The 43,871-nt window shown below is 71.9% G+C and carries 46 protein-coding genes (1 of these 46 running past the window's edge); 27 read left to right on the top strand and 19 right to left on the bottom strand.

All coding sequences use genetic code 11. The annotated features are described in order from the left end of the window. Window positions 1–328: 328 nt before the first annotated feature. On the bottom strand, window positions 329–907 hold the full coding sequence (locus QLQ12_RS40790; RefSeq protein ID WP_282766390.1) for an HAAS signaling domain-containing protein: 579 nt from the start codon (window positions 905–907) through the stop codon (window positions 329–331). Between the two features lie 182 nt (window positions 908–1,089). Between QLQ12_RS40790 and QLQ12_RS40785 the strand changes: the two genes are divergently transcribed. Continuing rightward, window positions 1,090–1,974 carry an ABC transporter substrate-binding protein gene (locus QLQ12_RS40785; protein WP_282766389.1) on the top strand — a complete coding sequence of 295 codons (885 nt, stop codon included), beginning with the start codon at window positions 1,090–1,092 and terminating at the stop codon, window positions 1,972–1,974. 118 nt (window positions 1,975–2,092) lie between these two features. Beyond that, window positions 2,093–3,928, top strand: coding sequence for a molecular chaperone HtpG (gene htpG / locus QLQ12_RS40780; protein ID WP_282766387.1), 1,836 nt, complete (start codon window positions 2,093–2,095; stop codon window positions 3,926–3,928). A 38-nt stretch (window positions 3,929–3,966) separates the two neighbouring features. Here the strand turns inward: htpG and QLQ12_RS40775 are convergent, their stop codons facing one another. Both QLQ12_RS40775 and QLQ12_RS40770 read right to left on the bottom strand, forming a co-directional pair. Further along, window positions 3,967–4,866 carry a PfkB family carbohydrate kinase gene (locus QLQ12_RS40775; RefSeq protein WP_282766386.1) on the bottom strand — a complete coding sequence of 300 codons (900 nt, stop codon included), beginning with the start codon at window positions 4,864–4,866 and terminating at the stop codon, window positions 3,967–3,969. 1 nt (window position 4,867) lies between these two features. After that, window positions 4,868–5,026 (bottom strand): hypothetical protein, encoded by a 159-nt coding sequence (locus tag QLQ12_RS40770; RefSeq protein WP_282766385.1) that lies wholly within the window; start codon window positions 5,024–5,026, stop codon window positions 4,868–4,870. Window positions 5,027–5,067: 41 nt separating this feature from the next. Here QLQ12_RS40770 and QLQ12_RS47255 point away from each other — a divergent pair, with 41 nt between their 5' ends. From QLQ12_RS47255 to QLQ12_RS40760, 3 genes are all read left to right on the top strand, one after another. Then, a complete protein-coding gene (locus QLQ12_RS47255) occupies window positions 5,068–5,232 on the top strand; it encodes a helix-turn-helix domain-containing protein (protein ID WP_407651693.1) in 165 nt (54 codons plus the stop codon). A gap of 127 nt (window positions 5,233–5,359) precedes the next feature. Beyond that, a complete protein-coding gene (locus QLQ12_RS40765) occupies window positions 5,360–6,877 on the top strand; it encodes an alpha/beta hydrolase (RefSeq protein WP_282766384.1) in 1,518 nt (505 codons plus the stop codon). 186 nt (window positions 6,878–7,063) lie between these two features. Next, window positions 7,064–8,530 (top strand): GntT/GntP/DsdX family permease, encoded by a 1,467-nt coding sequence (locus tag QLQ12_RS40760; RefSeq protein ID WP_282766383.1) that lies wholly within the window; start codon window positions 7,064–7,066, stop codon window positions 8,528–8,530. Between the two features lie 58 nt (window positions 8,531–8,588). Here QLQ12_RS40760 and QLQ12_RS40755 read toward each other — a convergent pair whose 3' ends face one another. After that, window positions 8,589–9,557 carry a GlxA family transcriptional regulator gene (locus QLQ12_RS40755; protein WP_282766382.1) on the bottom strand — a complete coding sequence of 323 codons (969 nt, stop codon included), beginning with the start codon at window positions 9,555–9,557 and terminating at the stop codon, window positions 8,589–8,591. 70 nt (window positions 9,558–9,627) lie between these two features. Here QLQ12_RS40755 and QLQ12_RS40750 point away from each other — a divergent pair, with 70 nt between their 5' ends. Beyond that, window positions 9,628–10,590 carry an NADP-dependent oxidoreductase gene (locus tag QLQ12_RS40750; RefSeq protein ID WP_282766381.1) on the top strand — a complete coding sequence of 321 codons (963 nt, stop codon included), beginning with the start codon at window positions 9,628–9,630 and terminating at the stop codon, window positions 10,588–10,590. Here the strand turns inward: QLQ12_RS40750 and QLQ12_RS40745 are convergent. Further along, on the bottom strand, window positions 10,585–11,619 hold the full coding sequence (locus tag QLQ12_RS40745; protein WP_282766380.1) for an NAD(P)H-dependent flavin oxidoreductase: 1,035 nt from the start codon (window positions 11,617–11,619) through the stop codon (window positions 10,585–10,587). The genes QLQ12_RS40750 and QLQ12_RS40745 overlap by 6 nt on opposite strands. 149 nt (window positions 11,620–11,768) lie before the next feature. Next, window positions 11,769–12,236 carry a hypothetical protein gene (locus QLQ12_RS40740; protein WP_282766379.1) on the bottom strand — a complete coding sequence of 156 codons (468 nt, stop codon included), beginning with the start codon at window positions 12,234–12,236 and terminating at the stop codon, window positions 11,769–11,771. Between the two features lie 233 nt (window positions 12,237–12,469). Between QLQ12_RS40740 and QLQ12_RS40735 the strand changes: the two genes are divergently transcribed. Then, window positions 12,470–13,489, top strand: coding sequence for a patatin-like phospholipase family protein (locus tag QLQ12_RS40735; protein ID WP_282766377.1), 1,020 nt, complete (start codon window positions 12,470–12,472; stop codon window positions 13,487–13,489). A gap of 25 nt (window positions 13,490–13,514) precedes the next feature. On the opposite strand, the gene QLQ12_RS40730 is transcribed toward QLQ12_RS40735, so the two are convergent. Further along, window positions 13,515–14,765, bottom strand: a complete 1,251-nt coding sequence (locus QLQ12_RS40730; protein ID WP_282766376.1) for a S8 family peptidase — start codon at window positions 14,763–14,765, stop codon at window positions 13,515–13,517. Window positions 14,766–14,837: 72 nt separating this feature from the next. On the opposite strand from QLQ12_RS40730, the gene QLQ12_RS40725 reads away from it, so the two are divergent. Then, window positions 14,838–17,471, top strand: coding sequence for a CHAT domain-containing protein (locus QLQ12_RS40725; protein ID WP_282766375.1), 2,634 nt, complete (start codon window positions 14,838–14,840; stop codon window positions 17,469–17,471). On the opposite strand, the gene QLQ12_RS40720 is transcribed toward QLQ12_RS40725, so the two are convergent. Both QLQ12_RS40720 and QLQ12_RS40715 read right to left on the bottom strand, forming a co-directional pair. Beyond that, window positions 17,461–17,916, bottom strand: coding sequence for a hypothetical protein (locus tag QLQ12_RS40720; protein ID WP_282766374.1), 456 nt, complete (start codon window positions 17,914–17,916; stop codon window positions 17,461–17,463). The two genes, QLQ12_RS40725 and QLQ12_RS40720, sit on opposite strands and share 11 nt — an antisense overlap. Beyond that, entirely contained in the window at window positions 17,894–18,550 is a 657-nt protein-coding gene (locus QLQ12_RS40715) for an RNA polymerase sigma factor (RefSeq protein WP_282766373.1), read from the bottom strand. Before QLQ12_RS40715 ends, QLQ12_RS40720 begins: the two co-directional genes overlap by 23 nt. 384 nt (window positions 18,551–18,934) lie before the next feature. On the opposite strand from QLQ12_RS40715, the gene QLQ12_RS40710 reads away from it, so the two are divergent. The 6 genes from QLQ12_RS40710 to QLQ12_RS40685 are packed head-to-tail and all read left to right on the top strand — an operon-like array spanning window position 18,935 to window position 22,223. Continuing rightward, window positions 18,935–19,066 carry a hypothetical protein gene (locus tag QLQ12_RS40710; protein WP_282766372.1) on the top strand — a complete coding sequence of 44 codons (132 nt, stop codon included), beginning with the start codon at window positions 18,935–18,937 and terminating at the stop codon, window positions 19,064–19,066. Window positions 19,067–19,084: 18 nt separating this feature from the next. Next, window positions 19,085–19,483: a hypothetical protein gene (locus QLQ12_RS40705; RefSeq protein ID WP_282766371.1), complete on the top strand. Its 399-nt coding sequence runs from the start codon at window positions 19,085–19,087 to the stop codon at window positions 19,481–19,483. Window positions 19,484–19,524: 41 nt separating this feature from the next. Further along, a complete protein-coding gene (locus tag QLQ12_RS40700; RefSeq protein ID WP_282766356.1) occupies window positions 19,525–20,562 on the top strand; it encodes a type 1 periplasmic-binding domain-containing protein in 1,038 nt (345 codons plus the stop codon). Between the two features lie 23 nt (window positions 20,563–20,585). Next, window positions 20,586–21,122, top strand: coding sequence for a hypothetical protein (locus QLQ12_RS40695; RefSeq protein WP_282766355.1), 537 nt, complete (start codon window positions 20,586–20,588; stop codon window positions 21,120–21,122). Continuing rightward, window positions 21,119–21,934 (top strand): hypothetical protein, encoded by an 816-nt coding sequence (locus QLQ12_RS40690; protein WP_282766354.1) that lies wholly within the window; start codon window positions 21,119–21,121, stop codon window positions 21,932–21,934. Before QLQ12_RS40695 ends, QLQ12_RS40690 begins: the two co-directional genes overlap by 4 nt. Before the next feature lie 34 nt (window positions 21,935–21,968). Beyond that, on the top strand, window positions 21,969–22,223 hold the full coding sequence (locus QLQ12_RS40685; RefSeq protein ID WP_282766353.1) for a hypothetical protein: 255 nt from the start codon (window positions 21,969–21,971) through the stop codon (window positions 22,221–22,223). Between the two features lie 20 nt (window positions 22,224–22,243). Here the strand turns inward: QLQ12_RS40685 and QLQ12_RS40680 are convergent, their stop codons facing one another. From QLQ12_RS40680 to QLQ12_RS40650, 7 genes are all read right to left on the bottom strand, one after another. Beyond that, window positions 22,244–22,939, bottom strand: a complete 696-nt coding sequence (locus tag QLQ12_RS40680; protein ID WP_282766352.1) for an LLM class F420-dependent oxidoreductase — start codon at window positions 22,937–22,939, stop codon at window positions 22,244–22,246. 22 nt (window positions 22,940–22,961) lie between these two features. Next, window positions 22,962–23,747, bottom strand: a complete 786-nt coding sequence (locus tag QLQ12_RS40675; protein WP_282766350.1) for a hypothetical protein — start codon at window positions 23,745–23,747, stop codon at window positions 22,962–22,964. 26 nt (window positions 23,748–23,773) lie between these two features. Then, window positions 23,774–24,958 carry a WXG100 family type VII secretion target gene (locus QLQ12_RS40670; protein ID WP_282766349.1) on the bottom strand — a complete coding sequence of 395 codons (1,185 nt, stop codon included), beginning with the start codon at window positions 24,956–24,958 and terminating at the stop codon, window positions 23,774–23,776. Further along, entirely contained in the window at window positions 24,958–25,236 is a 279-nt protein-coding gene (locus tag QLQ12_RS40665; protein WP_282766348.1) for a hypothetical protein, read from the bottom strand. The genes QLQ12_RS40670 and QLQ12_RS40665 overlap by 1 nt, the downstream gene beginning before the upstream one ends. Beyond that, the gene (locus QLQ12_RS40660; protein WP_282766347.1) at window positions 25,236–25,619 is read right to left on the bottom strand and encodes an SAV_915 family protein; all 384 of its coding nucleotides are present in this window, start codon (window positions 25,617–25,619) and stop codon (window positions 25,236–25,238) included. The genes QLQ12_RS40665 and QLQ12_RS40660 overlap by 1 nt, the downstream gene beginning before the upstream one ends. 318 nt (window positions 25,620–25,937) lie before the next feature. Continuing rightward, window positions 25,938–26,708 (bottom strand): LLM class F420-dependent oxidoreductase, encoded by a 771-nt coding sequence (locus QLQ12_RS40655; protein WP_282766346.1) that lies wholly within the window; start codon window positions 26,706–26,708, stop codon window positions 25,938–25,940. Window positions 26,709–26,718: 10 nt separating this feature from the next. Continuing rightward, complete coding sequence (locus tag QLQ12_RS40650; protein ID WP_282766345.1) at window positions 26,719–27,183, bottom strand: hypothetical protein; 465 nt, start codon at window positions 27,181–27,183, stop codon at window positions 26,719–26,721. 75 nt (window positions 27,184–27,258) lie between these two features. On the opposite strand from QLQ12_RS40650, the gene QLQ12_RS40645 reads away from it, so the two are divergent. After that, complete coding sequence (locus QLQ12_RS40645) at window positions 27,259–29,079, top strand: LamG domain-containing protein (RefSeq protein ID WP_282766344.1); 1,821 nt, start codon at window positions 27,259–27,261, stop codon at window positions 29,077–29,079. A 164-nt stretch (window positions 29,080–29,243) separates the two neighbouring features. Here QLQ12_RS40645 and QLQ12_RS40640 read toward each other — a convergent pair whose 3' ends face one another. Next, a complete protein-coding gene (locus tag QLQ12_RS40640) occupies window positions 29,244–30,641 on the bottom strand; it encodes a DHA2 family efflux MFS transporter permease subunit (protein ID WP_282766343.1) in 1,398 nt (465 codons plus the stop codon). A 68-nt stretch (window positions 30,642–30,709) separates the two neighbouring features. Here QLQ12_RS40640 and QLQ12_RS40635 point away from each other — a divergent pair, with 68 nt between their 5' ends. Then, window positions 30,710–31,261 carry a TetR/AcrR family transcriptional regulator gene (locus QLQ12_RS40635; RefSeq protein WP_282766342.1) on the top strand — a complete coding sequence of 184 codons (552 nt, stop codon included), beginning with the start codon at window positions 30,710–30,712 and terminating at the stop codon, window positions 31,259–31,261. Window positions 31,262–31,265: 4 nt separating this feature from the next. Here QLQ12_RS40635 and folP read toward each other — a convergent pair whose 3' ends face one another. Continuing rightward, window positions 31,266–32,123 carry a dihydropteroate synthase gene (gene folP / locus QLQ12_RS40630; RefSeq protein WP_282766340.1) on the bottom strand — a complete coding sequence of 286 codons (858 nt, stop codon included), beginning with the start codon at window positions 32,121–32,123 and terminating at the stop codon, window positions 31,266–31,268. Window positions 32,124–32,315: 192 nt separating this feature from the next. Here folP and QLQ12_RS40625 point away from each other — a divergent pair, with 192 nt between their 5' ends. The 6 genes from QLQ12_RS40625 to QLQ12_RS40600 all read left to right on the top strand — a co-directional run bounded on the left by QLQ12_RS40625 (window position 32,316) and on the right by QLQ12_RS40600 (window position 36,657). Next, the gene (locus tag QLQ12_RS40625; RefSeq protein ID WP_282766339.1) at window positions 32,316–33,137 is read left to right on the top strand and encodes a hypothetical protein; all 822 of its coding nucleotides are present in this window, start codon (window positions 32,316–32,318) and stop codon (window positions 33,135–33,137) included. Then, window positions 33,134–33,550 carry a phage holin family protein gene (locus tag QLQ12_RS40620; RefSeq protein WP_282766338.1) on the top strand — a complete coding sequence of 139 codons (417 nt, stop codon included), beginning with the start codon at window positions 33,134–33,136 and terminating at the stop codon, window positions 33,548–33,550. The genes QLQ12_RS40625 and QLQ12_RS40620 overlap by 4 nt, the downstream gene beginning before the upstream one ends. Beyond that, the gene (locus tag QLQ12_RS40615) at window positions 33,526–34,155 is read left to right on the top strand and encodes a DUF3618 domain-containing protein (RefSeq protein WP_282766337.1); all 630 of its coding nucleotides are present in this window, start codon (window positions 33,526–33,528) and stop codon (window positions 34,153–34,155) included. The genes QLQ12_RS40620 and QLQ12_RS40615 overlap by 25 nt, the downstream gene beginning before the upstream one ends. A gap of 44 nt (window positions 34,156–34,199) precedes the next feature. Beyond that, a complete protein-coding gene (locus QLQ12_RS40610) occupies window positions 34,200–35,189 on the top strand; it encodes a TIGR03557 family F420-dependent LLM class oxidoreductase (protein ID WP_407651691.1) in 990 nt (329 codons plus the stop codon). Beyond that, a complete protein-coding gene (locus QLQ12_RS40605; RefSeq protein WP_282766334.1) occupies window positions 35,186–36,103 on the top strand; it encodes a glycosyltransferase family 2 protein in 918 nt (305 codons plus the stop codon). Before QLQ12_RS40610 ends, QLQ12_RS40605 begins: the two co-directional genes overlap by 4 nt. Before the next feature lie 317 nt (window positions 36,104–36,420). Beyond that, entirely contained in the window at window positions 36,421–36,657 is a 237-nt protein-coding gene (locus QLQ12_RS40600; protein ID WP_282766333.1) for a hypothetical protein, read from the top strand. 107 nt (window positions 36,658–36,764) lie between these two features. On the opposite strand, the gene QLQ12_RS40595 is transcribed toward QLQ12_RS40600, so the two are convergent. Continuing rightward, window positions 36,765–38,171 carry an aldehyde dehydrogenase family protein gene (locus QLQ12_RS40595; RefSeq protein ID WP_282766395.1) on the bottom strand — a complete coding sequence of 469 codons (1,407 nt, stop codon included), beginning with the start codon at window positions 38,169–38,171 and terminating at the stop codon, window positions 36,765–36,767. A gap of 173 nt (window positions 38,172–38,344) precedes the next feature. Between QLQ12_RS40595 and QLQ12_RS40590 the strand changes: the two genes are divergently transcribed. The 5 genes in view from QLQ12_RS40590 to QLQ12_RS40570 are tightly spaced (at most 59 nt apart) and all read left to right on the top strand, a layout consistent with a single transcriptional unit that may run on beyond the window. Continuing rightward, window positions 38,345–39,979 (top strand): carbamoyltransferase family protein, encoded by a 1,635-nt coding sequence (locus QLQ12_RS40590; protein WP_282766332.1) that lies wholly within the window; start codon window positions 38,345–38,347, stop codon window positions 39,977–39,979. Further along, window positions 39,976–41,058: a glycosyltransferase family 2 protein gene (locus QLQ12_RS40585; RefSeq protein ID WP_282766330.1), complete on the top strand. Its 1,083-nt coding sequence runs from the start codon at window positions 39,976–39,978 to the stop codon at window positions 41,056–41,058. Before QLQ12_RS40590 ends, QLQ12_RS40585 begins: the two co-directional genes overlap by 4 nt. Window positions 41,059–41,117: 59 nt before the next feature. Beyond that, a complete protein-coding gene (locus QLQ12_RS40580) occupies window positions 41,118–42,704 on the top strand; it encodes an HAD-IIIA family hydrolase (protein WP_282766394.1) in 1,587 nt (528 codons plus the stop codon). Next, the gene (locus QLQ12_RS40575; protein ID WP_282766329.1) at window positions 42,701–43,621 is read left to right on the top strand and encodes a glycosyltransferase; all 921 of its coding nucleotides are present in this window, start codon (window positions 42,701–42,703) and stop codon (window positions 43,619–43,621) included. Before QLQ12_RS40580 ends, QLQ12_RS40575 begins: the two co-directional genes overlap by 4 nt. Continuing rightward, a protein-coding gene (locus tag QLQ12_RS40570; protein WP_282766328.1) for a glycosyltransferase crosses the window boundary here: on the top strand, window positions 43,606–43,871 show its start. Its footprint extends 937 nt past the window's final position; only the first 266 of its 1,203 coding nucleotides appear in the window; the start codon lies at window positions 43,606–43,608; its stop codon lies off the right edge, out of view. The genes QLQ12_RS40575 and QLQ12_RS40570 overlap by 16 nt, the downstream gene beginning before the upstream one ends.

Genomic DNA, 43,871 nt, shown 5'->3' with positions numbered 1-43,871 from the left:
CTGGTTCAGCGGCACCACGGAAGAAGCCCTCGACTTCGTCTGCGACGTCCTCATCAGCCCTATCATCAACGGGCCCCAGCGAAGCCCCGAGCCGTCAACCCCCGAAGGACTTATGAACTGAAGCACTAAGCACCGCGGGGTCCGGCTTCGCGTTCAGCTTCCCGGCCGGCCTGCCGATCGCGCGCATCGACCACGTGATGGCCCGTGCGCTGACCGTCACCGCCGTCCGGGCCCTGCCCCGCACCGGCAGCGACCACCTGCCGGTCGCGGCTCACCTGCGCCTCTGACGCAGAGTCCGCTGGTGGCGCGGAGTGGGCTGGTGCGCGAGTCAGCTGGTGGCGCGGAGGGTGAGACCGGCGGTGACCGCGCCCGTGCACGAGGCCAGATAGAACAGGACGACGCCGAGGCCGGAGAAGACCGAGGCGCCGAGCAGGACGCCCAGCACCAGCAGCGTCCCGGCGAGCGGGCCGACGACCAGCAGCCAGGCGGCGGCCTTGTGCACCGGCGTCCAGCGTGGCGACATGCTCGCGATGAGCAGCGCGGCGGCCTGGCTGACCAGCGGCAGCACGAACGACCCGCCGACGAGCAACGCGACCGCCACCCGCTCGGACCCGCCCGCCCGGGAGGCCTGATCGGGGTCCGCCCTCGGCGGTGGCGCGACCGGCAGGCGCAGGTGGGTGGGCGTGCCGCTGCGGCGCACCGCCGCGACGAGCTGCTCCGGCGGCCCTAACCGGCCGAGCACCCGGGCCGGCTCGTCGGCCAGGTCACGGCGCATCGCGATGTAGCCGGCGACGGTGTTCATCAGATCGTCGCGGGTCTCCGGCGGCAGGTCGTCGGCCGCCGCCCAGAGCGCGGCCAGATAGTCGAGAACGAGCACGTCGTCGTGGGCCGCCGGTGCCGTCGTCATTGTTCGTACCCCCAGAGTTGGCCGAACCGAAGCTGCGGTCTCCGTAAGGCCGCGGTCCGCGAAGGGCCGGTGTTTTCGAGGCCCTCAGCATTTCGGGCCGGAGCGGCCGGGCACATCGGTCCATGGTGGTAAGTACGCGATGCGGTATCCACCTTTGGTCGTAGGCCGGGAGAATGTGGGGTATGCGCCTGGTCTCCCTGCTGCCGTCCGCGACCGAGATCATCTATGCCCTCGGGCTCGGTGACGACCTGGTCGGGGTGACGTTCGAGTGTGATGAGCCGGCCGCCGCCCGGTCGACGAAGACGGTCGTCGTGGGTGGGCGGGACACCAGCGAGATGACCCCCGGCGAGATCGACGACTACGTGCGGACGCAGATGTCGGCCGGAGGGGACCTCTACACGCTGCACGCGGACGCGCTCGCGGGACTCGACCCGGACCTGATCCTCACCCAGGACCTGTGCCGGGTGTGCGCGCTGCCGTCCGGCCACGTGGATCAGGCTCTGGCGCATCTGGGCTGCCGGGCCGAGGTGCTGTCGCTGGACCCCTACACGCTCGACGACGTGCTCGGCACGTTCGCCGAGGTGGCGCGCGCGACGGGCGTACCGGAACGGGGCGAGGACCTGGTCGCGGGTCTGCGGGAGCGGCTCGCGGCGGTGGGCGCGGCGGTCGCCGGGAGGCCGCGCCCGCGGGTGGCGGTGGTGGAGTGGGTGGACCCGCCGTTCACGGCGGGGCACTGGGTGCCCGACCTGGTGTCCGCGGCCGGCGGGGAGCCGGTGGCCGCACAGGCCGGGAAACGGTCGGTGCGGGTCTCGTGGGCCGAACTGGCAGCGCCGCGCCCGGAGATCGTCCTGGTCACACCGTGCGGCTACCACCTGGACGGCGCGGTCCGGCAGGCGGAGGCGGTGGTCGAGCACTTCCCGGGCGCCGCGGTGTGGGCGATCGACGGCGACGGCCTGGTGGTGCGCCCGGGGCCGCGCCTGATCGACGGTGTCGAGGCGATCGCCGCGATCCTGCACCCGGACGCCGTCCCACCCGCGCCGGCGGGAGCGGTCCGCCGGGTGGCCTGACGCCGGGAGGCCTGGTGGGGAGGGTGTTCGACGCCGGGTGACCGAAGGCCCGGGCGGGCGTCCTACGATCGAGGGCGTAAGGCAGGACATGACGACCGAGCATGTTTCAAAGGCAAGGGTGACGATGGAGACGTTGGAGTTCCAGGCAGAGGCGCGCCAGCTGCTGCAGCTGATGGTCCACTCGATCTACTCGAACAAGGACATCTTCCTGCGCGAGCTGATCTCGAACGCGTCGGACGCGCTGGACAAGCTGCGCCTGGCGAAGCTGCAGGACGGCCTCGAGGCGGACACCTCCGACCTGCACATCGAGATCGAGTCCGACGCCGAGGCGCGCACGCTGACGGTCCGTGACAACGGCATCGGCATGACCCGCGAGGAGGTCGTGGAGCTGATCGGCACGATCGCCAAGTCCGGCACGGCCGAGCTGCTGACCAAGTTGAAGGAGGCGAAGGAGAGCCCCGAGCTGATCGGCCAGTTCGGTGTCGGCTTCTACTCGACGTTCATGGTCGCCGACAAGGTCACGCTGGTGACCCGCAAGGCCGGCACCGAGGGCCACGGCACCCGCTGGGAGTCGGAGGGCGCGGGCACCTACACGATCGACGACGCCCAGGACGCTCCGGTCGGCACGACCGTGACGCTGCACCTGCGCCCGAAGGACGAGGACGACGCGCTCTTCGACTACGCCGACGAGTGGAAGATCAAGGAGATCGTCAAGCGGTACTCCGACTTCATCTCGTTCCCGATCCGCAAGGGCGACGAGGTCCTCAACTCGCAGAAGGCGCTGTGGGCGCGGCCGCGCAGTGAGGTCACCGACGAGGAGTACCACCAGTTCTACCGGCACATCAGCCACGACTGGACCGACCCGCTCGAGATCATCAACATGAAGGCGGAGGGCACCTTCGAGTACGAGGCGCTGCTCTTCATCCCGTCCCGGGCGCCGCACGACCTGTTCCAGCGGGACGCCCGCCGGGGCCTGCAGCTCTACGTCAAGCGCGTCTTCATCATGGACGACAGCAAGGAGCTGATCCCCGACTACCTGCGCTTCGTCAAGGGCGTGGTGGACGCGGCCGACCTGTCGCTGAACATCTCGCGGGAGATCCTGCAGCAGGACCGGCACATCCAGATGATCCGGCGCCGGCTGGTCAAGAAGGTCCTGTCCACCATCAAGGACATGATGACCGCCAACCCGGAGAAGTACGCGACGTTCTGGCGCGAGTTCGGCCGGGCGGTCAAGGAGGGCCTGCTCGCCGAGCCCGACAACCACAAGCCGATCCTGGAGATCGCGTCGTTCGCCACCACCAACGGCTCTGAGCCCACCACCCTCGCCGCCTACGTGGAGCGGATGAAGGAAGGCCAGGAGGAGATCTACTACCTGACCGGCGAGAGCCGCTCGCAGGTGGAGAACTCGCCGCACATGGAGGCCTTCGCCGCCGAGGGCTACGAGGTGCTGATCCTCACCGACCCGGTCGACGAGATCTGGGTCGACGCGGTGCCCGAGTTCGACGGGAAGAAGCTGCGCTCCATCGCCCGCGGCGCCGTCGACCTGAAGAAGGACGAGGAGGAGAAGAAGCCGGAGGGCGACTTCGCGCCGCTCCTCGGATTCCTCAAGGAGAAGCTGGACGAGCAGGTCAAGGAGGTGCGGCTGTCGCACCGGCTGACCACCTCGGCGGCCTGCCTGGTCAGCGACGCCGACGACGTCACCCCGGCGCTGGAGAAGATGTACCGGGCGATGGGCCAGGAGGGCCCGCGGGTCAAGCGCATCCTGGAGCTGAACCCGAACCACCCGCTGGTCGCGGGGCTGCGGGCGGCGCACGAGCGCGGCGCCGAGGACCCGGCCCTGCCGGACACCGCCGAGCTGCTGTACGGCACGGCGCTGCTCGCCGAGGGCGGCGACCTGGACGACCCGGCCCGGTTCGCGAAACTCCTCGCCGACCGGCTCGCCCAGACGGTCTGAGGCGTCCGATCAGCCCGCCGGCACGTCCGGCGGGCTGATCACGGCAGATGCGCGAGCCAGGCGCGCGGGCCGGCGTGTGCCACCCGGACGGCGGCCGTGCGGGACGCGTACCCGATGGCTTCTCGCAGCTCTCGACCCTGCACGAGGGCGACGGCGAGCGCGCCGTGGAACGCGTCGCCGGCGCCGGCGGTGTCGACGGCCCTGACGCGCGGCACCGCGACCTCCCCGGAGCGCGCCGCGCTCATCTCGCCGGGGCGCGCCGCGCTGATCTCCCCGGGGCGCGCCGCGCTGTGCCAGCTCACCGGCGCCGCGCCGTGGGTGATCACGACGTGCGGCGCGGCGACGGCGGCGGCGGTCGCCGCGTCGCTGTCGCCGTCGGCCGCCGGGTGGCGGAAGTCGCCGGAGCAGGCGACGACGTCGGCGTGCGGGAAGATCTCGGCGAAGACCGGGCGCCAGCTTCCGGCGTCCACCAGCAGGCGGCGCGCCGAGCGCGCCGCGGCCACCGCGAGCGCGGGATGATGCCCGTCGACCAGCGTCAGGTCCGCGCCGGGCAGAAGACCTTCGGCCGGTACGGCGACCGCACGGCCGCCCGCGTTGCGGCTGACGATGGTCCGTTCGCCGGTGGTGGCGAGAACCGTGACCGCGGAGACCGGCGGTGGCTCGGGCGAATCCGGCGCCGCGTCGATCAGGGTGACACCGTGCGCGGCCAGGTCGGCCCGGACCAGATCGCCGAGCGAGTGCGAGCCCACCACGCTGACCAGGGTGACCTCGATGCCGAGCGGAGCGCCGAGAGCGGCCGCGGTGACGGCGGCGTTGGCGGCCGGCCCACCCGCGGCGACGTCCACCGACTCGGACTGCACCTTCTCGTCGGCGCCGGGGAACCGGGCCACCCGCTGCACCAGGTCGACGGTGGCGAGCCCGGCGAAGAGCAGCCGCACGTCAGCCGTTGGCGAGTTCGACGAAGAAGGTGCCGATGTTGCTGAAGATGGCGGCCACCCCGTCCCCGATGCCCCGGGCTGTCTCGGCGGCCGGGCGGGGATTGGTGCCGATCCAGAAGACGAGCAGGAACAGCAGGATCCAGCCCAGCACCTTCTTCATCGCCTCATCGATCCTTCGCTGCAGCCGTTCCGGGAAACGCCATCCAAGATCGTGACACAGGCCCGCAACGGCTCGCAGGGAACGCGCCGACCCGCGACCGCATCGCCCGAATCGCCGAGGCGGCCGAGGTCTCGCCGAGCACGTTCTTCCGCTATTTCCCCTCCAAGGAGACGTGGTCCTGGTCGACGACGTCGGCGCCGTGCTGATCGGCGCCGTCCGCGCCTAGGCGCTGACACTACTGCAGAACGGGTCGCCGCTGGCGCGGCGTGACAGCTCTTGCATCGGCAGGCTTGAATGGGGCGCGTTGCTGTCGCCGACCCGTGAGGTTCGCCCATGCGCCGCACCGCCGTACCACTGATCGCTCTTCTCGCTCTGCTCGGCCCCACCGTTCCGGCCGTCGCCCAGGCCGCCGCGCCGGCCGGCTCGATCGTCTGGGGCCCCTGTGATCCCGCTGATGAGGCCCCGGAGCGGGTGGTCTGCGCCGAACTCCAGGTGCCGGTCGACTGGCGAAAGCCGGCCGGACCGACCGTCACCCTCGCCCTCGCGAAACTGCCGGCCACCGACCAGGCCCGGCGGCTCGGCCCGCTGCTGATCAACCCCGGCGGTCCCGGTGGGTCCGGCGTGAGCTTCGCCTACACCGCCGCAGAGGCGTTCTCCACGGCGATCACCGACCGTTTCGACATCATCGGCTTCGACCCGCGCGGACAGGCCCGCAGCAACGTGGTGCAGTGCGACAGCGACGCCATCGTCGCCCAGGCCGCGCTCCTGCACCCCGAGGACCGGACCGAGTACGCGGCGCTCCGCGAAACGAACAAGGCACTGGCGAAGACCTGTGAGGAGTTCACCGGGCCCCTGGTCAAGTACGCCGACACCGCCAGCGTGGCCCGTGACATGGACGCCATCCGCGCAGGTCTCGGCGAGCAGAGAATCAGCTACTACGGGGTCTCCTACGGCACGATGATCGGCCAGCAGTACGCCGAACTGTTCCCGGGCCGGATCCGCGCCATGACCCTCGACTCGAACATGGACCACGCGCAGGGTATCGCCGACTACCAGAAATGGGAGTCGCTGGCGATGGAGGACTCGTTCCGGCAGTTCGACGCCTGGTGCGCCCGCACCGAGGGGTGCGCGCTGCGCGAGCGCGGGGCGCTCGCCTATTTCGACGAGCTGTACGCGCGGGCGGAGGCCGGCGAACTGATCGTCGACGGCCACAGCTTCATACCGGAAGCCCTGCCCAGCCTGGTCTTCGGGTACCTCTACGACCCGGCGGCCTGGTTCCAGCTCGCCGACGACCTGATCTACATCGGCAGTGGCGCGCCGGCCCAGCGCGGGCGCGGCGAACCCCGGCCGAACGGCTACCTGCCGGTGATGTGCTCCGACTTCCACTTCGACGTCGGCACCTTCTCGGCGTTGCGAGCCGTGAAGAAGGCGCAGAACCGGCTCGCCCCGCACACCCGGTTCAACCCGCTGGCCTGGAGCGACCTGGCCAGCTGCCAGAACTGGCCGTACGGGGTCACCAACCCGCCGCACCGGCTGCGCGCCTCGGCGAAACTGCCGCCGATCCTGATCGCCAACAGCCGGTATGACGTGGCCACGCCGTACCAGTGGGGGACCAGCCTGGCGAGCCAGTTGCCCAGCAGCACGTTCCTTACCTACGAGGGAGTCGGGCACGGCACCTACTGGCTGAGCCCGTGCGCGCAGGCCGCGATCGACACCTACCTGGTCGAACGGCGCACCCCGGCGAAGGGCGCCCACTGCCCGGCGGTGTTCCCGGACTCGCCGGCCGCCGCGATGGCGGCGTCCGGCCCGGTCAACCCGTTGCCGCAGCTGATCGGCCCGTTCCGCCGCTAGTCCGCGCGGCTGGTTCCCGGCGCCGGAGGCCCTCGCGGGGGCCTCCGGTCCGGCCGGAGCCGGCGGCCGCGCTGACGGCGGGACGCTTTCGGCGTACCCGGAGAAGATCGGCGGCCGTGACCCGCGGGGGCCGCCAAGCATCGGCAGACGTGATTGGAAGATGTCGGGGTGGGGTAACGCGGGCACATGACGACCCTCGCCGCCGCGGCACCGATCACCGATGCGGGGACCCCGCAACTCGTCCTCGCCGCGGTGCTCGGCATCGCCGCGGTCGTCCTGCTGATCGCCCTCGCGAAATGGCATCCGTTCCTGGCCCTGATCAGCGGGGCCGGCGTCCTCGGCCTGGCCGCGGGCGCCGCGCCGGAAGCCACCGTCAAGTCGTTCACCACCGGGCTCGGCACCACCGCGGGCGGGGTCGGCGTCCTCATCGCGCTCGGCTCGATGATCGGGGCGCTGCTCGCCGAGTCCGGTGGCGCCGACGGCATCGTGAACCGAATCGTGAACGGCGTCTCCGGGGCGGCGCTGCCCTGGGCGATGGCCGGCGTCGCCGCGCTCATCGGGCTGCCACTGTTCTTCGAGGTCGGCGTCGTGCTGCTGGTCCCGATCGTGCTGCTGGCCGCCCGGCGCACCGATGTGGGCCTGCTCCGCCTCGGCATTCCGGCGCTGGCCGGGTTGTCGGTGCTGCACGGCCTGGTGCCGCCACACCCCGGCCCGCTGGTCGCGATCCAGACCCTCGAGGCCGACCTGGGTCTCACCCTGCTGCTCGGCCTGATCTGCGCGGTCCCGACGGTGATCATCGCGGGGCCGGTCTTCGGCAACTTCATCGCCAAGCGGGTTCCGCTCTCCGTTCCGGCGCTGCTGACCCCGGCCGGGGACCGTCCGGCCTCGGGCCCCGCGGGCGGCCAGGACTTCGTGGACCGTTCCGATCTCGCCAATCCTGAGAGCCCCGGCGCGCTCGTCGACGAACAGATCGGCAGGCGCCCCCGCAACCCGGGCTTCTGGGCCGCGGTGCTCACCGTGCTACTGCCGGTCGTGCTGATGCTGGCCCGCGGCGTCGCCGAGCTTCTCCTCGAGGAGGGCACCGCGCTCCGCGACGGTCTGGAGGTCATCGGCGACCCGGTGGTGGCCCTGCTCGCCGGTGTCTTCGTGGCGATGTGGGCGCTCGGCAAGCGGGCCGGATTCGACCGCAAGGAGACGTCGGCCGTGCTCGGCGGCGCCCTCCCGCCGATCGCCGGCATCCTGCTCATCGTGGCGGCCGGCGGCGGGTTCAAGCAGGTCCTGGTCGATGCCGGGGTCGGCAACGTGATCGCCGACGCGGCCCGCGACGCCAACTTCAACGCCCTGCTCCTCGGCTTCCTGGTGGCGGTCGGCATCCGCGTGGCCACCGGTTCGGCGACGGTCGCGACGATCACCGCCGCCGGCATCGTCGCCCCGCTCGCCTCGACCCTCCCCAGCACCGAGGTCTCGCTGCTCGCTCTGGCGATCGGCGCCGGATCGCTGTTCTTCTCGCACGTCAACGACGCCGGCTTCTGGATGGTCAAGGAGTATTTCGGCATGACCGTCGGCCAGACCATCAAGACCTGGTCGGTCATGGAGACGATCATCTCGGTGGTCGGGTTCGCGTGCGTCATGCTGCTGTCGCTGATCCTCTGACCCCCCTTCGTCCGGCCGTCCCCCGAACGGCCTATGCGGAGGCGCGGGGCTCGCCGGTCTACGCGCTCGCGGTCCGCGCCCGGAACGCGTGCCGGTACGCCAGCGGCGCCACCCCGAGCACCCCGGACAGGTGCCGCCGCATCGACGCGCCGGTGCCGAACCCGGCGTCGGCGGCCACCCGGTCCACCGGCAGATCGGTGTTCTCCAGCAGGTGCCGGGCGAGGCGGACCCGCTCCTGGACCAGCCACTGCCCGGGCGTCATCCCGACCTCCTCCCGGAACCGCCGGGAGAAGGTGCGGACACTCATCCGCGCGTGCCCGGCCAGCTCGGTCAGGACGATCGGGCGGTGCAGCTCACCGAGCGCCCACTGCCGGGTCGCCGATGTGCTCGCCGCCGCCGGCTCGGGCACCGGCCGGTCGATGAACTGGGCCTGGCCGCCCTCGCGCCACGGCGGGACCACGCAGAGCCGGGCGACCCGGTTGGCCACGGCGCTGCCGTGGTCGCGGCGCACCAGATGCAGGCACAGGTCCACGCCGGACGCGACTCCGGCCGCGGTCAGCACGTCACCGTCGTCGACGAACAGGACCCCCGGGTCGAGCCGCACCGCCGGGAACGCGCGCCGGAACCGGTCCGCCTCGTTCCAGTGGGTGGTGGCGGGACGGCCGTCGAGCAGCCCGGCCGCGGCCAGCACGTATGACGCCGTGCAGATCGAGACGACGCGGGTGCCCGGCCGGATCCGCCGCAGGGCCGCCGCGAGTCGGCTGGGCAGCACGTCACGCGGCACGCCGGGACCGCACTCGAACGGCGGCAGGACCAGCGTGCCGGCGTCGTCGATGGCGGACGCCCCGTGCTCCACGGTGATCGCGAAGTCGGCGCTGGTGACGACCGGGCCGGGGTCGAGGCCACAGGTCACCACCTCGTAGAGCGGCTCCCCACGGGAGTCGGCCGCGGTGCCGAAGATGCGCACCGGGATGGACAACTCGAACGGGTACACGCCGTCGAGGGCGAGCACCACCACACGATGCATGGCCAGATCTTTGCACATGTTGACGATCAGGCCACTCGTTGCGGTGCCGCCCGGGCGGCAGAGTCAAGGCATGCGCGTGATCGAGCAAGACGTCCTCGGCGGTCCCGAGGTGCTGAAACTGACCGAAACCGAACGCCCCGAGCCCGGCCCGTCCGAGGTCCTGGTGCGGGTGCACGCCGCCGGCGTCAATCCGACCGACTACTGGCACCGGTCCACCGGCGGCCTGCTCGGCGGGCCGGTCCGCCTCGGCTGGGATCTCTCCGGCGTCGTCGCGGCCATCGGCCCCGGCGTCACCGTCCACGAGCCCGGCGACGAGGTCTTCGGTATGCCCCGCCTGCCGCTGGCGGCCGGGACGTACGCCGAATATGTGACCGCGCCGGCTCGGCACCTGGCCCGCAAGCCCGCCGCGCTGTCTCACGTGGAGGCGGCCGGGCTCGGCCTGGCCGGGCTCACCGCCTGGCAGGCGCTGACCGACGTCGCCGGGGTGCGGCCCGGTCACCGGGTGCTCGTGCACGCCGCCGCCGGCGGCGTCGGCCACCTGGCCGTGCAGATCGCGAAAGCGCTCGGCGCGCACGTCACCGCCACCGCGAGCGGCGCCCGGCACGATTTCGTACGGGCGCTCGGCGCCGACCAGGTGATCGACTACACCACCACGGACTTCACCGGCGTCGCCCGCGACCTGGACGCGGTCATCGACCCGGTCGGCGGGGAGTACGGCCCCCGCTCGCTGCGCACGCTGCGCCCCGGCGGGATCCTGGTCGCGCTCGCCTCACCGGCCGAGGCCCGGCTGACCGCGGTGGCGCGCGAGCAGGGCCGCCGGGCCCGGTTCATGATCGTGGAACCGGACCGGGCCGGGCTGCTCGCTCTCACCGCCCTCGTCGACGCGGGGCGACTGCGGGTCGAGGTCGACACCGTGCTACCCCTCGAACAGGCGGCGAAGGCGCACGAGATCGGCCAGGCCGGTCACGCCCGGGGAAAGATCATCCTGACGGTCGCGCCACCAGAACACCAGGCAGCGACAGGGCGGTCATGACAGCAGGGAGGTCAGGTATTCGGCGGCCGGGACCGGGCGGGACAGGGCCGCGGCCTGGCCCGCCCACAGGTTGACGAGACTCGCGTCGCCGCGGGCGGCGGCGGCCCGGCGCAGCGGCTGCATGAGCACGTTCTGCACCGGGTAGGCGGGCACCGTCTCCTCCTCGGCGGCCATCTCCCGCATCAACCCATTGACGATCGCTCTCGCGTGCCGCCCGGAGAACAGCCTGGTCAGGGCGGTCACTCGGGCGTCCGAACCGGCCAGTGCCGCCTTGTGCGCCGCGCTCGCGCCGGACTCCACGGTGGCCAGGAATCCGGTGCCGACCTGCACGCCGTCGGCGCCCAGGGCCCGCGCCGCGGCCACACCCCGCCGGTCGGTGATCCCGCCGGCCGCCAGCACCGGGATGCCCACCGCGTCGACGACCTGCGGAACCAGCGAGAACGTGCCGACCAGCGACTCGGTGACCGGCCGCAGGAACGCGCCACGATGACCGCCCGCGTCACTGCCGGAGGCGATCACCACGTCGAGGCCGGCCGCCTCGATCGCCACGGCCTCGTCGACCGTGGTGGCGGTGCCGAGCGTGACGATGCCACGGCGTCGGGCCTCGGCCACCACCCGGGCGGGCGGGACTCCCATGACGAAACTGATCACCGGTGGCGCGGCGGCGAGCAGAGCGTCGATCTGGTCGTCGAAGGGCGGCGGGGGCGCGTACCCCGTGGGGGGTTGAAGATCTAACCGCTCGTAGAGCGGACGGATCCGGTCGACATCGGCGGCCGAGGGCCGCAGCTGCGCCTCACCGGGCAGCGGCACCCACAGGTTGATGTTGAAAGGCCGACCGCGGGGTACGGCGGAGCGCAACTCGCCGACGAGATCGGTGATGCCGTCCGGGCTGAGCTGGTTCGCCCCGAACGAGCCGAGACCACCCGCGGCGCTGACCGCGGCGGCGAGGGCGACCGAGGGCAGGCCACCGAACGGGCCCTGCACGATCGGGTGCTCGATGCCGAGAAGACCGGTCAGGCGATCGCTCATGGTGCTCTCCTTCGCGTCGGTGAACTGATGCGGGCCGTGGCCGCGCGCCGGGAACCGTGCCCGTGCCGATGGGCGTCAATGCGGTTTCCCATCATCGTCTCGCGGTCCCGGCGGGCGCTCAGCGCCGGCACGGCGGCCGACGACGTGCGTCAGTCACGGCGGGGGAGCGGGGTCAGGAGCGCTGTCCCGCGACGGAAGTAGGCGTTCGAGGGTGGCGTGAACATCAGGGCCGTGGCGGTGAGGACGGCCAGGGTGTGGATGGTCCGGCTGACACCGAAGACCAGGTCGGCCGGGCCGCTCTCGGCGAGCAGGCCGGTGAAGGAGCCGCCGCCGGCCAGCCACGCGATCGGATCGGCGACCAGCGAGGACAGGCCGACCACGCCCAGCCCGGCGGCCAGGACCAGGCGGGCCCACCGGCGGCCGGCGAGCATCTGCCAGGCCACGGCGACAGCGGTCACGAAGACCACCGAACGGACGGCGAGACCGGTGGCCATGTCGCCGGGCGGCTCCTCGCCGGTCATCATGAGGGCCGTCTCGAGCACGCCCGCGCCCACGGCGACGAGCCAGCTCACGAACGCGACCCGCACCGTGGCGGGCGTGGTACCGGGAATTCGCATACCCCGATCCTCGACCCGTGCCCCCGGCCCGCGACATCCCGCCACCTCGACCTTCCATGGTGGTGCTGGGTCCACCACGCGATCGCCCGATCCGGCAGTGAGCCGGGCACCGGACCGGGGAAGTTCGAGGACCAGCTCAAATACCTATAGAAGACGGGTATTTCGGGCATGCCCTGCTCGCTCCTACTCCCGTGGCCCGCGACCGCGGGCCCGCAATCGGAACAGGAGCGACCATGAACAACGAGTGCAACGCCGACCTCGTTCTGGAGGGGGGCGGAGTGAAGGGAATCGCGCTGGCCGGCGCTGTATCGATGCTGGAGGAGCGCGGTTACCGGTTCCGCCGGGTGGCGGGCACCTCCGCGGGTTCGCTGGTCGGCAGTCTGGTGGCCGCCGGGATCCGGGGCGATCGGCTGCGCGAGATGATGCAGTCGGTGAGCCTGCGTCAGTTCCGGGACCCGCCGGTCTTCGCCCGGTACGGGCCGCTGGGCGCCTTCATCTCGGTGATGGCGTACAAGGGCTGGTGCAAGGGCGACCGGCTGCGGTCCTGGGTGGCCGAGTGCCTGCAGGAGGCCGGCGTCCAGACCTTCGCCGACCTGCCCCTGGACGACGAGGGCGCGGCGCCGGAGCTCCAGGACGACCCGGACCGGCGTTTCCGGTTCGTCGCGATGGTCTCGGACCTGTCGCAGGGCCGTCTGGTGACCCTGCCGTGGGAGTACCGGGCCCGGTTCGGCGTGGATCCGAACGAGGCCTCGGTGGCCGACGCGGTACGCGCCTCCTCGGCCATCCCGTACTTCTTCCGCCCGGCCCGCTGTCCCGACCAGTTGACCGGCGAGCAGGCCTGGCTGGTCGACGGCGGCATGCTGTCGAACTTCCCGATCGGGGTCTTCGACCGCGTCGACGCCGAGCCCCGTTGGCCCACCTTCGGCATCAAGCTGTCCGGAGATCCGGCGGCGCTGCGGGTGAACCGCATCGGCGGCGTGTTCTCGCTGTCGCGGGCCATGCTGTCGACGATGACCGGCTTCTACGACCGTCTGCAGACGATCCGGCCGGAGGTCGTCGCCCGGACGATCGTCGTGGACACCAATGGGGTGAGCGCCACCGACTTCGATCTGAGCGCATCCGCTTCCGCCCGGCTGTTCGAGAACGGCCGGCAGGCCGCCGCGCTGTTCCTCGACGGCGACGGCCGCCGGCCGGCGTGGGACTTCGAGGCGTACAAGAACCGCTTCCGGCGTCCCCGGATGGCGTTGACGTGACGACCGCGGGCTGTGCCGGCCCGGCTCATGCCGGCGCATCCCGGGGATCGAGCCGGACCGGCTTGCCCTCCAGCAGCGCCGGACCGAGCAGCCGGGCGCTCGCCTCGGCGGCGCGGACCCGGCCGGGCACGGTACGGTCGGCGATCATCGCGCTGACGACGGCGGCGGCGAACGACGTCCCGCTCCACCGCGCGTACCCGTGGAAGATCTGGTCGTGCCGGCCGGCCGGCGCCGGCCCTTCGCCGTCCGGGTCCTCCCAGACCGAGACGGCGCCGCTGAGATAGGTGCTCTCCAGGTCGGTTCCGGGCGCCAGGACCGTGATCCACGGGCCCTTCGCGCTGTACGGGGCGTCCGTCGCGCCGACGGCGATGACGTTCGGGAACGCCGCGGGAAAGGCCGGCCGGTGGTCCTGACCGTCCTTGAGATGGCCGTGGTTGCCGGCCGCGGCCACCACCACCGTGTCGCGGCCGAGCCGCTCCAGCGCCGTGGCCAGCACCAGTGGGCCGCCGCCGTCCTCGGTGTAGCAGACGAACGACAGGTTCAGGACGTCCGCGCCGGCCCGGCCCGCCTCCACGATCCGATGGGCGGCGGTCCAGACGTCGGCGTCGCCGGCGCCGTCCAGCACGGGATGCACGCGCACGGTGGCGGCGGGCGCGTGCCGGTGGATCAGCCCGGCGATGAACGTGGCGTGCCCGCCCTCGGCGTCGGCCGGACGGCCCTCGGCGGCGGCCGCGAACGGACCGGTCCACGCGCCGGCGAGATAGTCGTGGTTCACCATCGCCGTGTCGACCAGCCCGACCGTCACCCCGCCCGGCGTCACCGCCGTCCGGCCGGTGGCCCACGACGGCGGCGTGATCGCGCGGGGCGCCCCACCGCCGCCGTGCGAGACCTCACCGGCCCCGGAGACGCCGGACGGCCTCCGCGGACCGTGGATGCGGCCCACCAGGCGGTTCTTGCCGAGCAGGGGCGTCCAGCCGAAGTAGCGGCTCGCGAACCCGGCGCGCAGATGCCGCAGCACACGGTCGAGCGCCGGACCGCCCTGCTCCGGCTCGGCCGGGCGCCCGGGGGAGACCCAGGTGCGCAGGCCGGCGGCCACCCGCTCGGGGTCGGGCAGCGGGACCAGGGCGAGACCCAGCACGTCGCTGGTCCTGGGCGCGGCGTACCACGGGCCGGCGGTGTCGCCGGAGCGCTCTCGCGCCTCGTCCAGCGCGGTCAGCAACGGCCCGAGGTGCGGCTGGGCGACCACCAGGTGGGTCGGCTCGACGGGGAAGGCCATGAGCACACGCTAGCCATGACAAAATAGGATTTAAACATCTTATCGTGGCGATTCACCGCCAGGAGGCCACTGGTGGTAGCGGAGATCGCGGCGGACGCCGCCGAGGCACTGCGCCTGGCCGCCGTGGAACCCGCCCGGGCCCGGCAACTGGCCCTGGCCGCCCTACGCGCCGCCCGCGCCGCCGGTGACCGCAGAGCCCAGAGCGTCGCTCAACGAGCCCTCGGGGTCGCCGCGATGCAGCTTCGTGACCTCGGCGAAGCCGTCACCCGGCTACGGGAGTCGGTCGCCGTCGCCCGCCGCGCGGGCGCCACCGAACTGGCCGGCGAGGCCCGGACCAGCCTCGCCTCGGCGCTCGTCCTCAGCGGCGCCGCCGGGCCCGCGTTCCGCCAGATCAAGACCGCGTTGCGGGAGCTGCACGGGGTCCCCGCCGCCCGCGCGCAGGTGCAGCAGGCGGCCATCCTGCAGGAGCTCGGCCGGGTCGACGAGGCCCTGAACGCGCTACGGCCGGCGCTGCCGGTGCTCCGCCGCGCGGGCGACCCCCAGTGGGAGGTCCGGGCGCTGAACAACCGCAGCCTGCTGCACATCGAACGGCGAGCCTTCGCGGCGGCCGAGGCGGATCTGCTCACCGTCGTCGACCTCTGCACCCGGCACGGACTCGACCTGCCACGGGCGTACGCCGAACAGAACCTGGGCTGCCTGCGCGCCAGCCGCGGCGAGGTCCCGGCGGCACTGGCCAGCTTCGACCGCGCCGAGGAACACTATCGCCGGCTGGGCCTGGAGGTCGGCTCGCTGCTGGAGGATCGCGCGCGGACGCTGCTGTCGGTGCGTCTGGTCGGCGAGGCCCGGGCGACCGCGGAGGCGGCGGTGCTCGCCTACGCCCGGCAGAAGCGGATCAACCTGCCCGAGGCGCAACTGCTGCTCTCCACCGTGGCCCTGGTCGAGGGCGACCTGGCCGCCGCCGAGGAGGCGGCTCAGCAGGCGCTTCGCGAGTTCCAGCGGACGAAGCGGCGGGAACTGCTCGCCCTCGCCCGGCACGCCCGGCTCCAGGTGCGGATAGTGCGCGACCCCGGCAGCGTGACACCCGGGCAGGCCCGGCGCTCCGCGGACGACCTGGCCAGGGCGGGCTGGCTCGTACCCGCCCTGGAGGCCCGGGTGATCGCCGGACGGCTGGCGCTGCAACGGGGACGGCCCGCCGAGGCGCGCGCCGACCTGATGCGGGCCAGCCGGGCCCGGTCGGCCGGCCCGGTGGAGGCCCGGTCCCGGGCCTGGCTGGCCGAGGCCATGCTGCGCTGCGCCGACGGACAGCGCTCCGGGGCGCTGCGCGCGGTCTCCGCCGGCCTGCGCCTGCTGGAGGAACACCAGGCCACCATGGGCGCCACCGAGTTGCGCGCGCACCTGACCGCCCACCGGGGCGCGCTCGCCCGGCTGGGCGTACGGATCGCACTGGAGAACGGCCGGGCCCGCGACGTCTACCGCTGGGCCGAACGCCGCCGGGGCGTCACCGCGGTCCTGCGCCCGGTCCGCCCACCGCGGGATCCGGCTCTGGCCGACCTGCTGGCCGACCTGCGCGCCACGATGACCGAGATGGAGAGCGGGGGATCGGCGCCGGCTCTGGTCCAACGTCAGGTCGCCCTCGAACGGCGGATCCGCGACCACTGCCGCCAGACCGGTGGGTGCGGTCCGGGGCCGTACCACCGCCGGCACGCCTCGATCGCCGACCTCGCCGCTCAGCTCGGCGACGCGGCCCTGATCGAATACGTGGAACTCGACGACGATCTGTACGCCGTGACCGTGATCCACGGGCGGGCCCGCCTGCACCGTCTGGGACCGCTGACCGAGGTGGTGGACCGCCTGCGTCACCTGCCCTTCGCCCTGCACCGGCTGGCCGGCGAGGACACCACGCCGGCCGGTCTCGCCGCCGCCCGTGCCGTGCTGACCCGCGCCGCCGCCACGTTCGACCGCGTCCTGCTGCACCCGCTGCGCCTAACGGACCGGCCGCTGGTGGTGGCCCCGAGCGAGCAGCTCCGCTCCCTGCCCTGGTCGATCCTGCCGTCCTGTGTGGGCCGCCCGGTGACGGTGACGCCGTCGGCCCGGCTGTGGCTCGACGCCAGCCGCCACGGCGACGGCGCGCCGGGCCCGGTGGTGATCGTCGCCGGACCGGGCCTGCGTAACGCCCACCGCGAGGCCGAGTCGGTCGCACAGCGCTATCCCGGCCGGGTGCTCCTGCTCGGCGATGCGGCCGGCGCCGAGCGCGTCGCCACCGCCATGGCCGGATCACGCCTAGTGCACGTAGCCGCGCACGGCACGCTGCGCTCGGACAACCCGCTGTTCTCCGCGCTGCGGCTGGCCGACGGACCGTTCACCGTCTACGACCTGGAGCAGTTGGAACGTCCGCCGCAGCACGTGGTGCTGGCCGCCTGCGACGCCGGCCGGGGCCAGGCGGTCGCCGGTGAAGAGGTGCTCGGCCTCACCACGGCGCTGCTGGGCCAGGGCACGCCCACCCTGGTCGCGCCGGTGATCCCGGTGCCGGACGGCCAGACGGTCACCCTGATGGAGGCCTACCACGCCGGGCTGTCCACCGGACGCTCACCGGCGGAGGCCCTCGCGACGGCTCAGCAGCGCACCCGCGACACCGGCGCGCCGGAACTCGCGACGGCGGCCGGTTTCGTGTGCCTCGGCGCCGGGCTGACACCCCTCAGATTCTGATCCAGTCGGTGACCAGGTCCACCGTGCCGGCCCGCACCCGCAACCGGACCGGTTCGCCGTCCGGCGGGGTGAAACTCAGACAGCCCACCTCGTCGATCTCGGCCTCGGCGTGGTGACCGCGGGCGCCCTCGACCGTCAGGCGCCCCGGCCGGGGCGGGACCAGCTGCCCCACCACCGCATCGGCCTCGCGTTCCAGATGGACCTCCGCGGACGGCCCGGTGAACCGCACCGTACGGCCCCCGGCCGACTCCGAGCGCAGCTCCGGCCCGGCACGTAGCAGCGAGTCGTACGTCAGGGCGGCCAGCTCCAGTTCCTCGTCGATGCCTCGCCACGTCCAGGCGGCGTCACCGGCGGCGCGCACCCGCCCGGTCAGGTGACCGGCCTCCCGCAGCGCGCTCGCCATCTCCCGCAACATCGCGTCGTCATCCCAGCTCTGCATGGTCATGGCCCCGTGCTCCCTTCTCGCTGTCGCCGGCCGGCGACTCCAGCCACCCGGTGATCTGCGGGCATGCGCGCAGCCGTTGCAGGGCCCGTGCCCGGGTCGGGCCGATGCTGCCGATCGGGATGTCGAGCCGGTGGCTGATCTCGGCGTACGGCAGCGGCGGATCCTCGATCAACAACAGGAGCAGGTCCCGCTGATGCTCCGGCAGCTCCGCGAGCCCCGCCAGCAGCGCCTGATGCCGGGCGGCGCGGACCAGGTGCTCGTCCGGATCGCCGGGCGCGGCGCCGGCCAGCGGGGCGAGCCCGGCGGCCGGCGAGCCGGCGTACGCGGTGCCCTCGCCCACCGGATCGAACGGCCTCGTCCGCCTGCTCGCCTTGATCTGGCGCAGACACTCGTTCCGGGCCGTCGTGATGATCCACATGGGGAGCGCCCGTGGCTCCTGGAGACGGCCCAGGTGCTCCACCAGTCGCAGCCAGACGGTCTGGGCGACATCGTCGAGGTCGGGGCCGCGCATCCGGAAGCCGTACGCCACCGAGGCCACGAGCGGCGTGTACCGAGCCACCAGGCTCTGCCACGCCGCCTCGTCGCCACCGGCGGCGGCGGGCACCAGATCGGTCAGGTCGAAGCTTTCGTTCACACAGTTGAGGATCAACTATTCGACGTGTTGATACCGATTCGGGAGAGAATTTCCGCCGGGCAGAGCGCCGTTGACGCCCCGGCCGGCAGCCGAGGGCGTCAGCGGGCCGTCCGCCCGGCCCCGGCGGCGAGGACTCGCCGGTGACACTGCCACCGGCGGCCGTCACGACGGCGAAACCCGCGGTGAACACCGCGCCCAATATCAACGTCACCGTGAGCAGGTAGCACGGCAAATGGGCGTACGGGAAAGCCGGCCCGCTCACGAGAAATCGACCCAGGTGGCGAGTCGCAGCCTATTCCGGTGAGGGCGACGACCGGCGAGCGAGCTTGATCTTCATTTTCGGGGCGATGACCGATACCGATTAGCGATTCCACCGTGGAGACGATGAGAATCGTTTCTTCGGGTGCGCCGTTCTTTGAAACCCTTGTTACCCTGTGGCCTGACCCGAGCGGATCGGCGCTGGTCATGGGCGGTGCGCAGAAAGACCAATATATCGCTTATGCTTCTGGGAGTTGATCGATTATGGGCGACGAAATGCAGGGCGCAGTCTTCGGCGGTCCGCTGGAACGGCTACGTCAAGCCGCCCGAATCGACCTGCCGCGACTGGCGGACGAGTACGCGCAGATCCGCAACGCGTGCGAGACCACGTCGAGCTATGACGACAGGCTCGGCCGGCCCGGCTACTTCGGGTCACCGGCCCTCGAACACACCTGGATACAGCTGCGCGACGTCGTCTGGACGGCGGCCGGCGAGACCAGCGACAACTTGTGGGAGCTGTCGCAGGGGCTGGAAACCGCGCTCAACCGCTTCGTTCACGAGGGCGACACCGCAGCGCGCGAGATGCGCGAGGTCCGGGGCCGGCTGCAAGGCGACAGTTCTCCCGGCAACGACGAGTGGACGGTCGGCCACGACGCCGGCGACTACCCGAGATAACGGGCATCCACCAGCCGCGCGGTGCGATGGGAGGTCTCACGGTGGCGGAGTTTCCGCAGAGTCTCGAACTCGCGATCAGCAGTCTCGTCAACACGCTCGTGTACAAGGTCATGACCCGTGAGGGCGACACCGACGCTCTCGAGGAGTTCGTCCAGGTCACCGGAATCCCGTACGCCAGCGACGTCGAGATCCGGAACTACGCCACCCGGAAGGCGCAGGAGATCTGGGGTCCCTACCTGGAGCTTCCCGCGCCCTCATCGTTCGACGGGGCGATCGAGGCTCTGCGCGGCGCGCACCAACGGCTTACCAACACCGGGGTCACCAGCATCGAGGACGCCGAGTCGTTCAGCCTCGGGGCCTTGGTGCCGGACTTCATGGCGGACTTCCGGACCAACCAGGCCGGCTGGCGGGGCGCGACCATCGACGCCGTCCGCAGCGGCTATCTCGACCGGTGGGGCGGGATGGTGTTCCTCCAGGCCAACACCATCGCGCTTCTCTGGCTGGTGTTGAGGGGATATCAGGAGCAGGTCAGGCAGGCGCAGAACGACGTGGTCAAGCTCGTCAACCTCGCCGAGGAGGTCATCGCCGCCTACGACCCGAAATCGCTGTGCGGGTCGACTGACAGCAAGAATCTCACCTTCAACATCGCCATCGGTGTGCTGAGCGTCCTGTCCGCGGGGACCGGTGCGGCAGGGATGGCCGTCACCACCGTCGTCGCCGCTGTCGGCGCGGCCGGCCTCGGCGTGGCCAAGGACAGGTACGAGCCGGATGCGCCCCGGGACACGGACATCGGGGGCGACAGCGTCGCCGCGATCTGGCAGAGCATTCTGGACGGGACCGAGAGACTCCGCCGGCAATTCGAGGCGTCGGAGAAGGAACTGCGCGACATCATCGAGAGCTTCCACAGCGGAGTCCTCAACGGAAGTATCCGTGTCGGAAAATCCGGGCAGGGTGGTACGCAAGATGTTCCGGCTCTGGAGTTGCTCCGGTCGAAGCCGCTGGGTGTGGGCACCGGCAACCTGGAACGGCCGCGGATGGGGTCGGACAACCCCGATGCGGCCCATTCGCCGCAATATTGATTTGCATCGGAGGGAGAGGCGCCATGGCCGCCGTCGCGGATGATCTGAACGCGATAGTCGTCACCGCGACCTCACCCGATGGGCGCATCGAAGGGCGGGTGGAGTCGCTGCAGCACATCACGTTGCGGTTCGTCCAGGACAGTTACGAGCGGTACTACCGGCACCGTGGCCCCGAGTCGCTGGCGCATCAACTGGGGCGCGGCGCCACGTTGATGGCCGCGGCGTATCAGAAGGCACGGCGGGCGGTTCTGCGCGTGCACGACTTCGAGCGGTACAGCGCGCTGAGGCAGCCGTTCTCGTCCCGGCATCGGGAGTACCTCGAACGGGGCGCGAAACTCACCGCGCACGGCACCTCGCCGGACCGCGAGATCCAGGTGTCGGCGGTCGGTCTCATCGACTTCGACGTCAGCATCGCGCCCGGTGTGCTGGAACGCCATGAGGCGCGGAGTTTTCTCCAGCTCGCCGGCGCCGCGATGAACGACCTGCGAGCCGACCATCAGCGAGCGCACACCGCCCTGCGGCACGAGCTGTACCTGAGGTACAAGGACAGGGAACGGTGAATCACACTCCGCGACCGCGACGACGGCGCCTGCTCTCCGCCGCGCTGGGTGCGGCCTGCCTCGCGATCTTCGCCGGCTGCACCGGACCCCCCGATGACAACGACCCGCCGGAGCCGTCGTCCAGCCCCGACGCGTCGGCACTGCGCGACCACATCGTCGATGGAGTCGCCGTCGAGGATCGAGGTTTCGCGACCTTCCCGGTACCCGGTGGCGACGGCACGAGACGCATCGTCGGCGCGGCGGCGGTCTTCCGGAACGAGACGGACCAGCCGATGAGGATCCATGTCCGCTACCGATTAGTGGACGGCACGGGCCGGGGGTGGCGTTCCGAGAAGCTGAACGACTGGCAGGCGATCGTCAGCGCGGGCTGGGCCTATCTGCCGGCGGGGCAGACCGTCGAACTCGGGGACGTCGACCAGTTCGACACCGAGGAGGCGGGCCGGGTCGCGCGGATCGTGCTGGACGTGATCGGGGAGGGGAAACCGGCGCCGAGGTCCGTGCTGCTGCCGGCGAGGATCGAGTCGGTGCAGCACCGGCCGACCCCGAAAGACGAGTGGGATCACGTGTCGTTCGGGGTGGACAACCCCGCTTTCGGCTTCGAAGGCCCGAACTACGGCATGGTGTTCCGGTCTGCCGACGGACGCCTGATCGGCGGATGGTTCGTCGACCGCGCCCACTGGGGGGACATCGAGTCGGCCCTGCCGGACAACGAGACCGACGAGTACCCCCCAGGCGCCAGCCGCCACACCCTGCCCGCATGGCTGCCGCCGGACATCGCGCCGAACGGCGTGACCATGTACGTATGGCCGTGACAGGCCGGCAGCCGATCACCATTCGGGAGGTTTTATGACTGCCGAGATGGTCGCGCCGGCCTGGATGCATGAGCAGGTCACGGCCGAGCGATACGCGACGTGGACAGAAGAACAATGCGCGGGTATCGAGATCGTGGACGGGATGGTCCTCGTGAGGCCGAGCGCCTCCAAGCGGCACAACCGCCTGGCCAGACTTCTGGCCAACGCCCTGGACGCTGCCGCGGCCTTGATGGGATCCGGCGAGTGGCCGGTGACCCGCGGGCGGGGGCTGAATGCCGGAAGCCGGTGACCCAACCCCCGCCGCTAGTGTCAGGCGTTGAGTTTGTCGCGCCAGGTCAGGAACTCGCGGAGGTCGCTGAGGTCCGGGGCCGGGCCGCCGGTGTGGACGGTGAAGAGGCGGGCGCCGAGGTCGTACATCTTGTCGCGGTCCTCGATCTTGCCCATGACCGAGATCTCGATCTCGGCGGGGTCGCGGCCGATGTCGGCGCAGTGAGCGCCGAGGATGCCGAGTTTGCGTTCCAGGGTCTCCGGGTCGGAGAAGCTGTGCCAGATGTCGGCGTGTTTGGCGGTGAGGCGCGGGGTCTTCTTCTCGCCGCCGCCGCCGATGAGGACCGGGATGTCGCGGGTGGGCGGCGGGTTGAGCTTGCCCCAGCGGGACTCGATGCGGGGCAGGGCGGTGGCGAGGTCGTCGAGGCGGCTGCCGGCGGTGCCGAACTCGTAGCCGTACTCGGTGTAGTCGCGTTCGAACCAGCCGGAGCCGATGCCGAGGATCAGCCTGCCGTCGCTGATGTGGTCGACGGTGCGGGCCATGTCGGCGAGCAGTTCGGGGTTGCGGTAACTGTTGCAGGCCACCAGGGCGCCGATCTCGGCGCGGGACGTGGACTCGGCCCAGGCGGCGAGCATGGTCCAGCACTCGAAGTGCAGGCCGCCGGCCTCGCCGCTCAACGGGTAGAAATGATCCCCGTTTGTTCTGCCACCACATCCAGTCACACGACAAGTTCCCATGGTGTGGAACCTGTAGAACAGCTTAGCGGGGAGAACGGAGACGGGATCTCTGGTCGGGGTGATCGAAATAGAACCTGATCGCCTGGTACGCCGGTACCGCATTGGCGCCGAGCCATGAGGTGCGGGCGACAAGGAAGGGCAGGAGACCTCCCTCGAAGGTATGGAGGCGTCCGGTGTGGCGGCGTTCGCGGGTGCCGTCCATGGGCAGCGCCTTGACGGTGATCCACGGGCGGGGGCCCTCGCGGGCCTGGACGTCGACGACCGCGTCCCAGGGGACGAAATGTTCGAGGACCAGGGAACGATGGTAGATCCCGGAAGGGGTCAGCACGATGATGCCCGGAGCGAGGCGTAACAGGGTGAGGAGGAACCAGCCGACGAAGACGGCGAAACCTCCAGAGACGACCGCCAGCACCCAGCCGGTAACACTGCCGCCGGCGGCCGCCGCGACGGCAAACCCTCCGGCGAGCAGCACGACCAGCGCCAACGTCACAGTGAGCAAGTAGTAAGGCACGCGGGAATACGGGAAGGCCAACCCGCGCTCGCCCCGATCGTCGACGCCGGTCACGGGAGGCTCGGTCGCTGGCCTAGGGCGACGCAGACCCGTGATGCCGATGGCGGTGACATGGCCGACGAGGATGGCGGCCAAGCCGAATCCGATGGATTCCATGACATCACCGGTAACCGCGGCAGCCACCGAGACGACCGCGATGAGGCCGCTGATCAGAGCGAGGAAGGCCGCTGCCAGTACGCGGCCGACGGAGCGGTGAGGTGCCGGCCATCCGGTCGGTGGGGCGGATTCCAGTGGCATTCGCGTGTACGCCTTCGTGAGTCGGATCAGAAAATGCTGTTCCAGACCTTCTTCGCGTTGTTGGCGACGGCCTCCCCGGCGTCGCCGACTGCCTCGCCAGCGTTGCCGACCCCGTTTCCGATCGTACGGAAACCGTCCTCGATCGCCTTCTGTGTGCCTTCCGGGAGGCGATCATATGCGGCGTCGAGCGCTCCGCTGGTCGCCATTCCGACGATGATGCCGGCGCCGGCCCCGACGATGGTGCCCACCGGGCCGCCGATCGCCGTGCCGATCAGCGCGCCGGTCCCGGCGGCGGCGAGGGCGCCTCCGACCCCGCTGATAACGGCCTTTCCCACCGGTTTGCCGGTGTGGATGTCATAGCCGATGTCTGCGGCGGTGATTACCAGTCCGGCGATCGGAATTCGCGCACCGATCTTCGAGCCCGCCCGGGCGGCCTTCCGCTCGAACCCGTCCGCTTCCAGGAACTTCTTCCAGGAAAGATCGTTGAGCGCCTTCGACTTCGGCGTTCCGCCGCGTTCCTTCAGGTACTCCTTGATGGCGGCGTCGGACTCCGCCTTGAGCGCCTCGCTCGCCTTGCGCAGTTTGCTGACGTGCTGTGCGGCGAACCCGCCGATGACGCCCTCGTTGACGAACCCGGCTGCGACGAGAACCGGCTTCTTCCGCAGGTCGTCCAAAGCGTTGTTCAGCGTGTCCCGGCCGAAGGCGCGGAGTTCGTGAGCCCAGTTCGCCTGTGCCTCTGCCTGCGCGTAGGTGTTGACCTTGGCCATATGCGCGTTGTAGGCCGTCACCTGCGTGTCGTACATCTGAACCTGCTCAACGGCAGAGCCGGCGGAGGGCGTCGCGGGCAGTGGAGGGCCCATCCCCGGGTCCAGGATGGTGTCGCCCGCCAGAGCGAGGCCGCCGTCACGGGCGATGTCACGTGCGCGCTCCATGCCCATCTGGGCGGTGGTCAGATCGTCGGCGTAGGTGTCGAGTGACTGTGCGACACGCTCCGCATCGGCGCGCAGGCCGTCCGCTTGCCGTCCTCCGGAGTCCATGTTGCTGCGGAAGGCCGGCCCCGCATCGCCGGTCCAGCCGGCCTCAACCTCGTCGCGGACAGCGAATAGCTCAGTGACTGACTGGTCGACTGCGGTGGCCAATGAGCCTCGGATCCACGTCGCCGACGCTCGGATACCGGACGGTTCACCGGGGATGTGGGTGTCGATCGGCATCAGTACCCCCGAAGGGAGTCTGCCGCTGCCTGGTTCCGGGCTGCGTAGGTCCGGCGGGCCGCGTCGGCCTGCTCGCCGGCGCCCATCATTCCGAGGGCGAGGTTGGCGGCGCTCTCGGTGAGGTGCCCCATCGCCGCACCGATGATCCCGGAGACATCCCCGGCGTCCGGCATGGCGGGGACTGTTCGCCCGATGTCGTCGAGGGCGTTCGCCGACCACGTGAGACGTCCGGAGATCGTCTCCAGAGCCACGAGATCGACCGCGAGTTCTTCTGCCATCAGATCGCATCCCCCACGTGCCGGAGTTCCTCGGGGATGTCTAGATCGAGAAGAACCATTTCGAAACCAGTGGAGAGGCGGACCCGTTCGAGGTCCTCGCTGGCCAAGATGGTCCATGGTTGAGCGGGCCCGCAGTGGGCGACCAGGCGGTCCATCGCCGAGTAGACCAGAAGCGCGAGCCGGCCCTCGCGGGTCTGCCGTAGCTCGATCGTCATTTCCCCACTGCCCTGTTCCTGGCCGAACTGCATCGGAGCACACGGGACGTACACGATGGGCGGGAAGGTGTGCGCCGGATCGATCATTCCCCGTAGCAACCGTTCGGTGTCCGACGCATCGCCCTCCGAGAGACCCGGCATCGGTTGCTGACTACGAGCATCTGACATCGAGATGCCTCCTTGCGAAGGTGACGGATCAGCCGCTGAGAGGGTCGCTGCGGGCTCCCTGTTCCGATGTACACCGGCGATGTCAGCCAGGTTCAATGCAGGCGAGGAGCAGATCGATCGGCCACGGCTTCGTGATCACGCGGCAATCCAGCCCGGCTTAAGGGGTGATGCCGCAACCGAGACGCCAGCGCCCGGCGCTGAGAACATGCGGTCGGCCAGCCCAGAACGCGGGGTTCCGGGTTGGCCGACGGGAATGACCTTGTTCGAGGTCAGGCGAAAGGTCCTGCGGTAGTCCGTCAGGGACTTGCCAGTCCCGTTCTACGCGTTGCGCTGGTCGCGCCAGGTGAGGAATTCGCGGAGTTCGGTGAGGTCGGGGCTGGGGCCGCCGGTGTGGATGGTGAACAGGCGGGCGCCCAGCTCGTACATCTTGTCGCGGTCCTCGGTCTTGCCCATCACGGAGATCTCGATTCCGGACGGGTCGCGGCCGACGTCGGCGCAGTGATCACGCAGGATGCCGAGCTTGCGCTCCAACGTCGAAGGGTCGGAGAAGCTGTGCCAGATGTCGGCGTGCTTGGCCGTCAGACGAAGCGTCTTCTTCTCGCCTCCGCCGCCGATCAGGACCGGGATGTCGCGGGTCGGCTTGGGATTCAGCTTTTCCCAGCGGGACTCGATGCGAGGCAAAGCGGTCGCAAGGTCGTCGAGGCGGCCGCCGGCGGTGCCGAACTGATACCCGTACTCGGTGTAGTCACGTTCGAACCAGCCTGAGCCGATACCAAGGATCAGGCGGCCCTCGGAGATGTGGTCGACCGTGCGGGCCATGTCAGCGAGGAGTTCGGGATTGCGGTAGCTGTTACAGGCGACGAGAGCGCCGATCTCCACCCGGGACGTGGATTCGGCCCAAGCCGCAAGCATCGTCCAGCATTCGAAGTGCAGTCCGTCCGGTTCGCCACTCAAAGGGAAGAAGTGATCCCAGTTGAACAGGATGTCCACCCCGAGGTCGTCGGCCTCGGACGCGGTGCGGCGGATGGTGGCGTAGTCCATGTGTTGCGGCTGCAGCTGCAGCCCGATGCGAACCGGCCTATCGATCATGCATCCGAGACTACGTGCAGGTGCCGTCGAGCCTCTGGCCGATCGTGGCGAACTCGCCGTCGACGAACGCTTTCGGATCGGGCTGCCCGGCGCCCTCGGAGAGGGTGGCGGCGATGCTGTCGGCGGCCTTGCGCTGGGCCGGGTCGATCGCGGTCGCGCCCGCCGCGGTGACCTGCGTGGCCATGTCGGCGAGAACGCGCCGCATCTCTTCGGCGCCGCCACCGGCGAGCCGGACGATGCCGTCGGTGAGGACCTTGTAGACCGCGGTGCAGACGTACTCGGGCCGGCCCACGGAGGCGGACGGCGCGGGCGCGATGCTGACCGGGACGGGCAGGGATCCGGCCGGGACCTCGATCTCGATCCCGTCGCATCCGGAGGCCAGGCCGGCCAGCGCCGCGACCATCGCGACGGTCACGGCGGCGCGGCGGCGGTGCGGCGCGGTTCCCCGAGGCGCTGCTTGACGAGGCACGGTCATTCCCCTCCTTCGATGGCGTACGGGGAGCATAATGCCCGCCGCGACTTTTGCGGATCTCGGAAGTTAGCTACCTACGTGGCAAACATCCCCAAAAAGGCAAGAAACGCGGTACGCCGTGCGATCATCACCAGCCTCGCGACGGTGCTCGTCGCGGCCGGTGGCACGGCGTTCGCGGAGATCGTCTCGTCCCAGCCGGCAGCGTCCCCCTCGTTCAACGGCCCCGTCCACGCGGTCGCCTACCACGGCGACACCGTGTTCGTCGGCGGCAACTTCACCAGCGCCGTCGTCAACGGCAAGGCCCAGCCCCGGACCCGGCTCGCCGCGTTCGACGCGCGTACCGGCGAGTTGCGGGACTGGAAGCCGGTCGCCGACGCCAACGTGCGGGCCCTCGCCGTCGACGAAGGAGTCGTCTACGCGGCCGGCGACTTCGACACGATCAACGGCGAGACCCGGGACGCGGTCGCCGGCATCGGCATGGCCGACGGCGCGGTGACCCCGCTGCGGCACACCGTCCTCGGGCAGCCGAACGCGATCGCCACCGGCAACGGTCGGATCTACCTGGGCGGGCGGATCACCGCCGTGGACGGGGTGCCGCGCGCCAACCTGGCCGCGTTCACCGCCGGCAGCGGGGCCCTCGACCCGTGGGCGCCCACCACCGACGACACCGTCAACGCGCTCGCGGTCACGCCGGAACGGGTCTACGTCGGCGGCAGCTTCCACAAGACGAACAACGTGCGCTCCACGCTGCGGCTCGCGGCCGTCAACCCCGTCACCGGCGTCCTCGACAAGGGATTCGCGCCGAAACCGGTGTCCCAGGTGTTCGCGCTGGCCGCACACGCCGGCGGGGTGTTCGCGGCGCTCGGCGGGCAGGGGGGACGGGCGGTCTCCTACACGCCGGAAGGCCAGACCCGCTGGACCCGGGTCTTCGACGGCGACGCCCAGGCGATCACCCTGCTCGACGACGTCGTCTACGTCGGCGGCCACTTCGACAAGGCCTGCACCACCACCAACAACGGGGCTCGCGGCATCTGCACCGACGGCTCGGTGGCCCGCGGCAAGCCCGCGGCCGTCGACGCCGACGGCAACCTGCTCGAATGGGCGCCGCAGGCCAACGGCGTCGCCGGCACCCGGCAACTGGCGGCCAGCCCCCGGCTAGGGGCGGTCAGCGCGGTCGGCGACTTCACTCTCGTCGGCGGGGCCAGCCGGAAACGGTACGTCGAGTTCACCGGCGTCGCGCCGCGCGTCGAACGGGCCGCGGTCGACGACGTGGCCGCCTACAACTTCGACACCACGATCGCCGACGGCACCTTCGACGACGGATCGGGGCACGGGCACCTGCTGCGGGCGGTCACTCGCCACGGCGGCGCACCGCGGATGATCGCGCACGACGCCGGGCAGGCCCTCCAGTTCCCGGCCAAGTGCGCCGGCGACGCCTGCCCCCGCCTGATCCTGCAGGCGCAGGACACCGCCGACCTCAACCCCGGCAACAAGCCGCTGCGGTACGGGGCCGGCGTGCTGCTGTCCCCGGCGGAGACCGGCCGCGGCGAGAACATCCTGCAGAAGGGCTACTCGAACGGCGGCGGCCAGTACAAGCTGCAGGTCGACGGGCTGTCCGGCAAACCGAGCTGCGGCATCAGCGACAAGACCGGGACCACGGTGTACGTGGCCCGCAGCCGCACCTCGGTGGCCGACGGCAAGTGGCACAGCCTGGAGTGCCGGCGCACCGGACCGACCCTGGCGATCCTGGTCGACGACCGCCTCGAAACGGTGACCGCGCTGCCGGCCGACCTGTCGGTGGAGACGGACCAGCCGTTCACCGTCGGCGGCAAGGGCGTCGGCCAGAACAACGACCAGTTCCACGGCACCCTCGACGACGTCTGGGTCCAGATCGGCTGAGGTCGCCCGCGGCGGAGAACCGGGAAACGAGGGCTTCGTGAGGTGGCGCCGGGTCTTCGCGGCGGAGCAGGCACCGTGTGCCGGTCGGTGGGCCGGCACACGGTGGACCGTCGGCGCATCGAAGGTCATCGTCGCAGGCGTGTTGTGCGGGTGCAACAGCCCGTTCAGGTACCGCTGGGCAGGCGTGTCGCGACGACCGCTCCGGCCGCCAGGATCGCCGCGCCGGTCAGCACCGCGGGGACCACACCGTCCACGAAGTTCTGGCCGCTCGCGAATCCGCCGTACGTGCTGAACACCGACGACAGCGCGGCGACGCCCACCGCCACCCCGAACTCGCGGATGGTGTTGTTGGCGCCGGACGCCATGCCCCGCTGCTGCGCGGTCACGCTGGCCAGGGCGATCGTGCTGATCGGCGCGAAGGTCAGGCCCATCCCGATGCCGGCCAGCACGAACGCTCCGACGAAACTGCCGTAGCTCGCGTCCGGGGTGGTGGCCAGGCCGACCCAGAGCAGGCCGGCGGCCAGGAACACCTGTCCGGCCACGACCAGGTTGCGCATGCCGAGGCGGGCGCCGAAGATGCCGGCGAGCGGGGCGACCACCATCGGGGCGGCCGTCCACGGCAGGGTCCGCAGCCCGGACTCCAGCGGGCTCAGGCCCTGCACCACCTGGAAGAACTGGGCGAGCAGGAAGACCGAGCCGAAGGCGCCCGCGGAGAAGGTCAGGGTCACGATGTTGACCAGGCCGAACGAGCGGGAGCGGAACAGGCTCAGCGACAGCATCGGGGCGCGGTTGCGGGCCTGCCAGAACAGGAACGCGGTGAACAGCGCGGCGCCGGCGCCGAGCATGACCGGCACCCGGCCGGTGGTCCAGCCGCGGTCGGGGCCGTCGACGATTCCCCAGATCAGCAGCAGCATGCCGGTGGACGAGAGCACCAGGCCGAGCGGATCGAGGCGGCGGGCACCGCCACGGGACTCGTCCAGCACGACGGCGGCAAGTACCAGCGCGACCACGCCGATCGGGACGTTGACCCAGAAGATCCAGTTCCAGGTGAGGCCGTCGACGACCACGCCGCCGACGACCGGACCGACCGCGACGCCGAGGCCGGTGATGCCGCCCCAGATGCCGACCGCGGCGTTGCGCAGCCGGTCGGGGACGGCGGCGGCGAGCAGCGTGAGGGAGAGCGGGGCGATGGCCGCGCCGCCGATGCCCTGGACGGCTCGCGCCGCGGTGAGCTGCCACGGCTCGGTGGCCAGCGCGGCGGCGGCCGAGGCGACGGTGAACAGGGCGATGCCGGCCAGGTACATCCGGCGGCGGCCGAGCCGGTCGCCGAGCGCGGACGCGGTGAGCAGGAACGCGGCGAACGGCAGCGTGTACGCGTTGACGAACCACTGCAGGTCGGCGATGGACGCGCCGAGCTCGGTGCGGATGACCGGGAGGGCGGTGCTGACGACGAGGTTGTCGAGCGCGCCCATGAAGGCCGGGATGCCGACGGCGGCGATCACCAGCCCGAACGGTCTGGTCCTTCTCTGGGGTGGAATGCCGGTGCTGAGGGTGGTGGTCACAGACTTCCCCTGAAGTTGTTATCGACTGATAACTAAGGACGGTAAGCATCGACTGATAACCTGTCAACATGGTTCGGACGCGCCTCACCGCCCAGGAACGCCACGCCCAGCTCGTCGAGGCCGCCGTCACCGCCTTCGCGCAAGGTGGTTACGCGGGCACGACGACGGATCAGGTGGCCCGCATCGCAGGGGTCTCCCAGCCCTATGTGATCCGCATCTTCGGCTCGAAGCAGGAGCTGTTCCTCGCGACGATGCGCTACGCCGGCGACCGGGTGCAGGAGAAGTGGCGGGCCGCGGCCCAACAGGACCCCACCCTGGGAGGGCTCGGCCGGGCCTTCAAGGACCTGCTCGGCGAGCGGGACCTGCTGGTCGTGCTGCTGCACGGTTACGCCGCGGCCGCCGACCCGGCCATCGGCGATACGGTCCGCCAGTGCTACGGCGACCTGTTCACGCTCGTGCGGGAGCTGACCGGGGCGTCCGCCGAACAGGCCCGGGACTTCTTCGCCGGCGGCATGCTGGTCACGGTGCTCGGCGCGATGCGGGTGCTCGGCCCCGACCCGGTGCCGCCCCAGCCGTGGATGACCGACCTGCTCGGCGTCCTGCCGTACGCCGAGGGTTAGGTCGTCACATGTTGTGGCGGGTGTAAGCGGGCGCCCGCCAGCCCAGCATCGCCTCGGTCATCCGGATCGCGTCGGCGGCGGCGCGCACGTCGTGCACCCGCATGATGCGTGCCCCGCGCTCGATGCAGAACACCAGCGTCGCCAGCGTGCCGGCGAGCCGTTCGGTCTGCGGCCGGTCCAGGGTCTCGCCGATGAAGTCCTTGTTGCTCAGTGCCGCGAGCGTCGGATAGCCGAGGCCGGAGACCTCGTCCAGCCGCCGGCACAGCTCCAGCGAGTGGTGGGTGTTCTTGTTCAGGTCGTGGCCCGGGTCGATGATGATCTGGTCCGGGCGGACGCCGCGCGACAGCGCCAGGTCCACCTTCCGCCGGAGGAAGGCGACCACCTCGGCGGTGACGTCGCCGTAGCGCGGGCTCGGGTACGCGGTGCGTGGCGCGGCCAGGCTGTGACAGATCACCAGCTGGGCGTCGGTGCCCACGACCGCGTCCGCCATCGCCGGGTCCCGCAGGCCGGACGTGTCGTTGACGACCCCGGCGCCCGCCCTGATCACCTCGGCCGCCACCTCGGGACGGAACGTGTCGACCGAGACCACGGCCAGGTCCCGGGCCGCCTCGACGACCGGCAGCACTCGGTCCAGTTCCTCGGCGGCGCTCACCTCGGGGCCGGGGGCGAACGGCACACCGCCGATGTCGATCCAGTCGGCGCCGTCGGCGGCCGCGGCCCGGACCGCCTCGGCGGCCTTCTCCAGGGCGAACGTGCGGCCCTTGTCGTGGAACGAGTCGGGGGTGCGGTTCACGATCGCCATCACCACGACCTGGCGGGAGAAGTCGTAGGTCCGGCCGCCGATCACGCGCTTGTCACTCACGAATGGCGACCCTAACAAAGCCGTCCTGGGCGCCGAGCGGTACGCCGTACCCCCGATCAGCGGTTTTATGGGTTTCGGAGTTGACGTCATTCATCACATCGGGAGGTGAATCGACCGTCGTTAACGGGGTAGCAAGGGGCGTGAGCGCAGCGACCACAGCGGCCTCAAGAACGCAACCCCTCGGAGGAATCCATGAGTGACGTCTCAAGCGCCGGTCGCGTGCCGGATCCCGCGTACCCGATCGACGTGCCCTCGCAGCCGGCCTACCCGGCCGACGTGCCCTCGCAGCCGGCCTACGGGTCCGGCCCCGCCACCGGCGGTCAGACGCAGGAGCAGTCGAAGCCGCGTCAGGTCGCCGAGCAGACCAGGACGGCGGCCGGCCAGGCGGCCGGTGACGTCAAAGAGACCGCCAAGGAGCAGGCGCAGCGGGTCGGCGCCGAGGCGAGGAACCAAGCCCGCACCGTGGCGTCGGAGGTTCGCGACAAGCTCACCGAGCAGGCCCACGCCCAGAACGGCCGCCTCGTCGGCAGCATCCGGCAGACCGCCGACCACCTCGACGAGATGCGCGGCGCCCGCGAGGACTCGCCGGCCGCCGCCGTGGTGTCCCGGATCGCCGAGGGTGGCCGCCAGTTCGCCGACTACCTCGACCGCAACGGCCCCGACGGCGTGCTCCGCGAGGTCGAGGACTTCGCCCGCCGCCGGCCCGGCGCCTTCCTCGCCACCGCGCTGGCCGCCGGGTTCGTGGTCGGCCGGCTCGGCAAGAGCGTCGCCAAGGCCGACTCGGGCGCCGACGCCGACAAGCCCACCAGCGACACGTTCACCTCGGGCTACGAGACCCCCGGCTACGCCACCACCCCGCCGGCTACCAGCGGTCAGGACACCGTCGAGACGGCCGGCTACACGCCCGCGGCCACCGGCTCCGGCTACGTCACCCCGGCCACCACGCAGTACACCGCCACCGGCACCGGGACGCCGGCCGTGACCGAACGGACCGACCCGGAGTTCCGGTCATGACCACCCCGTACCGCAACGAGCCCGCCGACCCGGTCGCCGAGACCTCGATCGGCGACATCATCGGCAACATCAGCGACGACCTGTCGCAGCTGTTCCGCCAGGAGGTCGCGCTCGCCAAGGCGGAGATCCAGCAGGAGGCCACCAAGGCCGGCAAGGCCGCCGGAATGCTCGGCGGCGCCGGGTTCGCCGGCTACCTGGCCGTGGTGCTGCTCAGCTTCGCCGTCGTCTTCGGCCTCAGCAACGTGATGGATCCCGGCTTGGCGGCGCTCATCGTCGCGATCATCTGGGGCGCGATCGGTGCCGTGCTGTTCGTCAACGGCCGCAAGAAGCTCAAGACCGTGGACCCGGTGCCGCGCCGCACCACCGAAACTCTGAAGGAGGACGCCCAATGGCTGAAGAACCCGACCGGCTGAAGCGGGACATCGAGAACACCCGGGCGTCGCTGACCCGCGACGTCGACCTGCTGGCCGAGAAGACGAGCCCGCGTCAGGTCGCGAAGCGACGCTGGACCGCGGTGAAGGAGAAGGTCATGGGCACGACGGAGGACACCACGTACGCGGCCCGCCAGCAGGCGCACCGCGTCTCGGACAAGGCTTCCGAACTGACGGACGCCGCGAGCCAGAAGGCGTCGGCGCTGTCGGATGCCACCGGAGAGAAGGCCTCGGCCGCCGCCGACCGGGTTCGGCAGGCCCCGCAGGCGGTCGCCCGGCAGACCCAGGGCAACCCGCTCGCCGCCGGCATCATCGCCTTCGGCGTCGGCCTGCTCACCGCGTCGCTGATGCCGGTCACCGAGGCCGAGCGCCGGGCCGGACAGCAGCTCAAGGAGCACAGCGGCGACCTCACCGACAAGGTCAAGGACGTCGCCGGCGACCTCAAGGACGAACTCGGGGGCACCGTGCAGCAGGCCGCCGGCCAGGTCCGCGAGACCGCCCGGGACGCGGCGCAGACCACCAAGGAGACCGCGCGTTCCGACGCGCAGGACGTCCGCCAGCAGGCGCGCCACGCCGCTAACTCCTGACCGCGGCGTCATGACAGGCCGGCCCACGGGCCGGCCTGTCACGTTTGTCTCGGCGCGGCGCGGGAATCGCGACCACCATGAGACTGGGATACAAGCTCGCCGCCGAGGCGTTCGACCCGAAGGAACTCGTCCGCCAAGCCGTCCGCGCCGAGGAGGCCGGCTTCGACTTCGTCGAGATCAGCGACCACTTCCACCCGTGGCTCGAGGCGCAGGGGCACTCGCCGTTCGCCTGGAACGTGCTCAGCGTGATCGCCGCCCGCACCCACACCCTCGGGCTCGCCACCGGGGTGACCTGCCCCAGCGTGCGCTATCACCCGGCGATCATCGCGCAGGCCGCGGCGACCCTGGCGATCCTCTCCGACGGGCGGTTCACCCTCGGCGTCGGCTCGGGGGAGCGCCTGAACGAGCACGTGGTCGGGCAGGGGGCGTTCGGCAGCGTGCGGCAACGACACGAGCGGCTGCGGGAGGCCTTGGAGATCATCAACCTGTTGTGGCAGGGCGGCTACCAGTCCTACGAGGGGAAGTACCTTCAGCTCGAGGACGCCCGGATCTTCGACCTGCCGCCGACGCCGCCGGCGATCGCGGTCGCCGCCGGTGGCAGGACCGCGGCCGCCCTGGCCGCCACGCACGGCACCGGCCTGTTCGCCACCGAGCCGCGGGCCGACCTGGTCACCACCTTCACCGAGCAGGGTGGGCGTGGGCCGAAGTACGCGGAGATGCCGGTCGCGTGGGCGCCGACCGTGGACGAGGCCGTCAAGGAGGCGCACCGGACCACGCGCTGGGCGGTGACCGGCTGGAAGGTGATGGCGGAACTGCCCAACCCGGTCAACTTCGAGGCCGCCTCCGCCACCGTCACCGAGGACGACGTCCGGCGGTTCGTCACCGCCGGCCCCGACCCCGAGCCGTACGCCGAGAAGTTCCGCGAGTACGCCGACGCCGGCTATGACCACATCGTCCTGATGAACGCCGGCCCCGACCCGGACGGCTTCCTCGACTTCTTCGCCAAGACCCTCCGCGACCGGCTCATCCGATGACCGACCGGCTCTCCCCGCGCGACGCCGTCCGGGAGCCCCGGCTCCCCGCCGGCGACGGCGTCCGCGAGGACGGTGGCCCGGAGACCTCGCGGGTCACCGTGGTCGTCGCGACCCGGGATCGCGGCGATCGCCTCGCCGAGACCATCCCCGAACACCGGGCGCACGTCATCCTGGTCGACAACGCCTCCACCGACGGCAGCCCCGAGGCGATCCGGGAGGCCTTTCCGGCCGTCGAGGTGGTCCGGCTCGCCGAGAACCGCGGCGCCGCCGCCCGCAACGAGGGCGTCCGCCGAGCCGCCACCCCCTATGTGGCGTTCGCCGACGACGACTCGTACTGGACCGAAGGCTCTCTCGCCCGGGCCGCCGCCCTCTTCGACGCCCATCCGAGGCTCGGCCTGCTCACCGCCCGCGTCCTGGTCGGCCCTTCCGGCCGGCCCGACCCGATCTCCGCGGCACAGGCCGCCGCCCCGCTCGGCGCCCCGCCCGGCGCGCCCGGCCCGTCGGTCCTCGGCTTCCTGTCCTGCGCCGTGGTGGTCCGGCGCTCGGCGTTCCTCGACGTGGGCGGCTTCGAGCCACGCCTGTTCGTCTACGGCGAGGAGGCGCTGCTGGCGATGGACCTGGCCGCCGCCGGCTGGTGGCTCTGTTACGACCCGTCCCTGGTGGTCCGGCACTTCCCGCTGCCCGCGGGCCGCAACCGCGCCGCCCGGCAGCGCATCGAAGCCCGCAACCGCCTGCTCACCGCCCTGCTCCGCCGCCCTCCGGGCGTCATCGCCGGCACCCTGGCTTCCAGCTTCCGGGAATCGCCGCCCGCGCTCTGGGACGTCGCCCGATCCCTGCCGTGGGCGCTCCGGCACCGTCACCCCCTGCCCGCCGAGGTCGAGGCCGCCCTCACCCATCTGGCCGCCCAACCCTGATTTCGTACGGCTACCGAACCCCGAGCCGTGGCCACCACGCGAGGCGGCGCCGCACCGGCCCGCAGCGCGGCCACCGGGCTGCGGCGTGGTCACCGCCTGTCGCGTGACGCGGGCCGTCACCCTTGCGGGGGACTTCGGTGGATCGCCGCCCGCCGCCAACGCTAGCCTCGCCTGGTCGTCGACGTTGCTCACGGGGGGCAGCCAGACGGCCGTTGCTATGTTTGCGGCCTCCGAGCAGGGCTTGGCACCATCAGGCTTCACCAGCGCATACCTCACTTGCACGCGGCTCGGCGCGGGCTCGATGAAGGGTGCGGGCGTTGCACTGGCTCCTTTTCGTTCTGGCTCTGGCGTTCATCCCACTTCTGGCGCTGTTCGCCTGGCTCGGCTTCAACCTGATCCTGGTCAAGTGGCACGGGTTGCGGGCGCTCGACAAGACGCCGCAGATCTACCGGCCGTTCCGCCCGCAGGAGTGGACAGTGCGCAGGCTGCCGGTCGACCCGGCGCAGCCGCCAGCGGATCCACAGGCGACCAACGGTCTGCCGCCCGCCGTCTGAGGGGCCGCCGGTCTCGGCGGGAGACGATGCGGACCCACGGGGTGTGACCGCGCACCGCGAGCGGATAGCGCTGTCAAGAGCCCGCTCTCGCACTTCTCGGCCGCTGGTCACCAGCCGGTGGGGGGCGCCTCCAGGTGGAGCACTGTGGTCACGGTCATCTCGTCGAGGAGTTCCGGGCCGTACCCGAAGCCCTGCCCGCTGCCGCGGCGCGGATGCGCGGCGCCGCCCGGAGCCCCGCCGAACACCGCGTTGACCTTGACGGTGCCCACCGGCAACTCCCGCCACGCCCGCTGGGCGTTGCTCATCGACGGCGTGAGAACCGAGGCGGCGAGACCGTACGGCGAATCAGCGGCCCGGCCCAGCGCCTCGTCGAAGGAGTCCACCGTGGCCACCGGGGCGACCGGCCCGAACGTCTCCTCACGCATCACCGCCATGTCGTCGCTGCAGCCGGAGAGGACGGTCGGCGGGTACCAGGCGCCCGCGCCTCCGGGGATCTCCCCGCCGTGGACCAGCGTGGCCCCGGCCCGCAGGGCGGTCCGCACCTGCTCGTGCACGGTCTCGCGCAGCCTCCGGTCGACCAGCGGCCCGATCTGTTTGCTCCAGGTCTCCGCTTCCGCGGCCAGCGCTTCGGTGAACGGCCCGGCCACGTCGCGGTGCACGTAGATCCGTTCGACGGCGACGCAGATCTGCCCCGAGTTGGCGAACGCGCCGAGCGCCGCCTGCCCGGCGGCCCACACCGGGTCGACGCCGGCGTCCACGATCAGGGGGTCGCTGCCGCCGTTCTCCAGCAGCGCTTTCGCCCCGGTCCGGGCGCAGGCCGCGGCGATCGCGCGGCCGGCGGCGGTGGAGCCGACGTGCGCGACGACGTCCACGTCTGCGGCGGCCAGGGCGGCGCCCGCCGGCCCGTCGCCGTGCACCGTGTTCAGGACGCCCGCGGGCAGGTGGGGCGCGATCAGCCGGGCCAGCCGCCAGCCGGTCGCCGGGGTGCGCTCGCTCGGTTTGTACACGACCGTGTTGCCGGTGACGAGGGCGGCGCCGAGCAGTCCGCAGGAGACGGCGACCGGGTCGTTCCACGGGGTGATCACCGCGACCACCCCGCGCGGCCGGTACGCCATCAGGTCGATCGCGTCGTGGTCGCCGGCCAGGCTGCGGCCGCGGTGGGTGGGGCCGAGTTCGGCGTACTGGCGCAGGGTGCCGACGCCGGCGGCGATGGAGTCGCGGGCGCCGTCGACCGGCTTGCCCATCTCGGCGGCCATGATCTCGGCGAGGTCGCCGGCCTCGGCCTCGATCGCGTCGGCGGCGGCGTGCAGGGCGCCGGCGCGGGCGGCCGGCGCGGTCCGGGACCACTGTGGCGCGGCGCGGCGGGCCGCCGCGACGGCATCGCTCACGTCGGTGTCGGAGGCGACGGGCACCCGGCTCACCGGGCGGTCGTCGCGCGGGTCGCTGACGGTCAGAATCTGTTCGCCGGCGCGGGAAGACCAATGGCCGTCGATGAGTTGTTCCACCTCGTACATGTGGCCAGTCTTCCCGCGCTGCATCGCATGAAACCTTGACGTGCAGCAAATATCTCCTCAAGGGAGATGCCGATCAGTGCAGGTCAGCGGGCAGATTTGGGAACGTGTACCTCTTTCAGGAGAAGTCGATGATCATGTGAGTAAGTGAAAAATTACGGGGTATCCGGCCCGCCATGCGTGTTCTCGGGATCAACGCGATCTTTCATGATCCGTCGGCGGCTCTGATCGTCGACGGTCGCGTCGTGGCCGCCGCCGAGGAAGAGCGGTTCAGCCGCCGTAAGCACGGCAAGCGGCCGGTGCCGTTCTCGGCGTGGGAGCTGCCGGAGCTCTCCGCCGCCTGGTGCCTCGAAGAGGCCGGGCTGCGGCCGGGCGACCTGGACGCGGTCGCCTACTCGTTCGACCCGGCGCTCTGCCGGGACCAGGCCGACCTCGGTCTCGCCGACCCGTGGGACCACTTGCGCGCCGACTACGCCCGCCGGGCCCCGCAGTTCCTGGCCACCGCGCTGCCCGGCCTCGACGCCGACCAGGTGCGGTTCGTGCCGCACCACGTCGCGCACGCCGCGTCGGCCGGGCTCAGCGTGCCGGAGGACAGCGCGGTCCTGGTCCTCGATGGACGCGGGGAGTCGGCCAGCCACCTGGCCGGCGCCTACCGCGGCGGCGTCCTGGAGACGTTCCGGAGCCAGGAGCTGCCACACTCGCTCGGCCTGCTCTATGAGGACCTGACCCGGCACCTCGGGTTCATGCACTCCAGCGACGAGTACAAGGTGATGGCCCTCGCCTCGTACGGCCGTCCCAAGTTCCTCGGCCTGTTGCGTGAGCTGGTCCGCGCCGACGGCGAGGGCGGGTTCACGATCGACCGGATCGACTGGGACGCCCTGGCCAAGGCCCGTGCCGCCGACGGCGAGATGACCGAGGCGCACGCCGACCTGGCCTCCAGTGTGCAGGTGCGCCTGGAGGAGGTGCTGCTCGACCTGGCGCGGTGGACCCATCAGGCGTCCGGCGGCCTGAAGACCCTGACCATGGCCGGTGGCACCGCGCTGAACTGCGTGGCCAACGCCCGGATCGCCGCCGAGGGCCCGTTCGAGCGGGTCTGGGTGCAGCCGGCCGCCGGCGACGCCGGAACCGCCCTCGGCGCGGCCCTCGCCGTGGCCGGGCGCAGCATCCCGTTCGGCACCGCCGCACTCGGCCGGGGCTGGAGCGACGACGCGCTGGAGGCCGAACTGCGACGGGCGGCGGTGCCGTACACCAGGCCCGCGTCGATCGCCGCCGAGGCCGCCGCCGTGCTGGCCCGCAACGGGATCGTCGCCTGGTACCAGGGCCGCAGCGAGTACGGCCCCCGTGCGCTCGGGCACCGCTCGCTGCTCGCCCACCCCGGCGACCGGGACACCCAGACCCGGATGAACGACGTCAAGGGCCGTGAGCAGTTCCGGCCGATCGCCCCGATGGTCCGGGCGGAACGCTTCCACGACATCTTCGAGGGCGTCTACCCGAGCCCGTACATGCTCTTCGTCCACAAGGTGAAACCGGACTGGCGCGACCGCATCCCGGCCGTCACACACGTCGACGGCACCGCCCGCGTCCAGACCGTCCACACCGACACCGAACCGGTGGTCGCCGCGATGCTGGCCGAGTTCGAGCAGCTCACCGGCTTGCCGGTGGTCGTCAACACGTCGCTGAACACCGCCGGACGGCCGATGGTGGACACCCCGCGCGAGGCCCTGGAACTGTTCGGCTCGGCGCCGGTCGACCTGCTGGCCCTCGGGCCGTTCGCGGTGCACCGCGCCCAGGTCTACGGGAGCGCGCGTTGACCGCCGTCAGCATCGTCGTGCCGACGCTCGGCCGGCCGAGCCTGGCCGCGCTGCTGCACGCGCTCGGCCCGCTGCCGGACGGCATGGAGATCCTGATCGTCGACGACCGGCCGGACCGGCGTGCCCCGCTGGAACTTCCGCCCGCCACGCCGGCCCGGGTGATCCCGGGCCGCGCCGCCGGCCCGGCCGCCGCCCGCAACACCGGCTGGCGCAACGCCACCCGCGAATGGGTGGCGTTCCTCGACGACGACGTGCTGCCGGAACCCGGCTGGACCGCCCGCCTCGCCGCCGACCTGGGCGAAGCCGCGCCGGGCGTGGGGGGAGTGCAGGGCAACGTGGACGTCCCGCTGCCCGAGGGCCACCGGCCGACGGACTGGGAACGGGTCACCGCGGGCCTCGCCGACGGCGAGTGGATCACCGCGGACATGGCCTACCGCCGCGCCGCGCTGGCGCGCAGCGGCGGCTTCGACGAACGCCTTCCGCGCGCCTTCCGCGAGGACGCCGAACTCGCCCACCGGGTCCGGCGGGCCGGGTGGGAGCTGTGCCGCGGACGCCGCCGGGTCACCCATCCGGTGCGCCCGGAGAACCGGTGGATCAGCGTACGCACCCAGCGCGGCAACGCTGACGACGCGCTTCTGCGGCATCTGTACGGGCCGCGCTGGCGCACCCGGCTCGGTGTTCCGCCCGGCCGCCGCCACCGGCACGCCGCGATCACCGCCTGCCTGGCCGCCGCGCTGGCCGGCGCCACCGCCCGCCTGGTCACCGGCCGTCGCGGCTGGACCGTGGCCGTGGGCGTGGCCGCGGCCGGCTGGGCGGCCGGCACCGCCGAGTTCGCCGCGGCCCGCATCGCTCCCGGCCCCCGCGACCACCGCGAGGTCACCACCATGCTGCTGACCAGCGTCGCCATCCCCCCGGTGGCGGTCACTCACTGGCTGCGCGGCTGGCTGCGCTGGCGCGGCGCCGAACCGCTGCCCGAGGTTCCCACCGCCGCGACCCGCGTCTGTGCCCCGACCTCCGGCGTGACCCTCCCGGGTGGCCGAGCCGTTTCCGGCAGCGCGCGAGCCGGGGTACGCCGGTGACCGCGCCCCGCAACGCCGTCACTCCGAACACCTCCGCTCTCCACACCGAGCCATCCCACATCGAGCCGCCCCGCGCCGCGCCCCTCTACGACGCGGTTCTCTTCGACCGGGACGGCACGCTGATCGTCGACGTGCCCTACAACGGCGACCCGGAGAAGGTCCGCCCGATGCCCGGCGCCCGCGAGGCCCTCGACCGGCTGCGCGCCGCCGGGCTGCGCCTCGGGGTGGTCACCAACCAGTCCGGCCTGGCCCGCGGCCGGTTCACCGCCGACCAGATGACGGCCGTCAACCAGCGGATCGACGAGTTGCTGGGGCCGTTCGACACCTGGCAGGTCTGCCCGCACGACGATGCCGCCGGCTGCCTGTGCCGCAAGCCGGCCCCCGGCCTGGTCACCGCCGCCGCCGCGGCGCTCGCCACCACCCCGGGACGCTGCGTGGTGGTCGGCGACATCGGCCGCGACATGGAGGCCGCGCTCGCCGCGGGCGCCGCCGGGATCCTGGTGCCGACCGGTGTGACGCTCCCCGCCGAGGTGGCCGCCGCCCCGCACTGTGCCGCGGATCTGACCGGGGTCGCGGATCTGATCCTGCGGCGCCGGACGCTGCTGACACCCGCACCGCGCGCGGGCCGGGCCGGCACGGTCCTGGCGGTCCGCTCCGACTCGGCCGGGGACGTGCTGGTCACCGGTCCGGCGATCCGGGCGCTGGCCGCCGGCGCCGACCGGGTGGTGCTGCTGTGCGGGCCGCGCGGCCGTGCCGCCGCGGAGCTGCTGCCCGGCGTCGACGAGATCGTCGAGTGGCGTCTGCCGTGGATCGATCCGGAACCCGGCCCGGTCGGCCCGGACGACATGCGGGCTCTCACCGAGCGGCTGAAACAGATCAGCGCCGACGAGGCGGTGGTCTTCACGTCGTTCCACCAGTCCGCGCTGCCGCTGGCGCTGCTGCTGCGGATGGCCGGGATCGGCCGGATCACCGCGATCAGCGAGGACTATCCCGGCTCCCTGCTGGACGTACGTCATCGCGTACCCGATGACCTGCCCGAACCGGAACGTGCGCTGAGCGTCGCGGCAGCGGCCGGGTTCGCTCTTCCCGATGCCGACGACGGGCGGCTCGCGGTGACCGCGCCGGGCCGGCCGCGCGGCGGCTATGTCGTGGTGCATCCGGGCGCGAGCTGCCAGGCGCGGTCGAGTCCGCCGGAGAACCTGCGCGCGATCGTCGCCGCCCTCGCCGGCGCCGGGCACCGGGTCGTGGTGACCGGCGGGCCGGGGGAGCGGCGCCTGGCCGCCCACGTCGCCGCGGGCGTCGCCGAGGACCCGGGCCCGATGTCGATGTCCGCCCTGGCCACGCTGCTGTCCGGCGCCGACTGCCTGGTCGTCGGCAACACCGGCCCGGCGCATCTGGCCGCGGCCGTCGGCACGCCGGTCGTCAGCCTGTTCGCGCCGACCGTCCCGTTCGGGCGCTGGGGGCCCTACCGGGTGCCGGTGGTGCGCCTCGGCGACGCCGCGGCGGCCTGCCGTGACACCCGGGCGACCCGCTGCCCGGTGCCCGGCCACCCCTGCCTGTCCGGGATCCGGCCGCACGACGTTCTCAGCGCGGTGCGCCGGTTTGGCGTCACCGCCCATTCGAAGACCTGCGAGGTTGCCGCGTGAACATTCTCCTCTGGCACGTCCACGGTTCCTGGACCACCTCGTTCGTCCAGGGCAAGCACCGCTACCTGGTGCCGGTCAACGACGCCCGGGACGAGTGGGGCCGGGGCCGCGCGCGGACCTTCGACTGGCCGGACAGCGTCGAGGAGATGCCGCTCGACCACATCCGTGACATCGACGTGGCGATCGCGCAGCGGCCGGACGAGCTGGACCTGATCCCGCCGCACGTGCCGGTGATCTATGTGGAGCACAACACGCCGAAGGGCGACGTTCCGCACAGCCGGCACCCGCTCGCCGACCGCGACGACGTGATCATCGCGCACGTCACCGACTTCAACGACCTGTTCTGGGACTGCGGCGCCACCCGCACCACGGTCATCGAGCACGGCATCGTCGAGCCGAAGGCCCGCTGGACCGGCGAGCTGGAGCGCCTGGCGATCGTCACGAACGAGCCGGTCCGCCGGGGCCGCGTCACCGGCACCGACCTCTTCCCCCGCTTCACCCGGGTCGCCCCGGTCGACGTGTTCGGGATGGGCGTGACGGGACTGGACGGCGTCACCGTCCACGACGACCCGCCGCAGCACGTGATGCACGCCGAGGTGGCGAAACGGCGGGCCTACTTGCACCTGTGCCGGTGGACCTCGCTCGGGCTGAGCCTGATCGAGGCCATGCAGATGGGCATGCCGGTGCTCGCCCTGGCCACCACCGAGGCGGTCGCCGCCGTCCCGCCCGACGCGGGAGTGCTCGCCACCCGGGCGGACACCCTGGTCGAGGCCGCCCAGTGGCTGATGGACGAACCCGACGAGGCGGCCCGGCTCGGCGCCCGGGCCCGGCAGGTGGCCCTCACCCGGTACGGCCTCGACCGTTTCCTCGCCGACTGGGACCGACTGCTGGAGGAGCAGACATGCGCATCGCGATGATCTCGGAGCACGCCAGCCCGCTCGCGGCGCTCGGCGGCGTCGACGCGGGCGGGCAGAACTCGCACGTCGCCGAACTCGCCGCCGCGCTGGCCGGGCACGGCCACGACGTGCGTGTCTACACCCGCCGCGACCACCCGGACCTGCCGCCGGTGGCGCCGATGAGCGACCGGGTCGATGTGGTGCACGTGCCGGCCGGCCCGGCCCGGGCGCTGCCCAAGGACGAGTTGCTGCCGTACATGGGGACGTTCGC

The sequence above is a fragment of the Actinoplanes sandaracinus genome, from assembly GCF_030009775.1.
GTDB classification, from domain to species: domain Bacteria; phylum Actinomycetota; class Actinomycetes; order Mycobacteriales; family Micromonosporaceae; genus Actinoplanes; species Actinoplanes sandaracinus.
This window is presented reverse-complemented; position numbering and strand designations above follow the sequence as displayed.

Excerpts from the sequence above, each read along its gene's own strand:
- QLQ12_RS40790 (WP_282766390.1), bottom strand. The coding sequence starts at position 907 with ATGACGACGGCACCGGCGGCCCACGACGACGTGCTCGTTCTCGACTAT.
- QLQ12_RS40785 (WP_282766389.1), top strand. The coding sequence starts at position 1,090 with ATGCGCCTGGTCTCCCTGCTGCCGTCCGCGACCGAGATCATCTATGCC.
- QLQ12_RS40770 (WP_282766385.1), bottom strand. The coding sequence starts at position 5,026 with ATGAAGAAGGTGCTGGGCTGGATCCTGCTGTTCCTGCTCGTCTTCTGG.
- QLQ12_RS40765 (WP_282766384.1), top strand. The coding sequence starts at position 5,360 with ATGCGCCGCACCGCCGTACCACTGATCGCTCTTCTCGCTCTGCTCGGC.
- QLQ12_RS40760 (WP_282766383.1), top strand. The coding sequence starts at position 7,064 with ATGACGACCCTCGCCGCCGCGGCACCGATCACCGATGCGGGGACCCCG.
- QLQ12_RS40755 (WP_282766382.1), bottom strand. The coding sequence starts at position 9,557 with ATGCATCGTGTGGTGGTGCTCGCCCTCGACGGCGTGTACCCGTTCGAG.
- QLQ12_RS40750 (WP_282766381.1), top strand. The coding sequence starts at position 9,628 with ATGCGCGTGATCGAGCAAGACGTCCTCGGCGGTCCCGAGGTGCTGAAA.
- QLQ12_RS40745 (WP_282766380.1), bottom strand. The coding sequence starts at position 11,619 with ATGAGCGATCGCCTGACCGGTCTTCTCGGCATCGAGCACCCGATCGTG.
- QLQ12_RS40740 (WP_282766379.1), bottom strand. The coding sequence starts at position 12,236 with ATGCGAATTCCCGGTACCACGCCCGCCACGGTGCGGGTCGCGTTCGTG.
- QLQ12_RS40735 (WP_282766377.1), top strand. The coding sequence starts at position 12,470 with ATGAACAACGAGTGCAACGCCGACCTCGTTCTGGAGGGGGGCGGAGTG.
- QLQ12_RS40730 (WP_282766376.1), bottom strand. The coding sequence starts at position 14,765 with ATGGCCTTCCCCGTCGAGCCGACCCACCTGGTGGTCGCCCAGCCGCAC.
- QLQ12_RS40720 (WP_282766374.1), bottom strand. The coding sequence starts at position 17,916 with ATGACCATGCAGAGCTGGGATGACGACGCGATGTTGCGGGAGATGGCG.
- QLQ12_RS40710 (WP_282766372.1), top strand. The coding sequence starts at position 18,935 with ATGAGAATCGTTTCTTCGGGTGCGCCGTTCTTTGAAACCCTTGTTACC.
- QLQ12_RS40705 (WP_282766371.1), top strand. The coding sequence starts at position 19,085 with ATGCAGGGCGCAGTCTTCGGCGGTCCGCTGGAACGGCTACGTCAAGCC.
- QLQ12_RS40695 (WP_282766355.1), top strand. The coding sequence starts at position 20,586 with ATGGCCGCCGTCGCGGATGATCTGAACGCGATAGTCGTCACCGCGACC.
- QLQ12_RS40685 (WP_282766353.1), top strand. The coding sequence starts at position 21,969 with ATGACTGCCGAGATGGTCGCGCCGGCCTGGATGCATGAGCAGGTCACG.
- QLQ12_RS40680 (WP_282766352.1), bottom strand. The coding sequence starts at position 22,939 with ATGGGAACTTGTCGTGTGACTGGATGTGGTGGCAGAACAAACGGGGAT.
- QLQ12_RS40675 (WP_282766350.1), bottom strand. The coding sequence starts at position 23,747 with ATGCCACTGGAATCCGCCCCACCGACCGGATGGCCGGCACCTCACCGC.
- QLQ12_RS40670 (WP_282766349.1), bottom strand. The coding sequence starts at position 24,958 with ATGCCGATCGACACCCACATCCCCGGTGAACCGTCCGGTATCCGAGCG.
- QLQ12_RS40665 (WP_282766348.1), bottom strand. The coding sequence starts at position 25,236 with ATGGCAGAAGAACTCGCGGTCGATCTCGTGGCTCTGGAGACGATCTCC.
- QLQ12_RS40660 (WP_282766347.1), bottom strand. The coding sequence starts at position 25,619 with ATGTCAGATGCTCGTAGTCAGCAACCGATGCCGGGTCTCTCGGAGGGC.
- QLQ12_RS40655 (WP_282766346.1), bottom strand. The coding sequence starts at position 26,708 with ATGATCGATAGGCCGGTTCGCATCGGGCTGCAGCTGCAGCCGCAACAC.
- QLQ12_RS40650 (WP_282766345.1), bottom strand. The coding sequence starts at position 27,183 with ATGACCGTGCCTCGTCAAGCAGCGCCTCGGGGAACCGCGCCGCACCGC.
- QLQ12_RS40635 (WP_282766342.1), top strand. The coding sequence starts at position 30,710 with ATGGTTCGGACGCGCCTCACCGCCCAGGAACGCCACGCCCAGCTCGTC.
- QLQ12_RS40625 (WP_282766339.1), top strand. The coding sequence starts at position 32,316 with ATGAGTGACGTCTCAAGCGCCGGTCGCGTGCCGGATCCCGCGTACCCG.
- QLQ12_RS40620 (WP_282766338.1), top strand. The coding sequence starts at position 33,134 with ATGACCACCCCGTACCGCAACGAGCCCGCCGACCCGGTCGCCGAGACC.
- QLQ12_RS40615 (WP_282766337.1), top strand. The coding sequence starts at position 33,526 with ATGGCTGAAGAACCCGACCGGCTGAAGCGGGACATCGAGAACACCCGG.
- QLQ12_RS40605 (WP_282766334.1), top strand. The coding sequence starts at position 35,186 with ATGACCGACCGGCTCTCCCCGCGCGACGCCGTCCGGGAGCCCCGGCTC.
- QLQ12_RS40595 (WP_282766395.1), bottom strand. The coding sequence starts at position 38,171 with ATGTACGAGGTGGAACAACTCATCGACGGCCATTGGTCTTCCCGCGCC.
- QLQ12_RS40590 (WP_282766332.1), top strand. The coding sequence starts at position 38,345 with ATGCGTGTTCTCGGGATCAACGCGATCTTTCATGATCCGTCGGCGGCT.